Annotated in this window: 52 protein-coding genes, 1 tRNA gene and 1 riboswitch (1 of these 54 only partly in view); of the genes, 25 read left to right on the top strand and 28 right to left on the bottom strand. The window is 69.5% G+C overall.

Annotation, left to right across the window (positions count from 1 at the left end):
* A protein-coding gene (gene serS, locus ABZS97_RS01415) for a serine--tRNA ligase (protein WP_356132143.1) crosses the window boundary here: on the top strand, positions 1–1,042 show its 3' portion. The gene continues 236 nt to the left of window position 1, outside the view; the window shows 1,042 of its 1,278 coding nt (coding positions 237–1,278); its start codon lies beyond the left edge, outside the window; it ends in the stop codon at positions 1,040–1,042.
* Complete coding sequence (locus tag ABZS97_RS01410) at positions 1,039–1,848, top strand: HAD family hydrolase (RefSeq protein WP_356132140.1); 810 nt, start codon at positions 1,039–1,041, stop codon at positions 1,846–1,848. The genes serS and ABZS97_RS01410 overlap by 4 nt, the downstream gene beginning before the upstream one ends.
* A 67-nt stretch (positions 1,849–1,915) precedes the next feature.
* Here the strand turns inward: ABZS97_RS01410 and ABZS97_RS01405 are convergent.
* The 6 genes from ABZS97_RS01405 to ABZS97_RS01380 all read right to left on the bottom strand — a co-directional run bounded on the left by ABZS97_RS01405 (position 1,916) and on the right by ABZS97_RS01380 (position 6,164).
* Positions 1,916–2,000, bottom strand: a tRNA-Ser gene (locus ABZS97_RS01405).
* A gap of 281 nt (positions 2,001–2,281) precedes the next feature.
* Entirely contained in the window at positions 2,282–2,521 is a 240-nt protein-coding gene (locus ABZS97_RS01400; protein ID WP_356132137.1) for a hypothetical protein, read from the bottom strand.
* Between the two features lie 129 nt (positions 2,522–2,650).
* The gene (locus ABZS97_RS01395; RefSeq protein WP_356132134.1) at positions 2,651–3,370 is read right to left on the bottom strand and encodes an ABC transporter permease subunit; all 720 of its coding nucleotides are present in this window, start codon (positions 3,368–3,370) and stop codon (positions 2,651–2,653) included.
* A gap of 10 nt (positions 3,371–3,380) precedes the next feature.
* Positions 3,381–4,292 (bottom strand): ABC transporter ATP-binding protein, encoded by a 912-nt coding sequence (locus ABZS97_RS01390; protein ID WP_356132131.1) that lies wholly within the window; start codon positions 4,290–4,292, stop codon positions 3,381–3,383.
* Complete coding sequence (locus ABZS97_RS01385; RefSeq protein ID WP_356132127.1) at positions 4,289–5,194, bottom strand: ABC transporter permease; 906 nt, start codon at positions 5,192–5,194, stop codon at positions 4,289–4,291. Before ABZS97_RS01385 ends, ABZS97_RS01390 begins: the two co-directional genes overlap by 4 nt.
* Positions 5,184–6,164, bottom strand: coding sequence for an ABC transporter ATP-binding protein (locus ABZS97_RS01380; protein WP_356132455.1), 981 nt, complete (start codon positions 6,162–6,164; stop codon positions 5,184–5,186). The genes ABZS97_RS01385 and ABZS97_RS01380 overlap by 11 nt, the downstream gene beginning before the upstream one ends.
* Positions 6,165–6,434: 270 nt before the next feature.
* Here ABZS97_RS01380 and ABZS97_RS01375 point away from each other — a divergent pair, with 270 nt between their 5' ends.
* The 7 genes from ABZS97_RS01375 to ABZS97_RS01345 all read left to right on the top strand — a co-directional run bounded on the left by ABZS97_RS01375 (position 6,435) and on the right by ABZS97_RS01345 (position 13,644).
* Positions 6,435–7,277 carry a M24 family metallopeptidase gene (locus tag ABZS97_RS01375; protein ID WP_356132124.1) on the top strand — a complete coding sequence of 281 codons (843 nt, stop codon included), beginning with the start codon at positions 6,435–6,437 and terminating at the stop codon, positions 7,275–7,277.
* Positions 7,274–9,028 carry an SDR family oxidoreductase gene (locus tag ABZS97_RS01370; RefSeq protein WP_356132121.1) on the top strand — a complete coding sequence of 585 codons (1,755 nt, stop codon included), beginning with the start codon at positions 7,274–7,276 and terminating at the stop codon, positions 9,026–9,028. The genes ABZS97_RS01375 and ABZS97_RS01370 overlap by 4 nt, the downstream gene beginning before the upstream one ends.
* The gene (locus ABZS97_RS01365) at positions 9,025–9,930 is read left to right on the top strand and encodes a metal-dependent hydrolase (RefSeq protein ID WP_356132118.1); all 906 of its coding nucleotides are present in this window, start codon (positions 9,025–9,027) and stop codon (positions 9,928–9,930) included. The genes ABZS97_RS01370 and ABZS97_RS01365 overlap by 4 nt, the downstream gene beginning before the upstream one ends.
* Before the next feature lie 53 nt (positions 9,931–9,983).
* Positions 9,984–10,928 carry a MerR family transcriptional regulator gene (locus ABZS97_RS01360; protein WP_356132115.1) on the top strand — a complete coding sequence of 315 codons (945 nt, stop codon included), beginning with the start codon at positions 9,984–9,986 and terminating at the stop codon, positions 10,926–10,928.
* A gap of 122 nt (positions 10,929–11,050) precedes the next feature.
* Complete coding sequence (locus ABZS97_RS01355) at positions 11,051–11,599, top strand: RNA 2'-phosphotransferase (protein WP_356132112.1); 549 nt, start codon at positions 11,051–11,053, stop codon at positions 11,597–11,599.
* Between the two features lie 93 nt (positions 11,600–11,692).
* On the top strand, positions 11,693–12,595 hold the full coding sequence (locus tag ABZS97_RS01350; RefSeq protein WP_356132109.1) for an LLM class flavin-dependent oxidoreductase: 903 nt from the start codon (positions 11,693–11,695) through the stop codon (positions 12,593–12,595).
* 161 nt (positions 12,596–12,756) lie between these two features.
* Positions 12,757–13,644 carry a Cof-type HAD-IIB family hydrolase gene (locus ABZS97_RS01345; protein WP_356132106.1) on the top strand — a complete coding sequence of 296 codons (888 nt, stop codon included), beginning with the start codon at positions 12,757–12,759 and terminating at the stop codon, positions 13,642–13,644.
* 30 nt (positions 13,645–13,674) lie between these two features.
* Here ABZS97_RS01345 and ABZS97_RS01340 read toward each other — a convergent pair whose 3' ends face one another.
* The 6 genes from ABZS97_RS01340 to hisC form a co-directional block, all read right to left on the bottom strand.
* Entirely contained in the window at positions 13,675–14,721 is a 1,047-nt protein-coding gene (locus ABZS97_RS01340; protein ID WP_356132103.1) for a M23 family metallopeptidase, read from the bottom strand.
* A 221-nt stretch (positions 14,722–14,942) separates the two neighbouring features.
* A complete protein-coding gene (locus tag ABZS97_RS01335) occupies positions 14,943–16,667 on the bottom strand; it encodes a GAF domain-containing protein (protein ID WP_356132099.1) in 1,725 nt (574 codons plus the stop codon).
* Positions 16,668–16,711: 44 nt separating this feature from the next.
* Positions 16,712–20,218 carry a thiol reductant ABC exporter subunit CydD gene (gene cydD, locus ABZS97_RS01330; RefSeq protein WP_356132096.1) on the bottom strand — a complete coding sequence of 1,169 codons (3,507 nt, stop codon included), beginning with the start codon at positions 20,216–20,218 and terminating at the stop codon, positions 16,712–16,714.
* 100 nt (positions 20,219–20,318) lie between these two features.
* Positions 20,319–21,326, bottom strand: coding sequence for a cytochrome d ubiquinol oxidase subunit II (cydB, locus tag ABZS97_RS01325; RefSeq protein WP_356132093.1), 1,008 nt, complete (start codon positions 21,324–21,326; stop codon positions 20,319–20,321).
* 20 nt (positions 21,327–21,346) lie between these two features.
* Positions 21,347–22,855, bottom strand: coding sequence for a cytochrome ubiquinol oxidase subunit I (locus ABZS97_RS01320; protein ID WP_356132090.1), 1,509 nt, complete (start codon positions 22,853–22,855; stop codon positions 21,347–21,349).
* 306 nt (positions 22,856–23,161) lie between these two features.
* Positions 23,162–24,241, bottom strand: coding sequence for a histidinol-phosphate transaminase (gene hisC, locus ABZS97_RS01315; RefSeq protein WP_356132087.1), 1,080 nt, complete (start codon positions 24,239–24,241; stop codon positions 23,162–23,164).
* A gap of 408 nt (positions 24,242–24,649) precedes the next feature.
* Between hisC and ABZS97_RS01310 the strand changes: the two genes are divergently transcribed.
* The 3 genes from ABZS97_RS01310 (at position 24,650) to ABZS97_RS01300 (ending at position 28,135) form a co-directional block, all read left to right on the top strand.
* Positions 24,650–25,762, top strand: coding sequence for a LacI family DNA-binding transcriptional regulator (locus ABZS97_RS01310; RefSeq protein ID WP_356132084.1), 1,113 nt, complete (start codon positions 24,650–24,652; stop codon positions 25,760–25,762).
* 256 nt (positions 25,763–26,018) lie between these two features.
* Positions 26,019–27,086: a metallophosphoesterase gene (locus ABZS97_RS01305; protein ID WP_356132081.1), complete on the top strand. Its 1,068-nt coding sequence runs from the start codon at positions 26,019–26,021 to the stop codon at positions 27,084–27,086.
* Positions 27,087–27,268: 182 nt separating this feature from the next.
* On the top strand, positions 27,269–28,135 hold the full coding sequence (locus tag ABZS97_RS01300) for a hypothetical protein (protein WP_356132078.1): 867 nt from the start codon (positions 27,269–27,271) through the stop codon (positions 28,133–28,135).
* Between the two features lie 95 nt (positions 28,136–28,230).
* Here the strand turns inward: ABZS97_RS01300 and ABZS97_RS01295 are convergent, their stop codons facing one another.
* Positions 28,231–29,799 (bottom strand): VWA domain-containing protein, encoded by a 1,569-nt coding sequence (locus tag ABZS97_RS01295; protein ID WP_356132076.1) that lies wholly within the window; start codon positions 29,797–29,799, stop codon positions 28,231–28,233.
* Between the two features lie 79 nt (positions 29,800–29,878).
* A complete protein-coding gene (gene thiC, locus ABZS97_RS01290) occupies positions 29,879–31,681 on the bottom strand; it encodes a phosphomethylpyrimidine synthase ThiC (protein WP_356132073.1) in 1,803 nt (600 codons plus the stop codon).
* Positions 31,674–31,830, bottom strand: a riboswitch (TPP riboswitch). Its footprint overlaps the gene before it by 8 nt.
* Before the next feature lie 71 nt (positions 31,831–31,901).
* Here thiC and ABZS97_RS01285 point away from each other — a divergent pair.
* Positions 31,902–33,371 carry a YibE/F family protein gene (locus ABZS97_RS01285; protein ID WP_356132070.1) on the top strand — a complete coding sequence of 490 codons (1,470 nt, stop codon included), beginning with the start codon at positions 31,902–31,904 and terminating at the stop codon, positions 33,369–33,371.
* Positions 33,372–33,447: 76 nt separating this feature from the next.
* Here ABZS97_RS01285 and ABZS97_RS01280 read toward each other — a convergent pair whose 3' ends face one another.
* The 4 genes from ABZS97_RS01280 to ABZS97_RS01265 form a co-directional block, all read right to left on the bottom strand.
* Complete coding sequence (locus tag ABZS97_RS01280; RefSeq protein ID WP_356132067.1) at positions 33,448–33,885, bottom strand: SsgA family sporulation/cell division regulator; 438 nt, start codon at positions 33,883–33,885, stop codon at positions 33,448–33,450.
* Between the two features lie 98 nt (positions 33,886–33,983).
* Entirely contained in the window at positions 33,984–34,718 is a 735-nt protein-coding gene (locus tag ABZS97_RS01275) for an IclR family transcriptional regulator C-terminal domain-containing protein (protein ID WP_356132453.1), read from the bottom strand.
* A gap of 411 nt (positions 34,719–35,129) precedes the next feature.
* Positions 35,130–35,342, bottom strand: coding sequence for a DUF5326 family protein (locus tag ABZS97_RS01270; protein WP_356132064.1), 213 nt, complete (start codon positions 35,340–35,342; stop codon positions 35,130–35,132).
* Between the two features lie 161 nt (positions 35,343–35,503).
* Positions 35,504–35,821: a cupin domain-containing protein gene (locus ABZS97_RS01265; RefSeq protein WP_356132061.1), complete on the bottom strand. Its 318-nt coding sequence runs from the start codon at positions 35,819–35,821 to the stop codon at positions 35,504–35,506.
* Between the two features lie 59 nt (positions 35,822–35,880).
* On the opposite strand from ABZS97_RS01265, the gene ABZS97_RS01260 reads away from it, so the two are divergent.
* From ABZS97_RS01260 to ABZS97_RS01240, 5 genes are all read left to right on the top strand, one after another.
* Positions 35,881–36,261 carry a phage holin family protein gene (locus ABZS97_RS01260; RefSeq protein WP_356132058.1) on the top strand — a complete coding sequence of 127 codons (381 nt, stop codon included), beginning with the start codon at positions 35,881–35,883 and terminating at the stop codon, positions 36,259–36,261.
* 9 nt (positions 36,262–36,270) lie between these two features.
* Entirely contained in the window at positions 36,271–36,762 is a 492-nt protein-coding gene (locus tag ABZS97_RS01255) for a low molecular weight protein-tyrosine-phosphatase (RefSeq protein ID WP_356132055.1), read from the top strand.
* Positions 36,759–37,922, top strand: coding sequence for a cystathionine gamma-lyase (locus tag ABZS97_RS01250; RefSeq protein WP_356132052.1), 1,164 nt, complete (start codon positions 36,759–36,761; stop codon positions 37,920–37,922). The genes ABZS97_RS01255 and ABZS97_RS01250 overlap by 4 nt, the downstream gene beginning before the upstream one ends.
* Before the next feature lie 250 nt (positions 37,923–38,172).
* Positions 38,173–39,078, top strand: coding sequence for a LysR family transcriptional regulator (locus ABZS97_RS01245; RefSeq protein WP_356132050.1), 906 nt, complete (start codon positions 38,173–38,175; stop codon positions 39,076–39,078).
* A gap of 58 nt (positions 39,079–39,136) precedes the next feature.
* Complete coding sequence (locus ABZS97_RS01240; protein ID WP_356132047.1) at positions 39,137–39,619, top strand: NUDIX hydrolase; 483 nt, start codon at positions 39,137–39,139, stop codon at positions 39,617–39,619.
* A 16-nt stretch (positions 39,620–39,635) separates the two neighbouring features.
* Here ABZS97_RS01240 and ABZS97_RS01235 read toward each other — a convergent pair whose 3' ends face one another.
* Complete coding sequence (locus ABZS97_RS01235) at positions 39,636–41,189, bottom strand: globin domain-containing protein (RefSeq protein WP_356132044.1); 1,554 nt, start codon at positions 41,187–41,189, stop codon at positions 39,636–39,638.
* A 414-nt stretch (positions 41,190–41,603) separates the two neighbouring features.
* A complete protein-coding gene (locus ABZS97_RS01230; protein WP_356132041.1) occupies positions 41,604–42,236 on the bottom strand; it encodes a haloacid dehalogenase-like hydrolase in 633 nt (210 codons plus the stop codon).
* A 186-nt stretch (positions 42,237–42,422) separates the two neighbouring features.
* Between ABZS97_RS01230 and ABZS97_RS01225 the strand changes: the two genes are divergently transcribed.
* Positions 42,423–43,289 carry a GNAT family N-acetyltransferase gene (locus ABZS97_RS01225; protein ID WP_356132038.1) on the top strand — a complete coding sequence of 289 codons (867 nt, stop codon included), beginning with the start codon at positions 42,423–42,425 and terminating at the stop codon, positions 43,287–43,289.
* A 10-nt stretch (positions 43,290–43,299) separates the two neighbouring features.
* On the opposite strand, the gene ABZS97_RS01220 is transcribed toward ABZS97_RS01225, so the two are convergent.
* Together ABZS97_RS01220 and ABZS97_RS01215 are read right to left on the bottom strand one after the other, a co-directional pair.
* The gene (locus tag ABZS97_RS01220) at positions 43,300–43,725 is read right to left on the bottom strand and encodes a heme-binding protein (RefSeq protein ID WP_356132035.1); all 426 of its coding nucleotides are present in this window, start codon (positions 43,723–43,725) and stop codon (positions 43,300–43,302) included.
* A gap of 79 nt (positions 43,726–43,804) precedes the next feature.
* Positions 43,805–45,013, bottom strand: coding sequence for an MFS transporter (locus ABZS97_RS01215; protein WP_356132031.1), 1,209 nt, complete (start codon positions 45,011–45,013; stop codon positions 43,805–43,807).
* 141 nt (positions 45,014–45,154) lie between these two features.
* Here ABZS97_RS01215 and ABZS97_RS01210 point away from each other — a divergent pair, with 141 nt between their 5' ends.
* Positions 45,155–45,619 carry a MarR family transcriptional regulator gene (locus ABZS97_RS01210; RefSeq protein ID WP_356132028.1) on the top strand — a complete coding sequence of 155 codons (465 nt, stop codon included), beginning with the start codon at positions 45,155–45,157 and terminating at the stop codon, positions 45,617–45,619.
* Between the two features lie 9 nt (positions 45,620–45,628).
* Positions 45,629–46,081 carry a GNAT family N-acetyltransferase gene (locus ABZS97_RS01205; protein WP_356132025.1) on the top strand — a complete coding sequence of 151 codons (453 nt, stop codon included), beginning with the start codon at positions 45,629–45,631 and terminating at the stop codon, positions 46,079–46,081.
* A 97-nt stretch (positions 46,082–46,178) separates the two neighbouring features.
* Here ABZS97_RS01205 and ABZS97_RS01200 read toward each other — a convergent pair whose 3' ends face one another.
* Positions 46,179–47,564 carry a serine hydrolase domain-containing protein gene (locus ABZS97_RS01200; RefSeq protein WP_356132022.1) on the bottom strand — a complete coding sequence of 462 codons (1,386 nt, stop codon included), beginning with the start codon at positions 47,562–47,564 and terminating at the stop codon, positions 46,179–46,181.
* 94 nt (positions 47,565–47,658) lie between these two features.
* Positions 47,659–49,134 carry a replicative DNA helicase gene (dnaB, locus tag ABZS97_RS01195; RefSeq protein WP_356132019.1) on the bottom strand — a complete coding sequence of 492 codons (1,476 nt, stop codon included), beginning with the start codon at positions 49,132–49,134 and terminating at the stop codon, positions 47,659–47,661.
* A 459-nt stretch (positions 49,135–49,593) separates the two neighbouring features.
* Here dnaB and ABZS97_RS01190 point away from each other — a divergent pair, with 459 nt between their 5' ends.
* Positions 49,594–50,931 carry an MATE family efflux transporter gene (locus ABZS97_RS01190; RefSeq protein ID WP_356132016.1) on the top strand — a complete coding sequence of 446 codons (1,338 nt, stop codon included), beginning with the start codon at positions 49,594–49,596 and terminating at the stop codon, positions 50,929–50,931.
* Positions 50,932–51,114: 183 nt separating this feature from the next.
* Here the strand turns inward: ABZS97_RS01190 and rplI are convergent, their stop codons facing one another.
* The 4 genes from rplI to rpsF all read right to left on the bottom strand — a co-directional run bounded on the left by rplI (position 51,115) and on the right by rpsF (position 52,841).
* The gene (rplI, locus tag ABZS97_RS01185; protein ID WP_190038092.1) at positions 51,115–51,561 is read right to left on the bottom strand and encodes a 50S ribosomal protein L9; all 447 of its coding nucleotides are present in this window, start codon (positions 51,559–51,561) and stop codon (positions 51,115–51,117) included.
* 18 nt (positions 51,562–51,579) lie between these two features.
* Positions 51,580–51,816: a 30S ribosomal protein S18 gene (gene rpsR / locus ABZS97_RS01180; RefSeq protein ID WP_003949403.1), complete on the bottom strand. Its 237-nt coding sequence runs from the start codon at positions 51,814–51,816 to the stop codon at positions 51,580–51,582.
* 45 nt (positions 51,817–51,861) lie between these two features.
* Positions 51,862–52,470, bottom strand: a complete 609-nt coding sequence (locus ABZS97_RS01175) for a single-stranded DNA-binding protein (protein WP_356132012.1) — start codon at positions 52,468–52,470, stop codon at positions 51,862–51,864.
* Between the two features lie 80 nt (positions 52,471–52,550).
* The gene (gene rpsF / locus ABZS97_RS01170) at positions 52,551–52,841 is read right to left on the bottom strand and encodes a 30S ribosomal protein S6 (protein ID WP_005482942.1); all 291 of its coding nucleotides are present in this window, start codon (positions 52,839–52,841) and stop codon (positions 52,551–52,553) included.
* Between the two features lie 321 nt (positions 52,842–53,162).
* Between rpsF and ABZS97_RS01165 the strand changes: the two genes are divergently transcribed.
* The 3 genes from ABZS97_RS01165 to ABZS97_RS01155 all read left to right on the top strand — a co-directional run bounded on the left by ABZS97_RS01165 (position 53,163) and on the right by ABZS97_RS01155 (position 55,940).
* A complete protein-coding gene (locus ABZS97_RS01165; protein ID WP_356132009.1) occupies positions 53,163–53,477 on the top strand; it encodes a hypothetical protein in 315 nt (104 codons plus the stop codon).
* 212 nt (positions 53,478–53,689) lie between these two features.
* Positions 53,690–54,811: a peptidoglycan bridge formation glycyltransferase FemX gene (gene femX / locus ABZS97_RS01160; protein ID WP_356132006.1), complete on the top strand. Its 1,122-nt coding sequence runs from the start codon at positions 53,690–53,692 to the stop codon at positions 54,809–54,811.
* Positions 54,812–54,908: 97 nt separating this feature from the next.
* Complete coding sequence (locus ABZS97_RS01155; protein ID WP_356132003.1) at positions 54,909–55,940, top strand: alanine racemase; 1,032 nt, start codon at positions 54,909–54,911, stop codon at positions 55,938–55,940.
* The last annotated feature ends 124 nt before the right edge of the window (positions 55,941–56,064 follow it).

Here is a 56,064-nt window from a genome sequence, read left to right as displayed (position 1 = left end):
CGACGTCAAGGCGGCCGACGCCGCGCAGGGCGAGGCCGACGAGGAGACCAAGCGCCTCCTGCTCCAGCTCGGCAACCTCATCCACCCCGACGTCCCGGTCGGCGGCGAGGAGGACTTCGTCGTCCTGGAGACGCACGGCACCATCCGCGACTTCGGTGCCGAGGGCTTCGAGCCCAAGGATCACCTGGAGCTCGGCGAGGCGCTCGGCGCCATCGACGTCGAGCGCGGCGCCAAGGTGTCGGGCTCGCGCTTCTACTACCTGACGGGCGTCGGCGCGCTCCTGGAGCTCGCCCTCGTCAACGCGGCGATCGCGCAGGCCACCGAGGCCGGCTTCACGCCGATGCTGACCCCCGCGCTGGTCCGCCCGCGCGCCATGGAGGGCACCGGCTTCCTCGGCCAGGCCGCGGAGAACGTGTACCACCTGGAGAAGGACGACTACTACCTGGTCGGCACCTCCGAGGTCCCCCTCGCCGCGTACCACATGGACGAGATCCTCGACGCCGACAAGCTCCCGATGCGCTACGCCGGCTTCTCGCCGTGCTTCCGCCGCGAGGCCGGCACGTACGGCAAGGACACCCGCGGCATCTTCCGCGTGCACCAGTTCGACAAGGTCGAGATGTTCTCTTACGTCGACCCCGCGGACGCGGAGAACGAGCACAAGCGGCTCCTGGACTGGGAGAAGCAGTGGCTGACCGGCCTGGAGCTGCCCTTCCAGGTCATCGACGTGGCCTCGGGCGACCTCGGCGCGTCGGCCTCCCGCAAGTACGACTGCGAGGCGTGGATCCCGACCCAGGGCAAGTACCGCGAGCTGACCTCCGCCTCGAACTGCGACGGCTTCCAGGCCCGTCGGCTCTCCGTGCGGATGCGCGACGGCAAGAAGGTCCAGCCGCTCGCGACGCTCAACGGCACGCTGTGCGCCGTACCGCGCACGATTGTCGCGATCCTGGAGAACCACCAGCAGGCCGACGGCTCCGTGCGGGTGCCCGAGGTGCTGCGTCCGTATCTCGGGGGACGAGAGATCCTGGAGCCCGTGGCCAAGTGAGCAGCCCCGCTCCCTTCCCTTACAAGCTCGTCGCGACCGACCTCGACGGAACGCTGCTGCGCTCCGACGACAAGGTCTCGCAGCGCACGCGTGAGGCGCTCGCCGCGGCCACCGCGGCGGGCGCCGCGCACATCGTCGTCACCGGGCGCGCGGCCCCCTGGACCCGCCACATCCTCGACGACCTCGGCTACGAGGGCATCGCGGTCTGTGCTCAGGGCGCGCAGGTGTACGACGCCGGGGCGCACCGGCTGCTGACGTCGGTGACCCTGGACCGTCAGCTGGCGGGGGTGGCGCTGGCCAAGATCGAGGCGGAGGTCGGTCCGCTGTATCTGGCGGCGAGCCGTGACGGCCTGGACGGCGAGGTGCTGGTGGGGCCGGGATACGCGGTCACCGGCTCGCTCCCGTCGACGCCGTTCACGGACGCGTCCGACCTGTGGACCGCCCCGCTGAACAAGATCTACATACAGCATCCCGAGCTGTCCGACGACGAACTGGCCGAGGCGGCCCTCAGGGCCGCGGGCGGCTTCGTCGGCGTGGCCATGGCGGGCGCGGGCATCGTGGAGCTGCTCCCCCTCGGCCTCTCCAAGGCGACGGGACTGTCCCTGGCGGCCCGCCGTCTGGGCGTGAAGGGCGCGGACACCATCGCCTTCGGCGACATGCCCAACGACATCCCGATGTTCGCCTGGTCGGCGCACGGAGTGGCGATGGCGGGCGCCCACGACGACCTCAAGGCAGTCGCGCACGAGGTGACGTCCTCGAACGACGAGGACGGCATCGCGGTGGTGCTGGAGCGGTTGCTCGGCTAGGGGGTGGGCCTGTCCGGCCGGACGGGTCCGCTGCTGGTTGCTGTGCCCTTCGGGCGCAGACGTGGTGCGGAGGATGCGCGGATCGAACGCGCGCGGGGAAGTCCCCGATCATGGCTTAGCGGGCCAGTGCCTTACCTCTCGGCCAATCCTCCGGGTGGGCGGTCCGCGCGAAGAACGCGCGCTCGAAGCGACCGCCCCGGGCAACTCTCTGTGCGGAACGGACCCGCCGGAGGCGTAACTACTCCGGGGTCCGTCGCGAGCTGCCCTGTCGGGAGCTCGACGTACTGCTTCTGATGGGCATCGTCGCGCTCCTCTCCCAGCGGGTGGCGCCTGCCGAACCGGCGGCGTGGACAGAACTACTGTGCCCGTACGCCGAGTTGGGCGCCACCGAATAAACCGTGACAAGCCACGATGAACGGCGCCCGGAGGGCGACTAACGCCGGCGCCATCTGCGCCGGCGCCCCTTGCTGAAGAACCAGCCCGCGGGCGGCTCGTCGGAGCGCCACGGCTCGGGGTCGGGTCCCCCGTCGCGCCAGCGGGCGGCGAGCATGCGGGCGCGGGCGGAGGGCTCGGACGTCTCCGCGGACCGTATGAAGTTCTCGTCCAGTACGACGTCGTCCCAGACGTCCCCGGACTCCGCCTGTCCTTCGCTCTTCGGTTCCTCGACCGCCATCCCCGCTGCCTCCTAGCCGCGCATCCCCTCGGCCCAGTGTGACCGGAGCCAGGTGAAGCCGATGTCAAGAAATCCAGCTCCACGCGCGCGTACCGGGTGACAGCGGGCACGCGCGCCTGGAGCCCTGTTTCACTCCTCGCCGGCCAGGGTCAGCGTCCGCAGTTTCTGCCCCGCGTACCAGGTGGCGAGGACGGTGACCACGACGAGCAGTATCGTCGCCGTCGGCAGGCCCACCTCCGAGGTGACGAGGTCTCCGCCGGTGACCTTGTGGGCCACGGCGAGCGCCCACTGCTGGACGCTGAGGGTGCGTGCTCCGGAGACCAGCGACCCGAAGAGGGCTTCCCAGACCAGTGCGTAGACGAGTCCGAAGACCACCGCGTGCCGGGTCACGGTTCCCAGGAGCAGGAACATCGCCGCGTACGCGATCGAGGCGACCAGGGCGGCCACGGTGTAGGCGACGGCGATCTGCTGGCCGTTGCCGTTGAGAATCATGCCGGCGATGAAGGTCGGCACCGCGGAGAACGCCATGGTGACGGCGACCGCGACGATCAGCTTGGTGAAGATGATCGTGGGCCGCTTCAGGGGCTTGGCGAGCAGGTACACCACCGAGCCGTCGTCGATCTCGGGCCCGATCGCGCCGGTGCCCGCGATGACGCCGATGATCGGCACCATCGTGGCGAGCGCGAAGCCGCCGAGGACGTCGGAGGCGACCTGGTCGTCGGCGCCGGTCAGCAGGCGCACCACCGAGGCGATCACGATCAGCAGGACGGGCAGGGCGCCCAGGATGAGGGCCCGGCGGCGGCCGAGCAGGCCTCGGTAGGTGAGTCGGGCGACTGTGGGGTCGTACATGTTCGGCCTCCTACGCCGCGACGAGATACGAGAAGACGGATTCGAGCGACTCGTCGGACGGCGAGACCGTCAGCAGTCGGATGCCGTGGTCCTTGGCGACCCGGGGCAGCAGAACCGTGAACCGGCCGAAGTCGACCGCCTGGATGCGCAGCGCGCCCTCCGCGAGGTCCACCTCGATGCCGGATGTCGAGGGGTCGGCGATCAGCGCGGCGGCCAGGGCACGGTCGTCGCTGGAGCGCACCAGGTAGCGGTGCGGGCGGTCGGTCATCAGGCGGCGGATGCGCCGGAAGTCACCGCTCGCCGCGTGCCGTCCGGCGACGATCACCTCGATGTGCGCGGCGAGTTGCTCGACCTCTTCGAGGATGTGGGACGAGAACAGCACGGTGCGTCCCTCGTCGCCCATGCGCCGCAGCAGGTCCATGAGCTGCATGCGCTGGCGCGGGTCCATGCCGTTGAAGGGCTCGTCGAGCAGCAGCAGCGACGGGTCGTGGACGAGCGCGGAGGCCATTTTCACGCGCTGCCGCATGCCCTTGGAGTACGTGGAGATCTTGCGGTCCTGCGCGTACTCCATCTCGACCGTGGCGAGCGCCTTCTGGGCGGCCTTGTCGCCGAGGCCGTGCAACTCGGCGTTGGCGACGACGAATTCGCGGCCGGTGAGGAAGTCGTACATCGCCTCGCGCTCGGGGACGATGCCGATGTGCCGGTAGATCTCTTCGTTGCGCCAGGTCGGCCGGCCGTCGAGCGTGACGGAACCCGTGGAGGGGGCGAGGAAGCCGCCCATCATGTTGATGAGGGTGGACTTCCCGGCGCCGTTCGGGCCGAGCAGGCCGGTGACGCCCGGGCCGATCGTCATGGTGATGTCGTTGACGGCCACCACGTTGCCGAACCAGCGGGAGACGTGGTCGATGTTCAGCGTGGTCACAGTCCGACCTTTCGGTAGCGGCGCATCAGGAGGCCGTAGCAGGCGGCGATGAGACCCAGGACGACGACGAGGAAGACGACGCCCTGTCCGGAAGAGGGGCCTTCCGCTCCGGGGTAGGCGGAGGTCGCGCCGAGGAAGGCGGACTGCACCCCGTCGATGAGCGTGATGGGTGAGAACAGGCCGATCCAGGGGATGGCCGTGGTGCTGTTCTGCGAGTCCGCGATGGCCTGCAGGGTGGAGACGGCGCCGTAGGAGATGGTCAGGACGGCGATGACGGCCGCGATGCCGAAGCCGCGGCGGGGCGTGATCGCCGAGATGACCAGGCCGATGCCGGCGAAGAGCAGGGAGAGCAGTGCCACGGAGACCAGCCCCTGGGCGAATCCCTTCGTCTGGTCCGAGAAGTCGAGCTTGGCCAGGAGGGCCCCTACGTAGAGCACGAGCAGGGGAGCGGCCGTGAGGGCGAACAGCGCCGAGGCGAGGGCCGCGTACTTGGCGCGTACGTAGTCGGCGGTTTCGATGGGGCGCGAGAAGTACAGCGGCACGGTCTTGAAGCGCAGGTCCCGCGAGACGGACTGGGGTCCCTGCGAGGCGACGTAGAGGCTGATGACGGCCTGCATGACGACCGCGTAGCGCGTGTAGTCGAGGGGCAGGTCGTTGGCCTTGGTGGCGACGGCGACCGCGACCATGATGGCCGCGGGCACGCACATCACGACGAAGAGCAGCATCGGCAGCACCTTGGACTTGACCGAGCGGCCGAGGCCGTAGGCGCCGCGCAGGGACTGCGAGTACAGCGAGCGGCGGGCGTAGGCGCGGCCGAGACGGGGGCCGTCGTAGTTGCGGTAGCCGATGTTGTGGATCCGGGTCTGGTCACCGCGCTGGGTGAGGGGCTGCTCAACCGCCATGGCCGACCGCCTCCTTTCGCTGCTCGTCCTGCGCTCGTTGTGCGTCGCTCTCGGCGAAGACCTCCGCGATGTGGTGCCTGCGCTGTTCCATCCGGACCAGGCCGAGGCCGAGGTCGGCGACGACGTCGCGGACGAGGTCGTACGTCTCCTCGCCCTCCGCGGTCAGCAGCAGGATGTGGCCGGCGCCCGGCAGTCCGCTGCCGTCGTGCGTCTCGATCCCGCGCGCGTGCAGCACCTCACGCACCGCGCGGGTGCCGTCCGGGTGTTCGTCGGTGTCGGTGACCTCTAGGGCGAGGGTCGCCGTGGACTGCGTGAAGTCCGTGGTGGAGCTGGAGCGCAGAAGCTTGCCGCCGTCGATGACGACGACGTGGTCGCAGGTCCGCTCCAGCTCGCCGAGGAGATGGGAGGTGACCAGGACCGAGATGCCGAAGTCGGTGTGCACGCGGCGGATCAGGCCGAGCATCTCGTCGCGGCCGACGGGGTCGAGGCCGTTGGTCGGCTCGTCGAGGAAGACGACCTGGGGGTCGTGGACGAGGGCCTGCGCGAGCTTGACTCGCTGCTTCATGCCCGTCGAGTAGCCGCCGATGGGGCGGTAGCGCTCCTCGTACAGGCCGACGTGGCGCAGGGTGTCCGCGGTGCGCTCGCGGGCGGCGGCCGGGGGCAGCCCGGACATCCGCGCCATGTGCACGACGAACTCGGTCGCCGAGACGTCGGGCGGCAGGCAGTCGTGCTCCGGCATGTACCCGACCCGCTCGCGGATCTCGCCACCCCTGGTGGCGACGTCGAGGCCGAGCACTTCGGCACGGCCCTCGGTGGCGGGGGACAGACCCAGCAGAATCTTGATCAGTGTGGACTTGCCGGCTCCATTGGCTCCGACGAGTCCGGTCACACCGGGCCCGACGTCCACGGAGAGCCGGTCAAGAGCGGTCACCCTCGGGAACCGCTTGCTCAGGCTTTCGGTCGCGATCACAGTCACGTCCACGACGCTAGTGGCGCACGCCACAGCAGTCGTCAACCCGTGGAGCTGTATCGGCATCACTCTCCAGTCGTACGGGCCCGTAGGGGTCCCCCTCAGGTCGAACACGCCCGGGGTTTTCCACAGGCAGCCGCACGCCTATTGACGCAGCCTCTAACAATTGTCACATTCATCAGTGTCAAGTTACGGGCGCGTAGCGCACACGCCGGGTACGGCCGGACAGGCGACGGGCACGGTACGGACGGACATGGGACGGACGGTGGCATGACTACTGCTGTGGCAGGTGAACTCTCCACGGAGCTGCGGGGGTTCCGGGAAGTGCAGCGCCTCGCGTACGAATGTGCGGAGGCCGTCGCGGCGCAGCTGAAGCCCGGCGTGACCGAGCGCGAGGCGGCGCGCATGCAGCGCGTGTGGCTGCGTGAGCGCGGGGTGCGGGACTGGTTCCACCTGCCGTTCGCCTGGTTCGGTGACCGCACGGCGTTCGTGAACTTCCGGATACCGCTGCAGTTCTTTCCCACCGACCGGCGGCTGGAGCCCGGGATGCCGTTCATCCTGGACATGGCGCCGGTCCACAGGGGATACACGGCGGACATCGGCTACTCCGGCTCGCTGGGCATCAACCCCGTGCAGGACAGACTGCTCGCCGACCTGGAGGCGCACCGCGAGCTGCTCCTGCGCGAGGTGCGCGAGCGGCGCCCGCTGCGGGAGATCTACGAGGACGTGGACCGGCTCATGGTCCGCCAGGGCTATGCGAACCGGCATCGCGCCTACCCCTTCGGGGTGATCGCCCACAAGGTCGGCCGGGTCAAGGAGCGTTCCTGGTCGCCGCATCTGTTCGGGTTCGGCACGCAGTCCCTCAAGGGGCTGGCGAGCGACGCGGTCCACGGGCACCGCGACGGCTGGTCGCCGCTGTGGTCGCCGTACAGGTTCTCCGACCATCCGCCCCGGCCGGGGCTGTGGGCGGTCGAGCCGCATCTCGGATTCCGGGGTACGGGCGCGAAGTTCGAGGAGCTCCTGGTCGTCACCGACTCCCGGGACCCGGAGCAGAGCGCTTTCTGGCTGGACGACGATCTGCCGCACGTGCGGCGCTGGGCGGAGGACAAGTGAGTCTCACGGGGGCGCGCGAGCGCTGGGTGCGGACGGGCGGAGTCGAGCTGTCCGTCGCCGAGTTGGGCGACGACACACAGCCCACCGTGGTGCTCGTGCACGGTTATCCGGACAGCAAGGAAGTGTGGTCCGAGGTCGCAGCGCGCCTCGCCGAGCACTTCCATGTCGTGCTGTACGACGTGCGTGGGCACGGCAGGTCCACGGCGCCGCAACCGCTGCGCGGCGGCTTCACGCTGGAGAAGCTGACGGACGACTTCCTGGCGGTCGCGGATGCGGTCAGCCCGGACCGGTCGGTGCATCTGGTGGGCCACGACTGGGGTTCGGTGCAGTCGTGGGAGTTCGTCACTGTCGAGCGCACCGAGGGCCGGATCGCGTCCTTCACCTCGATGTCCGGACCGTCCCTCGACCATTTCGGCCACTGGATCAAGGAGCGCGTGAAGCGGCCCACTCCGCGCAGGATCGGTCAGCTCCTCGGCCAGGGCGCCAAGTCCTGGTACGTGTACCTACTGCACACGCCCGCGCTGCCCGAGCTGGCCTGGCGCGGCCCCCTCGGCAAGCGCTGGCCGAAGATCCTGGAGCGCGTCGAGAAGGTGCCCGCGGGCGACTACCCGACGCGGTCGCTGGCCTCGGACGCCGCGCACGGCGCCTGGCTGTACCGCGACAACGTCAGGGCGCGCCTGAGCCAACCGCGCGCCGACGCGTACGCCCACGCGCCCGTGCAGCTCATCACGCCCCTCGGCGACGCCTTCCTTTCCGAGCGGCTCTACGACGGCCTGGAGGAGTGGGTCCCGCAGCTGGTTCGCCGCACGCTCCCGGCCAAGCACTGGATCCCGCGTACCCGCCCCGACCAACTGGCGGCCTGGATCACGGAGTTCGTGCACGCCAACGAGGGCCGCAGGCCGCTGCCGACGGTGAGCGGCAAGTACGCCGACCGGTTCGGCGGGCAGCTCGTGCTGGTCACCGGCGCGGGCAGCGGCATCGGGCGGGCCACCGCCTTCGCGTTCGCCGAGGCCGGCGCGCGCGTGGTCGCCGTGGACCGCGACGCGGAGGGTGCGGCCCGCACGGCCGAGCTGGCACGGCTGATCGGCTCCCCGGAGGCCTGGGCGGAGACCGTCGACGTCTCCGACGAGCAGGCCATGGAGGAGCTGGCCGAGAAGGTCGCCGCCGAGTACGGCGTGGTGGACGTGCTGGTGAACAACGCCGGGATCGGCCTGTCCGGGTCCTTCTTCGACACCACCGCGCAGGACTGGAAGAAGGTCCTCGACGTCAACCTGTGGGGCGTGATCCACGGTTGCCGTCTCTTCGGCAAGCAGATGGCAGAGCGCGGTCAGGGCGGCCACATCGTCAACACGGCATCGGCGGCGGCGTACCAGCCCTCCAAGGCGCTTCCCGCGTACAGCACCTCCAAGGCGGCGGTGCTGATGCTCAGCGAGTGCCTGCGCGCGGAGCTGGCCGGCCAGGGCATCGGTGTCTCGGCGATCTGCCCCGGCTTCGTGAACACCAACATCACCTCGACCGCGCACTTCGCAGGGGTCGACGCCGACGAGGAGAAGCGGCGCCAGAAGAAGTCCGCCAAGCTGTACGGGCTGCGCAACTACCCGCCGGAGAAGGTCGCCGACGCGATCCTGCGCGCCGTCGTCCGCAACCAGGCGGTCGTGCCGGTCACCCCGGAGGCGCGCGGCGCCCGTCTCATGTCCCGCTTCGCGCCCGGGACGCTGCGCGCGATCGCCCGGATGGAGCCGCCGCTGTGAGCGACGACCACCACACGATCGCCCCGCGCCGGGTCTCCTTCGACTGGGAGCGGACCCCGCTGCACTGGATCCCGGGCGAGCCCACCGCCACCCATGTCATCAACGTGCTGCATCTGCTGCTGCCGGCGGGCGAGCGGTGGTTCGTGAAGGTCTTCAAGGAGGGGCTGCCGCTGGTCACGGACCCCGAACTCCTCGCGGACGTCAAGGGTTTCATGGGGCAGGAGGCCACGCACAGCGTGCAGCACTCCTACGTCCTCGACCACCTGGCGGCGCAGCACCTGGACACCACGGACTTCACGAAGTACGTCGACTTCCTCTTCGAGAAGCTGCTCGGCGAGAAGCCTCCTGCGGGGTTTCCGATACCGGCTCCGGAGTGGCTGCGCTTCCGGCTCGCGGTGGTCGCCGCTATCGAGCAGTTCACGGCGGTCCTCGGCGACTGGGTGCTGGCCGCCGAGGCGCTCGACCGCGCCGGCTGCGACGAGGTCATGCTCGATCTGCTGCGCTGGCACGGCGCCGAGGAGGTCGAACACCGCGCGGTCGCCTTCGACATGTACCAGCACTGCGGCGGCGAAGGCCTGCCCCGGTACGCGCGCCGGGTGGCGGGCATGGCGGTCACCGCGCCGGTGCTGTTCTACCTGTGGGCGTGGGGCGCCGCCCATCTCATACGGCACGATCCGAAGCTCGCCGGGCGCCTGCGCTACTCACTGGCCGCCCACAACAGAGCCGTACGAAAAGGGTTGTTGCCCACCTGGAGGGAGCTCGGCGCGGCCATGCCCCGGTATCTGCGGCGGTCGTACCATCCCTCGCAGGAGGGCTCGCTGCGCAGGGCCGTCGCGTATCTGGCGCAGTCTCCGGCGGCGCGGACCGCGGCGGGGGCGATCGGACGCACGGCCATCGCGTGACACCTTCGGGCGCCTCGAAACGGCACGGCAGGGCGGGGAAGGGCGGGCAGCGGATGAACGACGAGTCGGCCGGCGGCGCGTACCGGATCGAGGATCTGGCGCACCGCAGCGGCGCCACGGTCCGCACGATCCGCGCCTACCAGGACCGCGGGTTGCTCCCCCGCCCCGAGCGGCGCGGCCGCGCCAACGTGTACGCGGACGCGCATCTGGCCCGGCTGCGACAGATCGCCGACCTCCTCGACCGCGGCTACACGCTGGCCTCCATCAAGGAACTCCTGGAAGCCTGGGACGCGGGCCGGGGCCTCGGCGGGATCCTCGGCCTGGTCGCGGAGATCCACGGGCCGTGGACCGACGAGAAGGCCGTCCGCATCTCGCGCGCCGAGCTGGACGAGTTGTTCGGCGGCAACCCGGACGACGCGGCCGTGGCCGACGCCGTGGAGCTCGGCGTGCTGGAGCGCGTCGCGGACCGGACCGACGCGTACGTGGTGCCCAGTCCCCAAGAGCTGTCCGTGGCCGTCGAGTTGCACGAGGCCGGGGTCCCGCTGTCCGCGATCGCGGGCCATCTGCGGGAGTTGAGGGGGCAGGTCGAGCACATCGCCTCGCGTTTCCTGGAGTTCACGACCGAGCACGTGTTCGCGCGCTATCTGGGCGAGCACTCGCCGACCGACGCGGAAGCGGCCGAGGCGGCCTCCCTCGTACGACGTCTGCGCCCGCTGGCGCAGCAGACGGTGGACGCCGAACTCGCCCGGGCCATGCAGTTGTTCGCCACCCGGCACCTGCGCCGCCACCTCGGTGCGGAGTCGGCCCAGCCGGATGGAGAGGACACGCGAACACTGGAGATCCCCGCCACCACAATGCGGGCTGTGCAGAGCCTGGTTGGCGCGGAGGGTGTCGCCGCGTTCGTCGCCGCGGCCGCCGAACGGGAGGTGCAGGCCAGGACCTTGGACCAGCTCGCTTCAAATCACTCTAAAACGAACAAACTTGACGAACCGCCCTAATCTGCAGATCAGTTGTCCACAGAATCGCCAATTCCCCTGTGGATAACCACACTTGGCTGTGGATCAAACCTTCGCTCCAAAATCAAATGCGTGAGCAGCGTCTCTCCAGGCACTCTGAGGAGATGGATGAAAGACGCACCGTAAAGGTGTCGAAGTACCTCTCGAAGCATCTGCGACATCAGCCCGAGCGCATCGGGCTCGCGCTCGACGAGGGCGGCTGGGTCGAGATCGACACACTGATCGCCGCGGCCGCCGCGCACGGGTTCCGCTTCACGCGCGCCGAGCTCGACCACGTGGTCACCGCGAACGACAAGCAGCGTTTCGCCGTCGAAGGCGCCCGGATCCGCGCCAGCCAGGGCCACTCCGTCGACATCGACCTCGGCCTGCCCCCGGCCACCCCGCCCGCGTACCTCTACCACGGCACGGTGCCCCGCAGCCTCGACGCGATCCGCGCCGAGGGCCTGCTCCCCATGAACCGGCATGCCGTGCACCTCTCCCCGGACCGCGAGACCGCCACCCGCGTCGGCGCCCGCCGCGGCCGCCCCGTCGTCCTGTCCGTCGACACCGGCGCCATGCACCGTGACGGCCACGTCTTCCACGTCAGCGCGAACGGCGTCTGGCTCACCGAGGCCGTACCCCCGCGCTACCTGCGCTTTCCCGATCCGCGCTGACCGGCCGCCGCGACACCGCTGCGCGGCGCGGGCGTGGCCCCGCACCGGGGCACGGCGCGGCAGCACCCCCCGCCGCCGCTTAGGCTCAGTGGCATGAGTCTGCGTCTGAGCACCGTGATCCTGCCGTACGTCCGCTGGCACGAGGGCGGTCGTTCCACCTGGCAGCGTGCCGAGCAGCTCGGCTTCCACACCGCGTTCACCTACGACCACCTGTCGTGGCGGACCTTCCGGGACGGGCCGTGGTTCGGCGCCGTGCCGACCCTGACCGCCGCGGCCGCCGTCACCGACCACCTGCGCCTCGGCACCCTCGTGACCTCGCCGAACTTCCGGCATCCCGTGACCCTCGCCAAGGACCTGATCTCCCTCGACGACATCTCCGGCGGCCGGATCACCCTGGGCGTCGGCGCGGGCGGCACCGGCTTCGACGCCACCGCGCTCGGCCAGGAGCCCTGGACGCCGCGCGAGCGCGCCGACCGCCTCGGCGAGTTCGTCCCGCTGCTCGACCGCCTGCTCACCGAGGACTCCGTCTCCTACGGCGGTGACTTCTACTCGGCGCACGAGGCCCGCAACATCCCCGGCTGCGTCCAGCGCCCCCGGCTGCCCTTCGCGGTGGCCGCCACCGGACCGCGCGGACTGAAACTCGCCGCGCAGTACGGACAGGCGTGGGTGACCACCGGCGACCCCCGGCTGTACGAAACGGGGACTCCTGAACAGTCGATTCAAGCCATTCGTGGACAGGCCGAGAAGCTGGCCGACGCATGCGCCGCGATCGGCCGCGACACGAAGGAACTCGACAAGATCCTCCTCACCGGCTTTACCCCGGACCGTGGCCGTCCGCTGGAGTCCCTCGATGCGTTTGTCGACTTCGCGGGCCGCCACGCGGAGCTCGGCTTCACCGACATCGTGATCCACTGGCCCATCCCCGACTCGGACTTCGCCGCGGACGAGAAGGTCTTCGAGCACATCGCCATGGAAGCCACCGCCCAACTCGGCTGAGCGCGCCGCCGACTCGGCGCAGGGCCCCGCGGGCTGAGCCGAGAGCACGGTCGGCCGGGCGGAGAAACCCGGTCGACCGACCGGGAAACGCGGTGTGCGACCGCGCAGGTGAGGACGGTAACCACTCACCTGTGCGGACCGCCGCACGCCCGTGCGCGCATATGCGGGAGAATGGCGGGGTGACCTCAGCGACTCGACGGCCCGAGATCCCGGCCTCCACCGTTCCTCCCCGGCTGATCGCCACGGACCTCGACGGCACCTTGCTGCGCGACGACAAGTCCGTCTCCCCGCGCACGGTCGCCGCACTCGCGGCCGCCGAGCAGGCCGGCATCGAGGTCTTCTTCGTCACCGGCCGCCCGGCCCGCTGGATGGACGTGGTCGCCGACCATGTCCACGGCCACGGCCTGGCGATCTGCGGCAACGGCGCCGCCGTGGTGGACCTGCACGGCGGCCCCGGCGGCCACCGCTTCGTGAAGGTCCGGGAACTGGCACCCGCCATCGCGCTCGACGTGGCCCAGACGCTGCGTGCCGCCGCGCCCGGCACCGCCTTCGCCGTCGAGCGCACCTACGGCCTCCACCTGGAGCCGACGTACCCGTCGCTGCACATGGAGCCCCCGGAGCAGTTCGCACCCGCCGAGAAGCTCCTCGCCGAGGACTCCCTCGACGCCGACCAGCCGGTGCTCAAGCTGCTCGCCTACCACGCGGAGCTCGCCCCGGACGACTTCCTCGCGCTCGCCCGCGACGCCGTCGGCGACCTCGCCTCCATCACCCGGTCGAGCCCCAGCGCCCTCCTGGAGATCAGCGGCCCCGGTGTCTCCAAGGCCAGCACGCTCGCGCTGTGCTGCGCCGAGCGCGGCATCGCCCCCGAGGAGGTCGTGGCCTTCGGGGACATGCCGAACGACGTCGAGATGCTCACCTGGGCGGGCGCGTCGTACGCGATGGGCAACGCGCACCCCGCCGTGATCGCGGCGGCCTCCGGACGCACCGTCGCCAACAACGACGACGGAGTGGCGGTCGTGATCGAGCGGCTCATCGCCGAGCGGCTGTAGCCGCCCGGACCGCGGCCGGACCGCGGTCGCCTACAGCGGGACCCCGTGCTCGGCCAGCCACGGCACGGGGTCGACGCCCGAGCCCAGTTCCGGCGTGACCCGTACCTCGAAGTGCAGGTGCGGCCCGGTCGAGTTGCCGGTCGTTCCCGACTGCCCGATCCACTGCCCGGGCCCCACCCGCTCCCCCTGGTCGACGGTGACGGCGGCGAGATGCGCGTACTGCGTGTAGTAGCCGCCCTCATGCCGGATCACGATCTCGATGCCGAAGGCACCGCCGCAGGAAACCTTCACCACACGGCCCGCACCGACCGCCCGCACCGGCGTGCCGATGGGTACCGCGAAGTCCTGCCCGGTGTGCCGGTGCGCCCAGCGCTCGCCCCCGCTGCCGAAGCCCGCGGAGAGTTCGTACGTCTCCACCGGCGCGACCCACGCGCGCGTGGAGCCCGCATCGGGCTGGTCCAGACGTACGGAGCCACGGCACGAGCCCGCCGCCACGGAGGCGTCCGCCCGGCCCTGGAGCGCCGAACGCGCCTCGTCGAGCTTTGCTGCGACGGTCCGCTTGATCTCGGCCAGTTCGCCGCTGCGCTTCTCCAGTGCCTGCCACTGCGACGCGGCCTTCGCCTCGTCGGTGGCGAGTCTGGCCTCGGCCCGGCGGCTCTTGGCGACCGCGTTGTTCACCGCCAGATCCGCCTGCCACACGGCGCGCTGACCGCGCATCAGCTCCTCGGGGCTGTCCGCGAGCAGCAGCTGCGCCGTGTACGGGAGGTCGCCGCCCTGCCGGTACTGGGTGCGCGCGATCCGGCCGAGGTCCTCGTGCAGCACCGCGATGTCCTGCCGTTCGCGCGCCAGAAGCTGTTCGAGGCGTTGCGCCCTGGTCCGCTGTGCGTCGGCTTCCTTCCGGCCCGCCTCGTACTGCTGCGCCGCGAGGGAGGCGTCCTCGTACAGCCGCGCCACCTGGGCACTGAGGCCGGAGTCGTCGCCCGACTCGCCCTCGGCGTCCGCGGGCCGGGTCACGGCCACCACGAGCGCGCACAGCAGCGCCGGCACGAGCAGGGGATGGCGGCGAAGTGAGCGCATGTCAGCGATCGTGTCCTGCGTCCGGGGCCACGGTCCTGTTCAAGTCGTACGCCTGGGGGACACGACGCCCCTGTTCGGCCCAGCGGACTCGGCCGAACAGGGGTGTGGTCCGGGCGTGTTGAGCGGGGGAGCGAAGGCGGCCTGCCATGGGGCGTACCAGGCGTCAGTACGGCGGGCGGCACGGTGACGTGGTCAGTGGGGCGGTCGGCACGGTGACGTGGTCAGTGCGGCGCCTGCCACACCACCACCGCGCCGCTCCGGCCCTCGTCCTCACCGGCACCCGGTCCGAACCAGCTGTCGCCGCCCAGGGACTCGGCGCGCCGCTTGAGGTTGCGCAGGCCGCTGCGCCTGCCGCCGTCGGGGATGCCGACGCCGTCGTCCGTGACGGTGAGCCTTACGCCCGGCCGTCCGTCCGGCAGGAGCGCACTCGCGTCGACGACGACGTCGATGCGGGAGGCGCCGGCGTGCCGGAAGGCGTTGGAGAGGGTCTCGCGCAGAGCCGCGATGAGGTTCTTGCCGGTCAGCTCGCCGACCGCGGTGTCGACGGGGCCGACGAAGCGGTGCGAAGGCCTGAAGCCGAGGGGTACTGCGGCCGTCTTGATCTCGCGCAGGACGCGGGTGCTCAGGCCCGACGGCACCTCGGCGGGCCCCTCCTGCAACGCGAAGACGGCGGTGCGGATCTCCTGGATCGTCACGTCGAGTTCGTCGACGGCCTTGCCCACGCCCTTCTGCACGTCGGGCACCACCGACCGCCGCTGGGCGCTCTCCAGCATCATCCCGGTGGCGAACAACCGCTGGATGACGAGGTCGTGCAGGTCACGGGCGATTCGGTCACGGTCCTCGTACACCGCGAGCCGCTCCCGGTCGCGCTGCGCCTCGGCCATCATCAGCGCGAGCGCGGCCTGCGCGGCAAACCGCGCCGCGAGCGTGCGCTCGGTCTCGGTGAACGGGCAGCCGCCGCGGGCCCGCGGGGTGACGAGGCTCCCGAGCACCCGGCCGCCGCTCTGCAGCGGCAGCATCATGGTGGGCCCGAAGGCGCGGGCGAGATCGGTGGGCATGCGTGGGTCGGTGGCCGCGTCCTCGACGAACACGGCCTCACCGTCGAGGAGTTCGGCCACCAGCTCGCTCTCGGGCGGAATGACCACGCCGAGCACCTTGGAGGGGTGCTCCGCGGCGACGGCGACGATCTCCAGGCCGCCCTCCGCGGCGGGCAGCAGCACGATCCCGGCCGCCGAGCCGGAGAGCCTTCGGGCCTGTTCGGCGACGACCTGGAGGGCGTCGTCCGCGTCGCCGCCCGAGAGCAGTGCCGTGGTGACGGCCACCGAGCCGTCGATCCAGCGTTCGCGCTGCTGAGCGGCCTCGTACAGCCGGGCGTTGCCGATGGCGATGCCGGCCTCCGTGGCGAGCACCCGGACCATGTCGAGGTCGTAGTCGTCGAACGGTGCGCCGCCGTGCTTCTCGGTGACGTAGAGATTGCCGAAGATCTCGCCCTGGACCCGGATGGGCACTCCCAGGAAGCGGCGCATCGTCGGGTGGTGCTCAGGGAATCCGCACGAGCGCGGATCCTCGGTCAGATCCGTGAGCTTCACCGGTTCCGGGTCGTGGATCAGTGCCCCGAGGAGACCCGTCCGTCCGTCGGGCAGCCGTCCGATCAGCCGGGCGGTCTCCTCGTCGGCCCCGTGGAAGACGAAGTCCGTGAGTCCTTCCCCGTCCTCGCCGGCGACCCCGATGGCCGCGTACCGCGCGCCCGCCAGCTCGGCCGCCGTCTCGCAGATCCTGTCCAGCGTGGAGTGCAGCTCCAGCCCGGTGCCGACCGACCGCATCGCCTCCAGCAGCTGCGGCACGCGCGCGCTCAGCCCTCCGGACAGGCCGTGACCGTTGCGGGTTGCCGGGGCCGCCGCGTCCGGGCTGCCTTCGGGGGCGGGCGAGGCGGAGGCTGCTGACATGCCTTGAGAGTAGTTAGTCCTTTATATAAGGGAAAGTCGGAATTCTATGGTCGAGCTGCTCCCACCAGCAGCTCTCCCGCCGCCTCCTGCTCGACCATCGCGCGCAACGGCCCGTCCACGACGGCCAGTTCCGCGAACGGACCCCGCTGCACCACGCGCCCCTCCGCCAGCACGACGACCTCGTCGACCGCGTCCAGCCCGGCCAGCCGGTGCGTGATCAGCAGTGTCGTACGGCCTTCGGTCGCGGCCAGCAGATCCGCCGTGAGTGCGTCCGCCGTCGGCAGGTCGAGGTGTTCCGCGGGCTCGTCCAGGACGAGGACGGGGAAGTCGGCGAGCAGGGCGCGGGCGAGCGCCAGCCGCTGCCGCTGCCCGCCGGACAGCCGGGCCCCGTGCTCGCCGATCATCGTGTCCAGCCCGTCGGGCAGTCCGTCCGCCCAGTCGAGGAGCCGGGCTCGCGCGAGCGCGGTGCGCAGCTCGGCCTCGGTCGCGTCCCTGCGGGCCAGCAGCAGGTTCTCGCGCACCGAGCTGTCGAAGAGGTGCGCGTCCTGGGCACAGAGCCCGACCATGCGGCGTACGGCGTCGGTGTCCATCTCGCGGGCGTCCGTGCCCCCAAGCGTGTAGGTCCCGGCGTTCTCGTCCAGGAACCGCAGCAGCACCTGCGCGAGCGTCGTCTTACCGGACCCGGAGGGGCCAACGACGGCGATCCTGCGGCCCTGTCCGAGCGTGAGGTCGACTCCGGCGAGCGCGTCCCGGTCCTGTCCTCCGTAGCGGGCGTCGATGCCCTTGAGGACAAGCGGGAAGGGGGACGCGGGCGTCGGCCGGGGCCGCTCCGGTTCGCGTACGGGGTCGGGCGCGTCCAGCACCTCGTACACGCGCTCCGCGCTCTTGTGCACCCGCTGCCGGTACTGGACGGCGAGCGGCATCCCCAGGACGGCCTCGAACGCGGCCAGCGGGGTGAGGACGACCACGGCCATCGCCACACCGCTCAGCCGCCCGGCGGCGACCGCCTGGGCGCCCACGAGGGCCGTGGCCGTCACGGTCAGCCCCGACACGAGCGCGGTGAGCCCGTCGCCGAGGGCAGTGGCGGTGGCGGCTCGGGAGGCGATGCGGGTGAGGACGGTGTCGGCCTGCCGTGCCTGTGCGGTACGGGCGGGCAGCGCGCCCGCGACCGTCAACTCGGCCGTTCCCGTGAGGAGGTCGGCCACCCGGGTCGCCAGGACGCCTCGCGCGGGAGCCAGCCGGCGTTCCGCGCGGCGCGCTACGGCGCCGGTCACGAGCGGGACGCCGACCCCGGCGGCCAGCAGCCCGGCGGCGAGGACGGCCCCGGCCGCGGGCAGCAGCCAGACGGTGAAGGCGACGGACGCCGCGGACACGACCGCCGCGGCCCCGGCGGGCAGCAGCCACCGCAGCCAGTAGTCCTGCAGCGTGTCCACGTCGGCGACGAGCCGCGACAGGAGATCGCCGCGCCGGGTCGTGCGCAGCCCGGCGGGCGCGAGCCGTTCGAGGCGCCGATAGACCGCGACCCTGGTGTCGGCCAGCATCCGCAGCACCGCGTCGTGCGACACGAGCCGCTCGGTGTAGCGGAAGACGGCCCGCCCGATGCCGAACGTCCGCGTCGCTGTCACGGCCACCATCAGATACAGCACCGGGGGCTGCTGGGAGGCCCGTGAGATGAGCCACCCGGAGGTGGCCATCAGCCCGACGGCGCTGCCCAGCGCGAGAGCGCCGAGCAGGAGGGCCAACGCGAGCCGGCCGCGCCGGGCTCCGGCCATGGCACGGACCCGTCCGAGCACGCCATGCCGTAGGGCACTGTCCGCGTCGGCAGCGCCCTCGGTCTCCTCCGGGTTCGCGGCCTCAAAGGCGCCGAAGTCGTCCTGGTGAAGCGGCGACCGGACGGCCGCGGAGGCGCCGTGGCCCTCCTCCGTGGCCTCCAGTCGCACCACCCGGTCCGCAACCGCCAGTAGCGCGGGCCGGTGCACGACGAGCAGGACCGTCCGCCCCACGGCGAGCCTGCGCACCGCGTCGACGACCTCCGCCTCCGTCGCACCGTCGAGCGCGGCCGTCGGTTCGTCGAGCAGCAGGACCGGCCGGTCCGCGAGGAACGCCCGAGCGAGCGCGAGCCGTTGCCGCTGGCCTGCGGAGAGTCCCGCACCGTCCTCGCCGAGGACCGTTTCGGTCCCGTCGGGCAGCGCGTCCACGAATGTCAGGGCTCCGGCGTCGGAGAGGGCACTGCGCACCGCGGCGTCGTCGGCGTCGGGCCGTGCGAGCCGGACGTTCTCGGCAATGGATCCGGCGTACAGATGGGGCCGCTGCGGAACCCACGCGACGCGTGAGCGCCACTGCTCCGGATCGGCCGCGGCGAGATCGACTCCCCCGACGCGCACGTGTCCGGCGGTCGGCTCCACAAAGCCCAGCAGGACGTTCAGCAGCGTGGTCTTGCCGGCGCCGCTCGGGCCGACGAGGGCGACCGTCTCCCCGGGCTCGACCGAGAAGGAGGCTTGCGAGACGGCGTCCGTCGCTCGCCCCGGGTAGCGGACCGAGACCCCGGCGAAAGAGATCTCCCCGTCCCCCACGACCGCGGTGCCGGGCTCCGGGAGTGACGTCTCCAGGACGGCGAAGATCTCCTCCGCCGCCGCGAGTCCCTCCGCGGCAGCGTGATACTGCGCTCCCACCTGCCGCAGCGGCAGATACGCCTCGGGCGCCAGGACGAGGATGACGAGGCCCACATAGAGGTCCATCTCGCCGTGGACGAGCCGCATTCCAATGGTCACCGCGACCAGGGCGACCGAGATCGTGGCGAGCAGTTCCAGTGCGAAGGACGACAGGAAGGCGATCCGCAGCGTCCGCATGGTCGCCTGGCGGTACTCGCCGGTGATCCGCTTGATCGACTCGGCCTGCGCCTTGGCCCGGCCGAACACCTTGAGCGTGGGCAGTCCCGCCACCACGTCCAGGAAGTGTCCCGACAGCCGTGACAGCAGCCGCCACTGACGGTCCATCTGCGAGCGCGTGGCCCAGCCGATCAGGATCATGAAGAGGGGGATCAGCGGCAGGGTGCCGACGATGATCGCCGCGGACACCCAGTCCTCGGTGACGATCCGCGCGAGCACGGCCACCGGGACCACGATCGCGAGCCCCAACTGCGGGAGATAGCGCGAGAAGTAGTCGTCGAGTGCGTCGACTCCCCGTGTGGCGAGGGCGACCAGCGAGCCCGTGCGCTGTCCGCTCAGCCACCCCGGGCCGAGCCGCGTGGCGCGCTCCAGGAGCCGCCCGCGCAGCTCCGACTTCACCGCCGCGCTCGCCCGGTGCGCGGCGAGTTCGGTGAGCCACGCGACGGCCGCACGGCCCATGGCGACCGCTGCCAGCAGGGCCAGCGGTGTACGCAGTTCGGTGACCGACATCCCGTGCTGGAAGGCGCCCACCACCACCTCGGCGATGAGCATCGCCTGGGCAATGACCAGCGCCGCTCCGGCGACCCCCAGTGCCACGACCGCCGCGAGGAAGAAGCGTGTGGCGCGGGCGTACCGGAGCAGACGCGGATCAATTGGTTTCACGTGAAACACACCCTTGGCTCGTCAGGCATGTTTCACGTGAAACATGCCGTGCGTCGGACTCTGTGCGCGAGACCAGCGCGTAGGACTCGATACACCGGCCTCAGTGCGCGACATCCGCGGCGATGTGCTGCGTACCGATCCGCTTGCGGAACACCCAGTAGGTCCAGCTCTGGTAGAGCAGGACGAGCGGCGTCGCGATCCCCGCGCACCAGGTCATGATCTTCAGGGTGTACGGACTCGACGAGGCGTTGGTGACGGTCAGGCTCCACTCGTCGTTGAGCGACGAGGGCATGACGTTCGGGAAGAGCGTCAGGAAGAGCATCGCGACGGCCGCCACGATGGTGAGTCCCGACAGCGCGAACGCCCAGCCCTCCCGCCCCGCATTGACCATGATCAGCGCCACGACCAGGGCGACGACCGCCACCACCAGGGCGACCAGCGACTTTCCGTCTCCGTTGTCGGCCTGCGTCCAGAACAGGAAGACCAGCGCCAGGACGGCAGTCACGAGCCCGAGTCGCAGCGCCAGCTTCCGCGCCCGCACCCGGATGTCCCCGACGGTCTTGAGACCGACGAACACCGTCCCGTGGAAGGTGAACAGCGTCAGCGTGACCAGACCGCCCAGCAGCGCGTACGGGTTGAGCAGGTCCCAGAGGTTGCCCACGTACTCGAAGCTGGCGTCGATCTTCACTCCGCGCACGATGTTGCCGAAGGCCACGCCCCACAGGAACGCCGGGATCAGCGAGGTCCAGAAGATCGCCGTCTCCCAGTTGCGCTGCCAGTTCTCCTCGGGCCGCTTGGCGCGGTACTCGAAGGCGACACCGCGCACGATCAGGCAGACCAGGATGACCAGCAGCGGCAGATAGAAGCCGGAGAAGAGCGTGGCGTACCACTCCGGGAAGGCGGCGAAGGTCGCACCGCCCGCCGTGAGCAGCCACACCTCGTTGCCGTCCCAGACGGGCCCGATCGTGTTGATCAGCACCCGCTTCTCGGCACGGTCACGGGCCAGCAGCTTGGTGAGGATGCCAACCCCGAAGTCGAAGCCCTCCAGGAAGAAGTATCCGATCCAGAGGACCGCGATGAGGACGAACCAGACGTCGTGAAGTTCCATGACTCAGCAGCTCCCTGGGCCTAGTACGAGAAGGCCATCGGCTTGTCGGCGTCACGGGTGTCGCCGCCGATCTTCGTGGGCGGGTTGAGGTCGGCCTCGGTGAGCTCGGGCGGGCCGGCCTTGACGTACTTCACGAGCAGCTTGACCTCGACGACGGCGAGGATCGCGTAGAGCGCCGTGAAGACCAGCATCGAGGTGAGCACCTCGCCCTGCGAGACACCGGGGGAGACCGCGTCCCGGGTCTGCAGCACGCCGTAGACGACCCACGGCTGACGGCCCATCTCGGTGAAGATCCAGCCCCAGGAGTTGGCGATCAGCGGGAAGCCCAGCGTCAGGATCGCGAGGCGCCAGTACCACTTGGTGAGCGTCGGACCGAGCGCCTTCTTCCGGAAGAGGACCAGATGCGGCACCTCGTCGTCACCGACCCTCAGATGCTGCGGCAGCATGAACTTCTTCCTGGTCAGCCAGAGTCCGGCCAGGCCGATGGCGAAGGACGTCATGCCGAAGCCGATCATCCAGCGGAAGCCCCAGTACGCGACCGGGATGTTCGGCCGGTAGTCACCGGGCCCGAACTTCTGCTGCTCGGACTTGTTGACGTCGTTGATGCCGGGGACGTACGAGCTGAAGTCGTCGTTGGCGAGGAAGGACAGCAGCCCCGGGATGTCTATGGCAACCTTGTTGTGTCCGGCGGCGACGTCGCCGTAGGCGAAGACCGAGAAGGGTGCGGGTCCCTCTCCGTCCCACAGTGCCTCGGCCGCGGCCATCTTCATCGGCTGCTGCTTGAACATGACCTTGCCGAGGGTGTCACCGCTGATCGCGGTGAGCATTCCGGCGATGACGACGGTGACCAGGCCGAGTCGCAGCGAGGTCTTCATCACGGGGATGTGCTTCTTGCGGGTCAGATGGAAGGCGGCGATGCCGACCATGAAGGCCCCGCCCGTGAGGAAGGCCGCCGAGAGCGTGTGGAAGGCCTGGGCGAGAGCGGTGTTCTGGGTCAGGACGTGCCAGAAGTCGGTGAGTTCGGCGCGGCCCCTCGCCTTGTTGATCCGGTAGCCGACGGGGTGCTGCATCCACGAGTTGGCAGCGAGGATGAAGTACGCCGACAGGATCGTGCCGATCGAGACCATCCAGATGCAGGCGAGGTGGATCCTCTTCGGCAGCTTGTCCCAGCCGAAGATCCACAGCCCGATGAAGGTGGACTCGAAGAAGAAGGCGATGAGGGCCTCGAAGGCGAGCGGTGCGCCGAAGATGTCACCGACGAAGCGCGAGTAGTCGGACCAGTTCATGCCGAACTGGAACTCCTGCACGATGCCGGTGACGACGCCCATCGCGATGTTGATCAGGAAGAGCTTGCCCCAGAACTTGGTGGCCCTGAGGTACTTCTCGTTCTCCGTGCGCACCCAGGCGGTCTGCAGGCCGGCGGTGAGCGCGGCGAGAGAGATCGTCAGGGGGACGAAGAGGAAGTGGTAGACGGTGGTGATGCCGAACTGCCATCGCGCCAGCGTCTCCGGCGCCAAAGCCAATTCCACGTCGTCAGTCTCCTTACGTCGCCGCGGCCACACGCAGTTTGCCCCGTTGATCACACACATCACAGGAGCAACCGGGACACGCTTGTGAACGCGTTCACATTCACAAGCAAGTATGCCGCATACCCGTTCGACAATGGAGAGGCGGGGGGTACCTCGCTGTGGACCGGTCGGCCCTGGCGCCGCGAACAGCTGGTCCCGGGCACCGCGAACAGCCGGCCCGGGCACCCGCCCGGGCACAGCCGCTCGCCTCCACAGCCCACCCTTGCGACGCGAGGAGTCTCCTGGGGGACTGGGCATGAGCCCGGCTCAGAGCTCCTTGCGGAACCCCTCCGTCACCTTCAGGAAGATGTCGTTCGCCTCGGTCTCGCCGATGGTCACCCGCACTCCCTCCCCGGCGAAGGGCCGCACCACGACCCCGGCCTGCTCGCAGGCGGCCGCGAAGTCGAGCGTGCGCTCCCCCAGCCGCAGCCACACGAAGTTGGCCTGCGTCTCCGGCACCGTCCACCCCTGGCCGCGCAGCGCCTCGACCACGCGCGTGCGCTCGCACACGAGCGAGCCGACCCGGCCGAGCAGCTCGTCCTCGGCGCGCAGCGAGGCGACCGCCGCGTCCTGCGCCAGCTGGCTCACGCCGAAAGGCACCGCTGTCTTGCGCAGCGCCGCCGCCACCGGCTCGTGGGCGATCGCGAAGCCGACGCGCAGACCCGCGAGGCCGTACGCCTTGGAGAACGTGCGCAGCACACAGACGTTCGGGCGCTCGCGGTAGAGCTCGACACCGTCCGGCACGTCGTTGTCGCGGATGAACTCGCGGTAGGCCTCGTCGAGCACGACCAGCACGTCACCGGGCACCCGGTCGAGGAACCGCTCCAGCTCGGCCCGGCGCACCACGGTGCCGGTCGGGTTGTTCGGGTTGCAGACGAAGATCAGCCGGGTCCGGTCGGTGATCGCGTCCGCCATCGCGTCGAGGTCGTGCACATCGCCCGGCGTCAGCGGCACCTTCACCGAGGTCGCGCCGCTGACCTGCGTGATGATCGGGTACGCCTCGAAGGACCGCCAGGCGTAGATGACCTCGTCGCCGGGGCCGCTGGTGGCCTGCAGCAGCTGCTGTGCGACCCCGACCGAGCCGGTGCCGGTGGCCAGGTCGGAGAGCGGGACTCCGAAGCGCTCCGACAGCTCGTTCATCAGTCCGGTGCACGCCATGTCCGGGTACCGGTTGAAGCTGCCGGCCGCGGCGGTCACGCTCTCCATCACGCCGGGCAGCGGCGGATAGGGGTTCTCGTTGGAGGACAGCTTGTACGCCACCGGACCCCCGGCCGCGGCGGGCTTGCCGGGCTTGTAGGTGGGGATTCCCGCCAACTCGGCACGCAGCTTGGGGCTCGTCTCGCTCACCGCAGTCCTCCTCGTGACCCTCACCGGCTCATCATCGCCACCGGCTTCCAATACTTCTCACCTTATGAGGATTCAGCGCCGGTGCGAATGCCCTGTGGACAACCACATGCGCCCCACGGGCATCAGCGCACGAAGGCGTACGAAAGGGGGGCGCGCCGTTCGTTTCGGCACGCGCCGGTAGCTCACTCCGTGGCGCGCATCGCTCGTGAAGGTGAGTTGAGACCTCTTCGAAACATCGCCAACTTGGCAGGCCCATGCGTGCCGACAAGTCACGTCCTGCCATTGGATCGTTCAACTCCCTTTGTTTCCAAGGCAGTTGTAGTGGAATGACCATGCAGAAACGTGCCTGTCAACGAGTGCATATGCGTCCGCACTACCCCACCGCATGAGCCCTACTATCGGCTCGCCATGACAGCAGCAGGGAAGCACCAGGTGAGCCGGGCGGAGACCACCCGCCGAGGCGGTCGGCCGGGCCGGGCAGGCATCAGAGACGTGGCCGCGGCCGCCGGAGTCTCGATCACGACTGTCTCCGACGCCCTCAACGGCAAGGGCCGGCTCCCGGACGCCACCCGACGCCATGTCCGCGAGGTCGCCGACCGGCTGGGCTATCGCCCGTCGGCCGCGGCCCGAACCCTCCGTACCGGCAAGTCGGGCCTCATCGGCCTGACCGTGACGACGTACGGGGATGAACCTTTCACCTTCACCGAGTTCGCGTACTTCGCGGAGATGGCGAGAGCCGCCACCTCGGCCGCGCTCGCCCGGGGCTACGCCCTGGTCATCCTCCCCGCGACCTCGCGCCACGACGTGTGGTCGAACGTAGCCCTGGACGGCACGGTCGTCATCGACCCGTCCGACCAGGACCCGGTGGTCAGCGAGCTGGTCCGGCAGGGCTTACCGGTCGTCTCCGACGGCCGCCCCGCCGGCGCGCTCCCCGTCACCGCCTGGGTCGACAACGACCACGAGGCCGCCGTCCTCGGCATCCTCGACCATCTGGCCGACGCCGGCGCCCGCCGCATCGGCCTCCTGACCGGCACCACCACCGACACCTACACCCACCTCTCCACGACCGCATACCTGCGCTGGTGCGAGCGGGTGGGCCAGGATCCGGTGTACGAGGCCTATCCGGCGCACGATCCGTGCGCGGGCGCCGTAGCCGCCGACCGGCTGCTCGCCCGGCCCGACCGCCCCGACGCCGTCTACGGGCTCTTCGACCCCAACGGCACCGACCTGCTCGCCGCGGCCCGACGCTACGGTCTGCGCGTACCGGACGACCTGCTCATCGTCTGCTGCAGCGAGTCCACCGTCTACGCCGGCACCGAGCCGCCCATCACGACCCTGTCCCTCAAACCGCGCCGGATCGGCACCGCGGTGGTGCAGCTCCTCATCGACGCCATCGAGGGACTCGAATCGGACCAACCGGTCGAACAGGTGATACCGACCGAGCTGATCGTGCGGACGTCCTCCGAGCGCCGCTCGCCGCGAACGACGGTCAGTCCGCCCCGATCTCCCGAGGAGGAGTAAGCGGTTGCGGGCGTCGGCGACCGATGGCCGACGCCCCGCGGACTTCCGACGGGGCGTCCACTCGACGCCTCCTGTGGATAGCCCCGCCCAATTCGGGCGAAAACCCCGGTGAACTGGGGTCCTTCTCCGATTCACCACCCCTGGGTCATCACATGGCGCGATCCGCATTCCTATGATGGGCCCACGACACCGCGGGCCGCTGCGACCAGGCAGTCCGATCCGGTGCAGATGCGGCGCGATGGTGGTGGAGGGGTCGATGACTCAGGGGGCCGGTCAGGGACCCGAGGTGGTGCGGACGGACACATTGCGCGACTTCCGGGTGCCCGCATACGTCCACGAGACCGGTCCGTACGCGCAGAGCACACCCCCCGGCGAGGCCGTCACCCCGGCCGCCGCCGAGGGGTACACGCCCACGCGGCGCGATCTGCCCGTCATCAACCGGGGTGACACGGTTCAGGTGGCCGTCGACCCCGAGGCCGTACCGGCTCCGCCGCCGGGCGACGGGCCCGGCCCGCTGTACGTCGTGGGTGACGTGCACGGCTACCTCGACGAGCTGGTCCTCGCGCTCCACGAGCAGGGCCTGATCGACTCCTCGGGCCACTGGTCCGCCGGCACCGCCCGGCTGTGGTTCCTCGGCGACTTCACCGATCGCGGCCCGGACGGCATCGGCGTCATCGACCTCGTGATGCGGCTGTCCGCCGAGGCAGCCGCGGCCGGCGGCTACTGCAAGGCGCTCATGGGCAACCACGAGCTGCTGCTGCTCGGCGCCAAGCGGTTCGGCGACACCCCCGTCAACTCCGGCGCGGGCACCGCCACCTTCCAGGCCGCCTGGCTGCTCAACGGCGGCCAGAAGACCGACATGGACCGCCTCCAGGACCACCACTTGCAGTGGATGGCCCGCCTCGACGCCATGGAGCAGGTAGACGGGCACCTCCTGGTGCACTCCGACACCACCGCCTACCTCGACTACGGCGACTCCATCGAAGCCGTCAACGACACCGTCCGCGAAACCCTCACCCGCAACGACGCGGACGAGTGCTGGGACCTCTTCCGCAAGTTCACCAAGCGCTTCGCCTTCCGCGACGACGGCGGCGCCGAGGCCGTCCGTGAACTGCTCGGCGCGTACGGCGGCACCCGTATCGTGCATGGTCACAGCCCCATTCCCTACCTTCTGGGCGAAGTCGGCTCCGAGGACGGCGAGGACGACGCGGGCCCCGTGGTCGAAGGACCCCACGTCTACGCCGACGGTCTGGCCATCGCCATGGACGGCGGAGTGACCATGGCCGGAAAACTGCTGGTCCAGCACCTTCCGCTGGATAGCTGAGCTCTCAACGGGCAGGCGTCCCGCCACGAAGGACTTCGCTGGCCAGAGGGCAATTTCCGGAAACCCCCTGTCACCGCGTGCCGTCACCGCTCTACCATCGGCTTATCCGTAGCAGGCTCCCCTCCGTTTCTGCCCGACGGCTCGTCAGCGTGCGAGCCCCAAGCCCTACGGAGCATCGGGGGATGCAGATGAACAGCGTTCCGCAGCACCTGCTGAGCGAGGACCGCCAGGAATACGAGCGGATCCTCGATGAGGCGCTGCGCTCCGCCCCACACCGCCCGGAACTGGCCGCTGTGGGACAGCGGCTCAACCCCGAACAACTGCGCACCATGGCGCTCAACGCCACCGTGCTGATCACGGCGGCCGCGACGACGGAGTACCAGCACTACGTGAAGGTCCGTGAGGAACTGCGCCAGCCGGCGCAGTCCCCCTCCACCGTGAGCGAGGAGACCGGTTCCGCGGAGCCGGGCACGGCCGCGGTGGGGCTCGCCACCACCATGGGAGAAGTCGGCGAAACCGCCGGGGCCGGCGCCATCGCCGTCGTCGCGGTGCTCGCTCCCCTGCTCGCCGGCACCGCCGCGGTGATCTTCCTGCTCGTGGGCTACATCCTGAAGATGCTCGACCCCGAGCCGACCATCGCCAAGACCCTCCTCACCACGGGATGGGTCTTCGGCGCCATCACCGCGGCCGCCATCCTGGTCGCCGCGGTCGGACTGCTGCTGACGGCGCTGCGCAACAGCTCCTCCTCGCTCCAGGCCGGAGCGCGCGGCGAGTTGTACGAGGAGGTGGCCCGGGCCAGGGAAGCCTGGCACGACGCCCTGCTGGAGCGCGGCATCCTGCCGTTCCTCCGGGAGGCACTCGCCGATCCGGGCTCGGCAGCACTGGGACGCCGTCCTTCACCGGCGCCCAGCCGGATACCGCAACTCGGCTACGACCGGCCGGGGTTCAGCAGCCCCGACGGCGGGCCCGCGGCAGGTCCGCGCCCGAGCTTCTCCAGCCCGGACTTCACCAGCCCGGACTTCGGGGGGCCCGAGCACCAGCCGGAGTAACGCCCGGAGGCCGGGCCCGCATCCCATGAACGCGGGCCCGACTTCCGGCATGCGCGGCTACGGGGACAGGAGATACGCGCTACCGAGCGGCGGGTTCACACGATGCCCAGGTGCCGCGCCGCGGTGATCCAGGACGGGAACTCGGACAGAAGCCGGTCGTACAGCTCCGGGTCCGGGACGGTGCTGATGTCGTCCACCGCGAAGAAGCCGACGTTGTCGACGCGGCGGCCGGGCAGAGTGTCGAACCGTTCGAGTACGCCGTAGTTGGACCGCCCCAGTCCCACGAACTGCCAGAAGATCGGCTCCTCGACCGCTTCGCGCAGTTCCTTCTCGATCTCCTTGTTGCGGTAGACCCCTCCGTCGGAGAAGAACAGCACCAGCGTGGGATCGACAGCCGGATTCTCCCGTACATACGTGCGAACTTCGGCGATCACCTTCTGTTCCTCGTTCTGGATGCCCACCGCCCGCATGTCCACCTGACCGGGCAACAGCCCCTTCTTCGGCTTCTTGCGGCGGAAGAGGCTCAGCTCGCCGACCCGTACGTGGAGCTCCAGCCACTCCGGGAGTTCACCGAGGGTCAGGTCCGGCAGGCGCGCCGGGCTGGAGGCGAACGTCCACGCCTGCATCACCCCGTCGTCGTCCAACTGGGCGGAGACCGCCGCCATCCGCTCCACCACGTCCACGACGACACCCTTCGAGTACAGGAACGACATGGAGCCCGAGGCATCGAGAACCAGGAGGACCCGCGCCGTCACCCCTGCCGCACCGTGCTTCCTCAGACTGACCGCCACGTGCTCCTTGCGCAGGGAGAGCCGCTTGCGCATGTCGACGGGCAGCCGCTCCTCACCCTTGCTGAGGCGCCGGGCGGAGGCAGAGACGGGGACGGGGGGTGCCGGTTGCGATACGGGACTGGAAGGCGCCGGAGGTGTGGGAGGCATGGGCGGGGCTGTTGGTGGGGCTGCAGCCGGAGCTGACGGCGCGGCGCCGGGCGGAGACGCCGGGACGACCGTCTGCGCAGCCCCCGCGGCCCCAGTGACGCCGACGGCACCCTGCGCCGTCCCAGTCCCAGTCCCAGTCCCAGTCGCAGCCCCAGTCGCAGCCCCAGTCGCAGCCCCAGTCCCCGTGTCCGTCTCCTCGTCGACGCTGATGCCGAAGTCGGTGGCGAGGCCCGCGAGTCCGGACGCGTACCCCTGCCCGACCGCACGGAACTTCCACCGGCCCGCACGCAGATACAGCTCGCCTCCGATGAACGCCGTCTCCGTCGTGGCCTCCATCTCGAAGCGCGCGATCTCCTCCTGCGTCCCGGCGTCGAGCAGCCTCAGCGTCAGCCCGGCGAGGTCGCCGAAAGTCCCGCCGTCGGCCGAGGCGCCCAGGACGACCCGCTCGATCCCCGGCTCCAGGTCCGACAGGTCCACCTCGACCGTGTCCGTCGTCGCCCCGGCGGCCCACTGCTTACCGAGATGCCGTACGGCGCCGGAGGCGTGCTGCGGCTGGTTGTAGAAGACGAAGTCGCCGTCGTCCCGCACCCGTCCGTCGGCGCCGAGCAGCAGCGCCGAGGCATCGGCGTCCGGCGCACCGGCTCCCCCGGACCAGCCGAGCACGGCCTGCACTGCGGCGGCGTCAACCGGCAGGTTGCCGCCCTTGCTCATCAAGGTCGGTGTCATGCGCCCAGTCTGCCCACAGAACCCGGCCCCGGCTCCGTCCGCTGCACATTGCGGCGCAGCGGACGGCTCCGGCCGGGCCTCAGTCCGCCAGCGGCAGATAGACCCGGTTGCCCGCGGCCGCGAACTCCTTCGACTTCTGGGCCATGCCCTCCTCGATCTCCGTCTTCGTGCCTCCGTGCTCACGGCGGATGTCCTGCGAGATCTTCATGGAGCAGAACTTCGGGCCGCACATGGAGCAGAAGTGGGCCGTCTTGGCGGGTTCGGCCGGGAGGGTCTCGTCGTGGAACTCCCGTGCCGTGTCCGGGTCGAGAGCCAGGTTGAACTGGTCGTCCCAGCGGAACTCGAAGCGTGCGTCGGACAGCGCGTCGTCCCACTCCTGCGCACCTGGGTGCCCCTTGGCGAGGTCGGCTGCGTGGGCGGCGATCTTGTAGGTGATGACGCCGGTCTTGACGTCGTCACGGTTGGGCAGGCCCAAGTGCTCCTTGGGCGTGACGTAGCAGAGCATGGCCGTGCCCCACCAGGCGATCATCGCGGCACCGATGCCGGAGGTGATGTGGTCGTACGCCGGCGCGACGTCCGTCGTCAGCGGGCCGAGCGTATAGAACGGAGCTTCATCACAGATCTCCTGCTGAAGGTCGATGTTCTCCTTGATCTTGTGCATCGGGACATGTCCCGGGCCTTCGATCATGGTCTGAACATTGAAACGCTTCGCGATCGTGTTGAGTTCCCCGAGCGTCCGCAGCTCCGCGAACTGCGCCTCGTCGTTGGCGTCCGCGATCGATCCCGGCCGCAGACCGTCGCCGAGCGAGTACGTGACGTCGTAGGCGGCGAGGATCTCGCAGAGTTCCTCGAAGTTCTCGTAGAGGAACGACTCCTTGTGGTGCGCGAGGCACCAGGCCGCCATGATCGAGCCGCCGCGCGAGACGATTCCGGTCTTGCGGTTGGCGGTGAGCGGCACGTACGCGAGGCGCACTCCGGCGTGGACCGTCATGTAGTCCACGCCCTGCTCGGCCTGTTCGATGACCGTGTCCTTGTAGATCTCCCAGGTCAGCTCCTCGGCGCGGCCGTCGACCTTCTCCAGTGCCTGGTAGAGCGGCACGGTGCCGATGGGGACGGGGGAGTTGCGCAGGACCCACTCGCGCGTGGTGTGGATGTTGCGGCCGGTGGACAGGTCCATGACCGTGTCGGCGCCCCACTTGGTCGCCCAGGTCATTTTGTCCACCTCCTCCTCGATGGAGGAAGTGACCGCCGAATTGCCGATGTTGGCGTTGACCTTCACCAGGAACCGCTTGCCGATGATCATCGGCTCGATCTCCGGGTGGTTGACGTTCGCCGGCAGGACCGCGCGACCCGCCGCGATCTCCTCGCGGACGACCTCCGGATCGACGTTCTCGCGGACCGCCACGAACTCCATCTCGGGTGTGATCTCCCCGCGCCGGGCGTACGCGAGTTGCGTCACCGCCTGTCCGTCCCGGCCCCGGCGCGGCTGGCGCGGCCTCCCCGGGAAGACCGCGTCGAGGTTCCTGAGTCCCCCGCGCGGCGAGGTGTGCTTGATCCCGTCGTCCTCGGGACGGACGGGGCGGCCCGCGTACTCCTCGGTGTCGCCGCGGGCGATGATCCAGTTCTCGCGCACGGGTGCCAGGCCCCGGCGTACGTCGGTCTCGACGGTCGGATCGGTGTACGGGCCGGAGGTGTCGTACAGCGTGACCGACTGCCCGTTGGTGAGGTGCACCTGACGAACCGGCACCCGCAGGTCGGGGCGCGAACCCTCGACGTACCCCTTGTGCCAGCCGATGGACTTCCCGACCTCGCCGCTTTCGGCAGGGGCGAGCGCCCCGTCCGTCTGGCTGGAGGCAGGCGTGCGTACGTCCTTGTTGGTCATGAGACCTACTCCCTACGCCGGCATTACCCGGTAACAGGTTCGGCGGTCGACGCAGCGGCTTCCGTCCGCCGATGTTTCATGTGAAACATCGCTGGGACGAAGGTCAGCGCCCTCTCAGCCCGGTGCTCCGAGCTCCCGCGTGTGCAAAGGTGCCTCCACGCTAGCGTCATATCTGGCGCGCTGAACAGAGGGCCCCTCCCGTTCTTGCGATGATCGGCCCGTGACCACGATGCAGCAGCCCCCGTTTTCGCCGCCCGATCCGCCCCCCGGCCATGGTCCCGGCGACGCGCACGGCCATGGTCAGGGCGGAGGCCCCGGCCCAGGCGGAGGCCACGGTGACGGGCACGGTCAGGGACCTGGTGGCGGGCACGGCTCCGGCCACTCGCACAGTCACAGCCATGGACCGGCCGCCCCCGTCTCCCGGCACCTGCGCAAGGTCATCGCCGCGATCCTGATCCCGTTCGGCGTCGCGGTCGTGGTCGGTTTGGCGGTGCTCTGGCCGGGCGGCGCTCCCTCCCACGAGCGCACCGGCGTCGGATTCGACCGGCAGACCCAGCAGGCCACGGTCACCGTGGTCGACAAGGTGGACTGCAAGTCCGTGAACGCCTCCGGGGAAACCCCGACCGGCGACACCTCCACCGCCGAGGGCTCGTCGGCGCGGCAGCAGGCTACCGGTGACTGCAAGAAGGCGACGATCCGGATCGACACCGGCAAGGACAAGGGCCGTACGTTCACGGAGATCGTCCAGCCGGACCAGTCGCGGCAGTTGCACGAGGGCGAGAAGGTCATGGTCGCCTACGAGCCCTCCGCTCCCAAGAACCTGCAGTACTCGGTCACCGACGTGAACCGGAAGTTCCCCATGGCGCTGCTCGCCGGGATCTTCGCGCTGGCCGTCGTGGTGGTGGGCCGTCTGCGCGGTGTCATGGCGCTCGTCGCACTGGCCGTCAGCTTCATGATCCTGACGTTCTTCATCCTCCCCGCGATTCTGCAGGGCTCGAATCCGCTGGTCGTGGCGGTGGTCGGGGCCAGTGCCATCATGCTGATCGCGCTCTACGTGTGCCATGGCCTGTCAGCCCGTACGTCGGTCGCCGTACTCGGCACGCTGCTCTCGCTGCTGCTGATCGGCATCCTCGGCTCGGGGTTCATCGACTGGGCCGCGCTGACCGGCAACACGGACGACAACACCGGACTGATCCATGGTCTGTACCCGTCCATCGACATGAGCGGTCTGCTGCTCGCCGGCGTCATCATCGGCTCGCTCGGTGTGCTCGACGATGTGACGGTGACCCAGACGTCGGCGGTCTGGGAACTGCACGAGGCCAATCCGACATTGGGCTGGCGCGGTCTGTACCGCGCGGGCATCCGGATCGGCCGCGACCACATCGCCTCGGTCGTCAACACACTCGTCCTGGCCTACGCGGGCGCCGCCCTGCCGTTGCTGCTGCTCTTCTCGATCGCTCAGAGCAGTGTGGGTACGGTCGCCAACAGCGAACTGGTCGCCGAGGAGATCGTGCGCACGCTGGTGGGCTCGATCGGGCTGGTCGCCTCGGTGCCGGTGACCACCGCGCTGGCCGCCCTGGTGGTCTCGGCGGACCGCCCGGGAGGGACGGACACACCGGCCCCCGCGTCGGCGCCGACGAGTGCCCGGCCGGCGGTGCGGGGCGGCAAGGGCCGCCGCCGCAAGCACTGAAGCCGGAGGGCACCGCCCGGAAGCCTTGCACCCCGCGGGTGGCGAAGCGTTACTCCACCGTCCGCGAGGCGGGCCGTCAGCCTGCGCTCTGCTCCTCCGCCAGGATGCGGTGCAGGGCCTGGTCGAGGTGGGTGTCGAAGTCGGCGAGGGAACGCTCCTGCCCCAGCGGGACCAACTTGTCCGTGCGGTCGAGGAACGCCACGAGCGGTGCCGCACCCGACCGGAACAGCGCCTGGTCGCGGCCCACCTGAAGCCGGATCAGCACCTCGCCGAACGCCTCCGGGTCGGCAGGTTCGATGTGCACATCGCCGTCGCCGCACGGCCGGCCGACTCCGTCGATCAGCAGCTCACGCCCGAACGCCCAGGTCACCGGCGCGTCACCGGGCAAATGGAAGGTCATTCGCACGGCGTAGGGATCACAGGCCTCGTATCGCAGCTCCACCGGAATGCGGAAGGAGAGCTCCTCCGACACGAGGAAGCTCATCATGACCTCTGCCTGTACCGACTCGTGCATCGCCTACCCCGTCGTTTTCGGTCGACTGGCCAGGAATCATCCCCCTGACACAGTGAATTATTGCTCAACGTGCACGACAGATCACAAGGAGTGAGTTTTCAGATGCTGATAGAGATGGCGAGTGTCCCTAGTAGCCTTCCGATCTCGTTCTGCAGCTGACGTGCCGCGGGCAGTAGTCGGTGGGCCTGGTGCGAGGGCACCGAAATGGCCATCGCCGCGGCAGTTGAGCCTGCGGTGAGGGGGATCGCGGCGCAGAGCGCGCCCAGCGCGTACTCCTGCCGCTCGACGACCGGTTCCATTCGTCCCACGCGATCCAGGCGCCGCAGCAAGGTGCGATCGTCACGCACCGTGTACGGGGTGATGGACTGCACCGGATAGCGGTCGAGGTGGTCGCGCCGAGCCTTCTCGTCCAGCTGGGAGAGCAGACACTGGCCGATCGCATGGGCGTGTGCGGTCTCCCGGAAGTCGGCCCACTCCTCCACCGCGGGATTACCCGGGCTGTCGGCGATGTCCATGACCTCGATCTCGCCGTCGCGGTAGATCGCGTAGTACACGGGTACGCCGATCGCGTCGCGCCAGTGCGCAAGCGCGTCGCTCATCGTGCTGCGACGTTTCTGCTGCGCTCCGCTGCTGCTCAGCCGCTCGGCCGCCTCGCCCAGGAAGAACAGGCCCTTCTCGCGGCGCAGATAGCCCTCATGGGTCAGCGTGCGCAGCAGGTGGTACGCCGTCGGGAGCGCGAGCCCCAGCTCGCGCGCGAGCTGTTTGGCCGGTGCCCCGTGCTCGCGGGCGGCGACGGCCTCCAGGAGGTGCATCGCTCGCTGGACCGAGCCGATGAGGGTTGTGGGGTGCGGCTCCGAGGGCGGCTCGGGCGTCTCCGAGGGCGACGTCTGCGGTTGGACGGGCAGAACGTGCGCCCCTTCTCGTGGGCGGAGGGGTGCCGGTGGAACCGTCGGGGCGTGTGCCGTCGGCGGTGTACCTCGTTGGACGGGTGGAGCGTGCGGTTCTGCGGGTGTGGTGTCAACCGTGGCCAAGGGTCGCTCCCGAAGCGCGAGGGGGGCCGCCCGTGTGGGGAACACGGGAGGGGGCGGTGCGCTGCCCGCGGGGATGGGCCCCGCGTCGAATTCCGGACTTTAACCGTCCGTCGGCACTGACAGACGGCCCAGCCGGGAAACTTCCCTCGCCAGGGGGAACCTTCGCTTCGTGATACCGGTTTCCCCGTTACCGGTCGCTCACCCGGTTCGGTGTCACCAGTCGCTGCGCGACGACGAACTCGACATGAACTTCCGTACGACGTAGATGAGTCCGCCGACCAGCGCGACGAAGATCAGCGCCTTGAAGAGCAGCCAGACCACGAAGCCGACCACGCTCGCTATGAAGCTGCCGAACACGACCAGGGCGATGACCGGCACCGCGATCCACTTCACCCACCACGGCATACCCGTGAAGATCTCTCGCATCGCTCTCGTCCTTCTCTCTGCCCGTTGACGAGCCCGTTTCCGGTCTCGTGTCGAGTCTCCGATGTCCTGCACCCGATGCTAGGGGCGGGAAGAGCGCAATGGGGGCCTCGCATCCCTTGTCCTCCCCTGACCCTTCCCCTAGGGAACCCTGAGACGGGATGTCAGCTCTCGGGCGGAGAGAACACCACCAGAACCCGCAGGTCCTCGGTGATGTGGTGGAACTTGTGAGCGACCCCTGCGGGCACGTAGACGACGCTTCCGCGGGCCACCTGGGTGGTCTCCAGGCCGACCGTGATCGAGGCTCGGCCGCTCACGATGAAGTACACCTCGTCCTGCTGGTGCGGCTTCTGCGGGTCGGGTTCGCCGGCGTCGAGCGCGTACAGGCCGACCGACATGTTCCGCTCGCGCAGAAACTGCAGGTAAGCACCGTCATTGGCGGCGCGCTCCGCCTCCAGTTCGTCCAGCCGGAATGCCTTCATCGATCTCGTCCGCCCTTGCCCAGTGCTCGTAACCGATCTCTTCTGCCACGATCAGACACATGAAGAATTTCGTAGTCAAGACGATCGCCAACGCGGGGGCCCTGGCCGTCGCCGTGTGGCTGCTCGACAAGATCACCCTGACCGGCGACAGCACCGGCAAGAAGACCGTCACGCTGATCCTGGTCGCACTGGTCTTCGGTCTGGTGAACTTCCTGGTCAAGCCCGTCGTGAAGGTGCTGACGTTCCCGCTCTTCATCCTCACGTTGGGCCTCATCACCCTCGTGGTGAACGCCCTGATGCTGCTGCTCACCTCCTGGCTGGCCGACAAGTTCGACCTCAGTTTCCACGTCGAGGGCTTCTGGACCGCCGTCGTGGGCGGCCTGATCATCTCGATCGTGTCCTGGGCGCTCAACGTCGTCCTTCCCGACGGCAAGGACTGAGAGCATCCGATGCCCTACCGCGTCTGTTTCGTCTGCACCGGCAACATCTGCCGCTCGCCGATGGCCGAGTCCGTCTTCCGCGCCCGTGTGGCGGAGGCCGGGCTCGACGGCCTGGTGGAGGTCGACAGCGCGGGCACGGGCGGCTGGCACGAAGGCGACGGCGCCGACCCGCGGACCGTCGCCGTGCTGGAGCAGAACGGCTACGACAGCGCCCACGCCGCCCGGCAGTTCCTGGTGGCGTGGTTCTCCCGCCTCGACCTCGTCATCGCCCTCGACTCCGGCCATCTGAAGGCTTTGCGCCGCCTCGCGCCCACCACGCAGGACGCGGAGAAGGTGCGTCTGCTGCGCTCCTACGACCCCGCGGCCGGCGACGACCTCGATGTCCCCGATCCGTACTACGGACGAATGGACGGCTTCGAGGAGTGTCTTGAAATGGTGGAGGCGGCGAGCCCGGGACTGCTCGCCGCGATACAGGAGCAACTGGAGGGACGAGCGGCATGACGTCAGAATCAGAGCCGAGGTCGGCACATTCCGTCGGGGGCAGCGGTGAGGGCACGCGCGCGGTGCGGGCCGGGCTGCCCGAACCCGTCAAGAACGAGCCGACTCTCCCGGGCCCCGTCTTCGCCGCGCACTTCCATCTGCCCGGCGATCCGACCGGCCCGTACACCTACGGCCGTGACGAGAACCCCACCTGGACGCTCCTGGAACGCGCCATCGGCGAGCTGGAGGCACCCGGACAGGACGGCGTCGAGACGCTGGCCTTCCCCTCCGGCATGGCCGCCGTCTCGGCGGTGCTCTTCTCCCAGCTGCGCGCCGGCGACGTCGTGGTCCTGCCGGACGACGGCTACCAGGTGCTGCCGCTGGTCCGCGAGCAACTGACCGCCTACGGCATCGAGGTGCGCACCGCCCCGACCCGAGGCGACGCCCAGCTGGACGTGCTCGACGGCGCGAAGCTGCTGTGGATCGAGACCCCGTCGAACCCTGGGCTCGACGTGTGCGACATACGGCGGCTCGCCGAGGCGGCACGCGCGCGTGGCACCCTCGTAGCCGTCGACAACACCCTCGCGACGCCGCTCGGCCAGCGCCCGCTGGAGCTCGGCGCCGACTTCTCCGTGGCCAGCGGCACCAAGATGCTCACCGGGCACGGCGACATCCTCCTGGGCTACGTCAGCGCGCGCGACGCCGCTCTGATGGCCACCGTGCGGCGCTGGCGGAAGATCGTGGGCGCGATTCCCGGGCCCATGGAGGCCTGGCTGGCGCACCGCTCGCTCGCCACGCTCCATCTGCGCGCGGACCGGCAGAACGCCAACGCCCTGGCGATCGCCGAGGCCCTGCGCACTCGGCCCGAGGTGACCGGGCTGCGCTATCCGGGACTGCCCGACGATCCCTCGCACAAGGTCGCCGCTCAGCAGATGCGGCGCTTCGGGTGCGTGGTGTCCTTCACGCTGCCCACGCGCGCGCGTGCCGACCTTTTCCTCGACGCGCTGCGCCTGGTGGACGACGCGACGAGCTTCGGCGGGGTGAGGTCCACGGCCGAGCGGCGCGGCCGCTGGGGCGGGGACGCCGTCGCGGAAGGGTTCATCCGTTTCTCGGCCGGCGCCGAGGACGCCGAGGACCTGGTGGCGGATGTGCTGCGAGCGCTCGACGAGTCGGCGAACTGACCGCTTCCTGAACGACCGGTCGGTACGTCGGATGCGCGTGTGCCCGTCGACACATGAGTACGACGGGCCGTACAACGGGCGGTCCGAGCCTCCCCCCTCGTGGCTCGGACCGCCCCGGTTCTGCGCGCGAAGAACCGCGCAGACAAGGCTAGTTGACTCTGTGTCAGTGTCCAATCACGGTAGCGACAGAGACCTATCGACTTATTTATAGTTAGGGCTCGGTCGGGGGTGCTGGGAGAGGAGGGGCACCATGGATTTGGCCCTGCTGCGCACGTTCGTGACCGTGCACCGGGCCGGTTCCTTCACCCGCGCCGCCGCGCTGCTGGGCCTCTCGCAGCCGGCCGTCACCTCGCAGATCCGCACCCTGGAACGGCAGCTGGGGCGACCGCTCTTCCTGCGACAGGCCCGTGGAGTGACTCCCACGACCATCGGCGACGAGCTCGCCCACAAGGCCGCCCCGCATCTCGATGCCCTGGTCGAGATCGCCGAGGCGGGCCTGGACGCGGACTCCTCCTTACGCACCCTGCATCTCGCCGGCCCACCGGAGTTCACCGCCGAACGGGCCCTGCCCGCGCTCACCGAGCTGACGGGCGAGGACGGCCAGGGCTTCACCCTTCGCGCCTCCTTCGGGAATGCCGAGGAAACGCTGGAGGGGCTGGCCGCCGGACATCATGATCTGGCCATCAGTACGGCCCGTCCGAGGGGCGCGCTGCTCACCGCGACTCCTCTCTGCGACGAGGAGCACGTCCTGGTCTCCGCCCCCCGCTGGGCCGCTCATGTCGGCCCCGGCAAACTGCGCCGCAAGGGCGCCTACGCGCTGGAGGACCTCCCCGTCGTGGAGGTGCACGAGTCGCTGCCGCTCGTCGCCCGTTACTGGGCCTCCGTCTTCGACTCCCGCCCGGCCGCCTCGGGCACCGTCGTCGTCCCCGATCTGCGCGCGGTGCTCGCCTGCGCCGTCGCGGGCGCGGGCCTCGCGGTGCTGCCGCGCTATCTGTGCGCCGACGCCCTGAAACGCGGAGACGTCGTGGCGCTCCTCGATCCCGCGGTGCCCCCACTGCGCACGTATTTCCTGGTGGTGCGCACCGGGACGCTGGCCATGCCGCACATCGCGCGAGCGCACGAATGGCTGCTGCGTGCCGCTGCCGACTGGTCCTGAGGAAAGCTGTGCCGTTTCGCGATGTTTCACGTGGAACCAGCCGGGCCACATTTCTCCCATGACCGTTCGACCCGTGGTCAAGCGCACCGCCCGTGCCATCCTGCTCGACGGCGACGACCTGATCCTCATCAAGCGCACCAAGCCCGGCGTCGACCCCTACTGGCTCACACCGGGTGGCGGCGTCGAGCCGGAGGACTCGACCGTCGTCGACGCGCTCCACCGCGAAGTGCACGAGGAACTCGGCGCCAAGATCATCGATGTGGTGCCCTGCTTCGTCGACACCGTGGAGCACATCGGTGACGACGGCGGCGCGACCGGCGTGAAGGTGCAGCACTTCTTCGTCTGCCGGCTGGAGTCCATGGACCCGGCCCAGCGGCACGGCCCCGAGATGGACGAGCCGTGCGGCGAGTACGAGATCGTGCGGGTGCCCTTCACGCGTGTCGGCATCGCCTCCGTCCATCTCGTACCGCTGTCCCTGCGGCACTACCTCGACGGGAACATCGAGGGCGTACGGGCGATGCACGCACCCGACCTGGGCTGACCTCACCGCTGCCGGATCAGTCCCCGGCTGCGACGAGCTCCTCCACCGAGTCGTGGCGGATACGGTCCGACGGAATACCGATGTCCCTCAACGCGTCCACACCGCTGCGGATCATGCCGGGCGGTCCGGACAGGTAGGCGTCGTACTCGTTCCACGGCCCGTACTCGCGTACGGCGTCGGGGAGCTGGAGCCGCGCCTGCTGGTCGACGATCGGGCGCACCGAGAGCCAGGGATGGCTCTGCTGCAACCGCAGCATCGTGTCGATGTCGTACAGGTCGTGGTCGGTGCGGGCGCCGTAGAAGACATGCACCGGGCGCCGCTCCCCGTGCTCGGCGACGTCCTCGACCAGCGCCTTGATGGGTGCGATTCCCGTGCCGCCGCCGAGACAGAGCAGCCCGTTGTCGGTGGTGTGGTCGACCGTCATCGAACCGGACGGCGGGCCCAGCCGGACGACGTCGCCGGGCCGCGCGCGGTGCACCAGCGCGTTGGAGACCCAGCCCGCCGGGACGGCCTTCACGTGGAACGACAGCAGCCCGTCGGAACGCGGCGAGGACGCGAACGAGTAGTGCCGCCATATACGCGGCCACCAGGGCGTCTCCAGGCTGGTGTACTGCCCGGCGAGGAAGGGGTACGGCTGGTCGGGACGGACGGTGACGACCGCGATGTCCGCGGTCCTGAGGTCGTGCGAGACCACTTCGCCGTACCACCAGGCCGGGGCCCGCAGCTCGTCCGCGGCCGCCGCGTCGATCATGACCTGGGAGATCGTCGTGTACGCCCGGACCCACGCCCCCTCGGTCTCCTCGTTCCAGATCCCCGAGGAGTACCGGCTGAGCGAGCCGATGAGGCACTCCCCGACGGCGGGGTAGTGCTCGGGCCGGGTGCCGTACTTGCGATGGCCGCGGCCGAGGTTCTGCAGGTACGCGACGAGGACATCGGTGTTGTCGATGTGCTCGGCCGCCGTCAGCAGTGCCTTCAGCAGCCGGTCCCGCTGGGTGTCCATCGCGGCAGGGAAGAGCGGCCGCAGCTCCGGGTGGCGCACGAAGAGCAGTGCGTAGAAGTACGAGGTGACCTTGTCGGCGACGGGACCGACCTCGGCCATGGTCCGCCGGATGAGCACGGCGTCGGGCGACGCCTTCGGGCCGGGCGCGGGCCGCTGTGCGGGCACCCGCGGCCGAGGAGCGGGATCGGGCGGCGACGGTCCGGGTTCGGGCTGCGGAGAGCCTGACAGGGCTCCTACGGCGTCGTGAGTGTGCCCTGGCTTCCGGTGCACCGCTTCGACGGGCGCGGCCTCGGGGGCCTTGGCATGGGAGGGCTGCGCCCTCGGAGGTGTCACGGCGGGCGGCTGGGGCGCGGGGGCCGCGTCCGGGGCGGGGGATATTCGTTCCTGCACCGGCGAGTCGTCGCCCGGAGTGGGGCGGCCGACCGGGCGCAGCCCGGCCAGACGGCGGCCGTCGCCCGCCGCCTGCTCTGCGTCGGCAGGTTCCGGTTCCCTGTGCGGCGTGAACCAACCGCTCCCGCCGTTGCCGCCAGAAGTGCCGTTGTCGGCGGGCGTGGTGGTCGGAGCGTCCATGGTCTGCCTCGCCTCGAACATCTTTCGGTCGGTCTGCGCACTTCCGCGATCGGAAGGTGGCTACTTTCCCTCGCAGACGGCTTGCTTTCGTTCCCCGTTCCATCCCCGTCGGCCAATGCGGCCACATTCAACCCGGATTCCCACTCCGTACGGACAAGTAAGGCAAGAGTGTGACATTGGCCGCAGTGTCCGTACCGCAGCATCCCACTCCGCCTCAGCACCGGGCCGCATAACGGAAAATGCGGTATTCGATCTCTCCGTCCCATTACGCTGCATGGGCCTGCATGCGCGCCCGACGGAACATGCGCACATCAGTCGGACGTGAACCGGACTCGACCATACCGGCAGGCGTCCAGGGGACAAGTCCCCCTTGCGCGACCACGAATTGGCGCGGTGAACCGTCAATTGCCTCGATTACCCGGCACGACGGACCAACTCATAGGCATCCCACAGATCCAGCCCCGCGTAGGAGTGAGTGGCGAGGCCCGCCAGATGCTGATCCGCGTTGACCGCGACCGATACGGGTACCGCTTCGAACAGGTCCTTGTCCGACAGCGAGTCGCCATAGGCAATGCAGTCGGCCCGTACGACCCCGAACTCTTCACAGAGCCGGTCCGCTATCTGCACCTTGGCCGCGGCGCTGAGAATGCCCGCCGGATCCACGGGCTCGGTGAACGGCAACGCGGGGAAGAGCGAGCCGTGCGCTGCGTGCGCGCCCCACGCCGTCAGCCGTTCGACGAAGAAGGAGGGCGAGAGGGAGACGACCGCGATGTAGTCGCCCTGTCCCCTGATCTCCGCCCAGACGTCCTCGATCCCGGACAGCCACGGAGCCCCTGCGAAGGCCGCCGCCACATGCACCTCGGTCAGATCCGTCCACAGGGCGTACACCTGCGCCGCATACTCCGGCGGGCCTATCGTCCCCGCGGAAACGGCCCGGTCGAGCGCCACGGTCTCGGCTTCCAGCCCGATCTGCCGTGAGATCTCCACGGGCGCGGAGGTCCCGTGGAGCAGCGTTCCGTCGAGGTCGAAAAGGTGAAGTCTCGCCATGGGCGTCGAGGCTAGCGGGAGGTACGGCCGCCCCATCCCGGGCCCTGACCCTCGATCGCGCTTCGCGGTTTCACGTGAAACATCTGTTGACGGCCTGTGCAACGGAAGAACGACGTGGCCAAAAGCTCCTCCCTCTCCCGGCAAACAAGTGGACGTCGAGGGCGGCTGTCGGACAGCCTGACCTGCGTGCCGACACCTTTCCTCGCTGATCTGCCCATCCGCCGTCTGACGCTTCGGGATCTCAACGCCTGTGCCGACCTGTCCGAGGACCGGGGCTGGCCCCGCGAGGAACACAAGTGGGGCCTGCTCCTCGCCGCGGGGAAGGGCTACGGCATCGACGCCCCCGACGGTGGTCTGGTGACCGTGTGCGTCGTCACGGAGTACGGACCACAGGAACGCCCCGATCTGGGGGCCATCGGCATGGTCCTGGTCGCCGAGCGGTATGCCCGCCAGGGTGTCGGCCGACGGCTGATGCGGCAGATCGTCGCCGAGATGGGGACCACCCCGCTGACATTGCACGCGACACCGTACGGCCGCCCGCTCTACGAAGAGCTGGGCTTCAAGGTCACCGGCCGTGTCGAGATGGTCCGCGGACGCTTCACGCCGGGCGGCCCCGCCCCTGAGGTCGCCACGCGCCCGGCCACAGCCGAGGATCTCCCGGCGATCCTCCGGCTCGACGAATACGTCTTCGGTTGCGACCGCACCCACATGATCACTCGGTTGCCCGCCTTCGCGGACCAGCTGCGCATCGCCGAGGAGAACGGCCGGATCACCGGGTATGTGGCGGCCTGGCCCAACATGGACACCCAGGTGGTGGGCCCGCTGATCGCCCGTGACACGGAGACGGCGAAGGCGCTCATCGCCTCGCTGGCCGCCCGCACCGACCGCCCTCTGCGCACCGACGTCGACGTACGGCACGAAGAGCTGCTGACCTGGGTGAAGGAGCACGGCCTCGCGCCCATCGCCTTCAACGCGGTGATGACGTACGGCATCTCGGAACTGCCCGGCGACTGGACCAGGCGGTTCGCTCCGCTCACGGTGGCGGCCGGCTGAGTTCCCCTCGCTACTGGACGAGAGCCTCCACAGCCGCGACGGCGAACCCGTGGTCCTGCTCCGGCGCCCCGCCGCCGACGCCGACAGCGCCGATCAGACGGCCGTTCCGGTGGACCGGGACGCCGCCGGCGATGAACAGCAGCGGTCGGTCGAGCGCCGTCGGCAGGGTGTGGAAGAGACCGCCCGGCTGCACCGCGTCGACGAGGTCCGCGGTGGCGGAGTTCATCTGGAGAGCCGTGTAGGCCTTGCGGGTGCTGGTCTCCCCGGAGATCAGCACGGCCCGGTCGTCGCGCCGGAAGGCGAGCAGGTGGCCGCCCGCGTCGAGGACGGTGACGCTGACCATGACCCCGGCGGCCTCGGCGGCGCGGCGGGCCGAGGTGACGAGGACCTCGGCGTCCTGGGTGGTCAGCGGGGTGACGGCGATGGTGGTGCTCATGAGGGGGTTCTCCTGGTGGGGACTGCTCGTTGCCGGCATCACGGGGTGATGCTCGACGGTGGGTGCCGTGGGGCGGTGCTCAGTGGTGGACGGCGGTTCGCCGGTCCGCAGGTGCTCCGGCGGCGACGACGGTGCTGGGGGCCTTGTCCCGGCGCTCCAGGGCGGCCGAGAGGACGGCGAGGACCAGGGCCCCGGCGGCAAGGACGGCGCCGACCCAGTTGGGGGCGGTGTAGCCGTAGCCGGCCGCGATGACGAGGCCGCCGAGCCAGGCCGAGAGGGCGTTGCCGAGGTTGAAGGCGCCGATGTTCACGGCCGAGGCCAGTGTGGGGGCGCCGTGCGCCTGGTCGAGGACGCGCTTCTGGAGCGGCGGTACGGTCGCAAAGCCGAGGGCGCCGATCAGGACGAGGGTGACGGCCGCGAGGATCTTGTGGTGGGCGGTGACGGTGAACAGGGCGAGCACGACGGCCAGGCCGCCCAGGGAGACGTACAGCATCGGCATCAGCGCGCGGTCGGCGAACTTTCCGCCGACCAGGTTTCCGCCGACCATGCCGAGGCCGAGAAGGACCAGCAGCCAGGTGACGGAGCCGTCGGCGAATCCGGTCACGTGCGTCATCATCGGCGCGATGTAGGTGACGGCCGCGAACACACCGCCGAAGCCGAGCACGGTCATCGCCATGGCCAACAGCACCTGGACGTTCTTCAGAGCGGCGAGTTCATGGCGCAGGTGCACGCCTTCGGGCTTGGGCATGTCGGGGACCAGCTTGGCGATGCCGAGCAGGCCGATCACGCCGAGCGCTGCGACCCCGGCGAAGGTGACACGCCATCCCGCGGACTGTCCGACGAGTGTCCCCAGGGGGACACCTACGACATTGGCGATGGTGAGGCCGCTGAACATCATGGCGATGGCACCGGCCTTCTTCTCGGGCGCGACCAGCTCGGCGGCGACCACCGAGCCGATGCCGAAGAAGGCGCCGTGGGCGAGGGAGGCGACCACTCGGCCCACCAGCATCAGGCCGAAGGACGGGGCGACGGCGGAGAGCAGATTGCCGAGGACGAACAGCCCCATCAGCAGCATCAGCATCCGTTTGCGGGACACCTTCGTGCCGAGCGCGGTCATGATCGGAGCACCGAGCATCACGCCCAGGGCGTAGCCGGTCACCAGCAGTCCGGCGGTGGGGATGGAGACACCGAAGTCGCCGGCCACCTCCGGCAGTACGCCCATGATGACGAACTCGGTGGTTCCGATTCCGAAGGCCCCGATCGCGAGGGCCAGAAGCGCGAGAGGCATGGGTGGGTACACCTTCCAGACGATTGCATGAGCGCTTTACCTGCGTTCACAATAGTTGCAGACGCGGGCTATATGCAAGCGCTGGATATTGCAGACGTGTTCTATCCTGGGTTGCAGCCGCTCCGGGACGGAGGAACCGCCATGACAGCCACGGACCCCGCACTGACCGCCCTCGCCCAGGGGTGGTGCGCCCTCTCCTTGCTGCACGGGAGGATCGAGGCCCATATCGAGCGCGCCCTGCAGGCCAAGCACGGCCTGAGCGTGCGCGAGTACTCCCTGCTCGACGTACTCAGCCGGCAGCACGACGGCGAGGGTGGCCATCTGCAGATGAAGCAGGTCGCGGACGCGGTCGTGCTCAGCCAGAGCGCAACCACCCGACTCGTCACCCGGCTTGAGGACCGCGGACTGCTCGCCCGCTACCTGTGCCCGACCGACCGCCGGGGCATCTACACCAACGTCAGCGAGGCGGGCCTCAAGCTCCTCGAACAGGCGCGCCCCACCAACGACGCCGCCCTGCGCGAAGCACTCGACGAGGCGGCGAGGAATCCCGAACTCGCCCCGCTGGTCCGGGTCGTGGAATCGGCGAGCGTACCCGCCCCCGCATAGGCTGCGGCCATGGGAGATCTTGAGATACGAAGGGCCGTCCCGGAGGACGTCCCGGCCATCGTCGCCATGCTCGCCGACGATCCGCTGGGTGCCCAGCGGGAGTCACCGGACGACCTGGCGCCGTATCTGACGGCTCTGGAGCGCCTGAGTGGCGACCCGAACCAGCATGTGATGGTCGCCGTGCGCGAGGGCCGCGTCGTCGGCACCCTCCAGCTCACGGTCATCCCCGGGCTGTCCCGCAAGGGCGCGACGCGGTCCCTCATCGAGGGCGTACGCGTCCACGGCGACGAGCGTGGCAGCGGCCTCGGCACCCGGCTCATCGAGTGGGCCATCGCCGAATCCCGGCGCCAGGAGTGCCAGTTGGTCCAGCTGACCTCCGACGTCACACGGACCGACGCCCATCGCTTCTACGAGCGGCTCGGTTTCACGGCCTCCCACGTGGGCTTCAAGCTGGCGCTCTGAGAGACGGCTGCGAGGAGCGGCTTCGAGAGACCTTCCACTGTGTGCGCCGAAGCGTCCTGTTTCACGTGAAACAGGACGCTTCTCGCTGCCGCGACGCCTACTTGATCCCTCGCCAACCCTCGGGGTCCACTCCGCCCGGCACAGACGACCCCTCCTCGTACGGCTGTCGCGTGAACACGAACGATCCGAGGTCCAGGTGGCTCACGGATCCGTCAGCCCGGCGTACAGCCTTCAGCGGCTCCCCCGCGTAATAGCCGTCCAGCCCCGTCCAGGTGCCGTCACCGTTGGCCCGGAAGCGCGAGCGTCGGCCGTTGTCGGAGATCGGCCCCAGCGAGACACCTCCGTCGAGCGTCAGGCGCAACGCGTGGACCTGAGTCCCCCAGTACCACTGGCCCGCCAGCTCCAGCACAGCCTGGTCGACCTCGGGCAGGGGCCTCCATGGCTCGGGCATCCTCGGCTCGGCCTCGGCCACGATACGAACGAGGTCGGCGGAGACCGTAGCCACCGGCGGACCGGAGGTGCAGTTGGACAGCACGACAGCCGCGAGGTCGTCCTCCACGCTGATGGCGAGACTTGCCAGGAACCCCGGCAGCGACCCACCGTGCCCCACAAGGATCCGGCCGTCCCGGGCCTGAACCTGCATACCGAGGCCGTAGGCCGAACCGGCCGCCACGTCTTCGAGTTCAGCCGGCGCGGCGGGCGTGCGCATCTCCCGAACGGACTCTGCGCTCAGCACCCGGTCGTCACCCCGGGTGAGGAAGACCGCGAAGCGCGCCAAGTCACCCGTGGTGGACCAGAGTTGACCGGCCGGGGCCATCCGCCCGAGATCCTCGGACGGTTCCGGGAGCAGCACATCGGCCCAGGGATGCACGGCCCAGCCACCCGCGTGCGGTGCCTGCGGCTGCCCGCTCGTCCGGTCCAGCCCCAGCGGTTCGAGCACTTCGCGCCGCAGAACCTCTTCCCAGGGAGCACCCCGCAGCTCCTCGACCAGGGCACCGAGCAGCGTGAAGCCGGGGTTCGAGTAGTGGAACCGGCGACCGGCCGGGTGCAGGAAAGGCCGCTCACCCAGCACGTCCGCGAGATCGGGGCGCAGGGAACCGGGCGTCCGCTCCCACCAGGGCGCGGGGGACTCGGCCGCCACCCCGCTCGTGTGCGCGAGCAGTTGGGCGATCGTGGCGTCACCCGCACCGGTGCCCGGCAGGTGCTTCTCCAGCGGATCGTCGAGGTCGAGCATGCCTTCGTCGCGCAACCGCAGCACCAGGACGGCGGTGAAGGTCTTGGTGATCGAGCCGATCCGGTACTGCACGTTCTCGTCCGGCCCGTGCCCGTCCACCGAGGTCCGCGACCCGTGCCACACCGCCTCACCCCCGCGGACGACCACCGCGACCAGCGACGGCGCACGCCCTTCGGCCTGCGCGGCGGCGATACGGTGCAGCAGAGCCCGGCGAGTGGCGGGGAGCAGCTCTTCCTGAGATGTGGTCATGGCCCCAGTCCACCCGGCCCGTCACCTCACGTCGAGTGCATTTCTCCCGGGTCGGCCCGCCAGGACCGGTCGGAGCAGGCACGCGGGGGACGGTTCAGGTCTGCGCCATGTCCACGAAGCGCGAGTAGTGGCCCTGGAAGGCGACCGTGATCGTCGCTGTCGGACCGTTACGGTGCTTGCCGACGATGATGTCCGCCTCGCCCGCGCGCGGCGACTCCTTCTCGTAGGCGTCCTCGCGGTGCAGCAGGATCACCATGTCCGCGTCCTGCTCGATCGAGCCGGACTCACGCAGGTCGGAGACCATGGGCTTCTTGTCGGTGCGCTGCTCGGGGCCACGGTTGAGCTGCGACAGTGCGATCACCGGCAGCTCCAGCTCCTTGGCCAGGAGCTTCAGGTTTCGCGACATGTCGGAGACCTCCTGCTGCCGGCTCTCGGACCGCTTGCTGCCCGACTGCATCAGCTGGAGGTAGTCGATGACGACGAGCTTCAGGTCGCTGCGCTGCTTGAGACGGCGGCACTTGGCACGGATCTCCATCATCGACAGGTTCGGGGAGTCGTCGATGTAGAGCGGCGCGGCCGAGACATCGGGCATACGGCGCGCGAGACGCGTCCAGTCCTCGTCGGTCATCGTGCCGGAGCGCATGTGGTGCAGCGCCACCCGCGCCTCCGCCGAGAGCAGACGCATAGCGATCTCGTTGCGGCCCATTTCGAGCGAGAAGATCACGCTCGGCATGTTGTGCTTGATCGAACAGGCCCGCGCGAAGTCCAGGGCCAGCGTCGACTTACCCATGGCGGGACGGGCGGCGATGATGATCATCTGGCCGGGGTGCAGACCGTTGGTGAGCTGGTCGAGGTCCGTGAAGCCGGTCGGCACGCCGGTCATCTCCCCCGACCGCGAACCGATCGCCTCGATCTCGTCGAGCGCGCCCTCCATGATGTCGCCGAGCGGCAGATAGTCCTCGCTGGTGCGCTGTTCGGTGACCGCGTAGATCTCCGCCTGGGCGCTGTTGACGATTTCATCGACGTCACCGTCGGCCGCGTATCCCATCTGGGTAATGCGCGTACCCGCCTCGACCAGGCGTCGCAACACCGCGCGCTCATGCACGATCTCCGCGTAGTACTCGGCGTTCGCCGCCGTCGGGACCGTCTGGACGAGGGTGTGCAGATACGATGCGCCGCCGACCTTGGTGATCTCGCCCCGTTTGGTGAGCTCGGCCGCGACCGTGATCGGGTCGGCCGGCTCCCCCTTGGCGTACAGGTCGAGGATCGCCGTGTAGATGGTCTCGTGTGCGGGCCGGTAGAAGTCGTGGCCCTTGATGACCTCGACCACATCGGCGATGGCGTCCTTGGACAGGAGCATGCCGCCGAGGACGGACTGCTCCGCGTCCAGATCCTGTGGGGGTACACGCTCGAAGGAGGCGCCCCCGCCGTCCCACGGGCCGTTGTCCCGATCACGGTCGTGCTGCTCGTCGCGGCCGCGACCTCCGTCGTGGCGCTGACGGGAGGCGGGCAGACGATCACTGGGACCGCTGTCGGCCCACGGGTCGTCCAAGGGCTCGGAGATACTCACCGGGCCACCTCCTCCCGTCCGCCGAGCGGACCTCGCCGTGCCCTTCATTCCTACGGCACGACACTGACAAATAAGAGGCCCGACTCCGGTTCCGACGCGTCGGTTTTGCGAGCTTTCCGCGGACGGAAGAGAGAGCGGGCGCCGCACTACGGTAGGCCCGCGGGCACCGTCAGCCAATCTGGTTATCCACAGGCCATGTGGACGACGGCCCGGATGCTGTGGAGAACTCCGCAAAACCTGTGCACGACCCGGTGGACAGCCCTGTGAACAAGCCCTCAGCCTTTCCACCGCACCCACTCTGAGCTGCGACTTTCCCGTCCACCGGCTGTGCAGAAGAAAAACTTTCCCGGTCGGGCCAAGATCGCCGCAAGCAGTACACAGCGGCGCACCTCACGGAAAGTGAGGTAAGGGTCTCAATGCCATTGCATCTCTTACCTGTGGAAGATTAGATTGGTGCTCATGACACAGGCCCCCGCGGCGTCCAGGGACGCCCGCCGCCGGCACGACAGAGAGATCGTCGCACTGGCCGTTCCGGCCTTCGGCGCACTCGTCGCCGAACCCCTCTTCGTCATGGCCGACAGCGCGATCGTCGGCCATCTCGGCACCGCGCAACTGGCCGGTCTCGGCGTCGCCTCCGCCCTTCTCGTGACCGCCGTCAGCGTCTTCGTCTTCCTCGCCTACGCCACGACGGCCTCCGTCGCCCGACGGGTCGGAGCGGGCGACCTGCGGGCCGCCATCCGTCAGGGCATGGACGGCATCTGGCTCGCCCTGCTGCTCGGCGCGGCCGTCATCGTCACCGTCCTGCCGACGGCACCTGCCCTCGTGACACTCTTCGGCGCTTCGGACACCGCCGCCCCTTACGCGACCACATATCTGCGTATCTCGGCGCTCGGTATCCCGGCGATGCTCATCGTGCTCGCCTCCACCGGCGTACTCCGAGGCCTCCAGGACACCAAGACCCCGCTGTACGTCGCCGTCGGTGGCTTCGTCGCCAACGCGGGCCTCAACGCGGGCCTCGTCTACGGCGCCGGCCTGGGCATCGCAGGTTCGGCGTGGGGCACCGTCCTCGCCCAGTTCGGCATGGCCGCGGTGTATCTGTTCGTCGTCGTCCGCGGTGCTCGCAGGCACGGCGCCTCGCTGCGACCGGATGCGGCAGGAATCCGGGCCTGCGCCCAGGCCGGCACCCCGCTCCTGGTGCGCACCCTGTCGCTGCGGGCGATCCTCATGATCGCCACCGCCGTCGCCGCCCGGCTCGGGGACGCGGACATCGCCGCCCACCAGATCATCATGAGTCTGTGGAGCCTGCTCGCTTTCGCGCTCGATGCGATCGCCATCGCCGGGCAAGCCATCATCGGCCGTTATCTCGGCGCGGGCGACGCCCAAGGGGCACGCGAAGCATGTCGCCGCATGGTCCAGTGGGGCATCGCAGCAGGGCTCGTCCTCGGCCTGCTGGTGATCGCCGCACGCCCCTTGTTCCTCCCCCTGTTCACCAACGATTCGGTCGTCCAGGACGCAGCACTTCCCGCGCTGCTCCTCGTGGGCTTTTCCCAGCCGATCAGCGGCATCGTCTTCGTTCTGGACGGCGTTCTGATGGGCGCGGGGGACGGGACCTATCTGGCGTGGGCAATGCTGGTCACCCTCGCGGTCTTCGCTCCGCTGGCACTGCTTGTCCCTGCGCTCGGCGGGGGACTCACCACCCTTTGGGCAGCCATGACGCTGATGATGACGGTACGGATGCTGACGCTGTGGCTGCGCTCCCGTTCGGGCCGCTGGATCGTCACGGGTGCGACGCGGTGACCCTTTCACGTGAAACGGCCGGCGACTCGTGCTGTTTCACGTGAAACCCCCATCCCTACGTTGCTGCTCCTGCTGCTCGGTTTCACGTGAAACGCCGTCGCTGCCGATACCTGCATCCAGGCATGCAGAAGGGCCGCACCTCAACAGGTGCGGCCCTTCTCACAGTTCTACCGAGCGCAGCGGTCAGGCCGCGACGACCTCGATGTTGACCTTGGCGGCAACCTCGGGGTGCAGACGCACGGACGTCTCGTGGGCGCCCAGCGTCTTGATCGGCGCGCCCAGCTCGATGCGGCGCTTGTCGACCTCGGGGCCACCGGAAGCCTTGATCGCCGAAGCGACGTCGGCCGGGGTGACGGAACCGAAGAGACGACCGGCGTCGCCGGAGCGAACGGCCAGACGGACCTTCACGCCTTCGAGGCGGGCCTTGATCTCGTTGGCCTGCTCGATGGTGGCGATCTCGTGGATCTTGCGAGCACGACGAATCTGCTCGACGTCCTTCTCGCCGCCCTTGGTCCAGCGGATCGCAAAGTTCCGCGGGATCAGGTAGTTGCGAGCGTAGCCGTCCTTGACATCGACGACGTCGCCCGCGGCACCGAGGCCAGAGACCTCGTGGGTGAGGATGATCTTCATGTTTCGGTCACCCTTCCCTTATCGCGCGGTGGAGGTGTAGGGCAGCAGCGCCATCTCACGGCTGTTCTTCACAGCCGTGGCGACGTCACGCTGGTGCTGCGTGCAGTTGCCGGTCACGCGGCGGGCACGGATCTTGCCGCGGTCGGAAATGAACTTCCGCAGCATGTTCGTGTCCTTGTAGTCCACGTACGTGACCTTGTCCTTGCAGAAAGCGCAGACCTTCTTCTTAGGCTTGCGCACAGGCGGCTTCGCCATGGTGTTTCTCCTGTGTGATCAAGAAGTGTGGGATCGAGCCCGTCCCTAGAAGGGGGGCTCGTCCGAGTAGCCGCCACCGGAGCCACCGGAGCCGCCGGAGCTGCCGGAGTTTCCACCCCAGCCGCCACCGCCGCCACCCTGCTGACCGCCGCCTGCAGGCGCACTGGTCGCCCAGGGGTCTTCGGCGGGAGCGCCGCCACCCTGCTGCTGACCGCCGCCGGAGCCTCCGCCCCAGCTGCCGCCCTGCTGGCCGCCGCCACCGCCGCCGTAACCGCCCTGTCCGCCTCGACCGGTGGTCTTGGTGACCTTGGCCGTGGCGTTCTTCAGGCTGGCGCCGACTTCCTCGACGTCCAGTTCGTAGACCGTGCGCTTGACGCCCTCACGGTCCTCGTAGGACCGCTGCTTCAGCCGGCCCTGCACGATGACGCGCATGCCTCGCTGGAGCGACTCGGCGACGTTCTCCGCCGCCTGACGCCAGACCGAGCAGGTCAGGAACAGGCTCTCGCCGTCCTTCCACTCATTGGTCTGACGGTCGAAGGTGCGGGGAGTGGACGCGACACGGAACTTCGCGACCGCCGCACCGGAAGGGGTGAAGCGCAGCTCGGGGTCGTCGACAAGATTGCCGACGACCGTGATGACGGTCTCGCCTGCCATGGGGGAACCTCTCGGCGGGTTTGCTGCTGGCTGCTTTTGGTGCTGCTACTCGAATCCCGAGATCAGCTGAGCGGGAGAGCTCAGTGGGTCTCGGGGCGGAGGACCTTGGTCCGGAGGACCGACTCGTTCAGGTTCATCTGGCGGTCGAGCTCCTTGACGACCGCAGGCTCGGCCTGCAGGTCGATGACCGAGTAGATGCCCTCGGGCTTCTTCTTGATCTCGTACGAGAGACGACGACGGCCCCAGGTGTCGACCTTCTCGACCTTTCCGTTGCCCTCACGGACGACGGAAAGGAAGTTCTCGATCAGGGGGGCGACAGCGCGCTCCTCCAGATCGGGGTCGAGGATGACCATCACTTCGTAGTGACGCATGTGGAACCCACCTCCTTCGGACTCAGCGGCCACGGTCGTTCCGTGGCAGGAGGGTTGTGATGCGTACGCAACGGTATCGGCCACCACTGACAATCGGACCCGTCGATCGAAGGACCGAGCGGAATCCGTGTCGTGATCAGTGCCGTGACCTGGGTCTCGGCCTGTCATGACGAAATCTGTGGCCTGGGCAGACACCGGTGCAGAGGGTACAGACTACCTGCACACACGCTTCCGGTTGAAATCCGACCGGGGTGACCGTCAATCTGTACCCATCGGGTGTGTATGGCGCTACGATGCGCCGCCTTCCGCAGGAGGTGCCACATGGCACAGTCAATGCGACCCACCATCGCCGGCTCGCTGCTCGCGACGGACCACAAACCCCATCCGCTCCAGGACACCCTGCTCGCGGTGACCCTGGTGCTCGGAGCGACGGCCTTCATCACGGCGCAGTTCCACAGCCTGCATCTGATCAGCTCCTGGACCGGACTGATCGGCATCTTCACCGGCGCCGGCGGACAGTTCGTCTCGGTGACGACCCGAGAGCGCTTCGGACTGATCCTGGGTCTCGGTGCCGCAGCCGTCGGATTCTTCCTCGGCATGGCACATGGCGGCCTCTTCGGCGGTGTCGTCGGCTGACCAGCCGCCGACCGCTCTCCTTGCCGGTCGGCCCTCATCACCCCGGCCGGCGGGACCGGCCGGACAACACCTCTCGGCGTCCCGATCGCGCAGCGGGTCGGGGCTCAGGTTCCATACGGCCAGACGAGGCGCTCGCAGGGCGCAGTAGGCTTCGGCGCGAGAGCCGGAGCCCCTGTACCCATGGGGACACACCAGCCCGAGGAGCGCCCCGAATGAGCCTGACCCTGAGGACCATCAGCCGAGAGCAGCATCTGGCATACATCCAGAGCCTGCCCTCGGCGAGCCACATGCAGGTCCCGGCCTGGGCAGACGTCAAGGCGGAGTGGCGCTCCGAGAGCCTTGGCTGGTTCGACGACAGGACCGGCGAGATGGTCGGTGCGGGCCTGGTGCTGTACCGCCAGCTGCCCAAGATCAAGCGCTATCTCGCGTATCTGCCCGAGGGGCCGGTGATCAACTGGTTCGCGCCGAACCTCGGTGACTGGCTGCAGCCGATGCTCGCGCACCTCAAGCAGCAAGGCGCCTTCTCCGTGAAGATGGGCCCGCCGGTCATCATCCGGCGCTGGGAAGCGCCTTCCATCAAGGCCGGCATCCAGGACCCGGACGTGAAGCGCCTGCGTGACATCGAGGCCGACTTCATCGAGCCGCGCGCCTTCGAGGTGGCCGACAAGCTGCGCCGGATGGGCTGGCAGCAGGGCGAGGACGGCGGCGCCGGCTTCGGCGACGTACAGCCCCGCTACGTCTACCAGGTGCCGCTGGCCAACCGCTCCCTGGAAGAGGTCCACAAGAACTTCAACCAGCTGTGGCGCCGCAACATCAAGAAGGCCGAGAAGGCCGGCGTCGAGGTCGTCCAGGGCGGTTACCAGGACCTTGAGGAGTGGCAGCGGCTGTATGAGATCACCGCGACCCGTGACCACTTCCGGCCCCGCCCGCTCTCGTACTTCCAGCGCATGTGGACGGCCCTCAACACCGAGGACCCCAACCGCATGCGGCTCTACTTCGCCCGGCACAACGGCGTGAATCTGTCCGCCGCGACGATGCTGGTCGTCGGCGGGCACGTCTGGTACTCCTACGGAGCCTCGGACAACATCGGCCGTGAGGTCCGCCCCTCGAACGCGATGCAGTGGCGGATGCTGCGCGACGCGTACGCCCTCGGTGCGACCGTCTACGACCTGCGCGGCATCTCCGACTCGCTGGACGAGAGCGACCACCTCTTCGGCCTGATCCAGTTCAAGGTGGGCACGGGCGGCCAGGCCGCCGAGTACCTCGGCGAGTGGGACTTCCCGCTCAACAAGCTGCTCCACAAGGCGCTCGACATCTACATGTCGCGGCGCTGAGCTGTCCCGGTACGGCCCGCCGGTCCGGCGGGTCCGCCACAATTCCTTTTCAGACCTCTGACATACGGCAGCCACGAGAAAGGTTCCGGGACCGGCCATGGCGCTCACGCTCTACGTCGACACCGCGCGCTGGCGGGCACACCACAAGCACGTGCAGGAGCAGTTTCCGGGGCTCGTCCCCGTCTGCAAGGGCAACGGCTATGGCTTCGGGCACGAGCGGCTGGCGGACGAGGCCACGCGCCTCGGCGCGGACGTCCTCGCCGTCGGCACCACATACGAAGCCGCCCGCATCAAGGACTGGTTCGGCGGCGACCTGCTGGTCCTGACGCCCTTCCGCCGGGGCGAGGAGCCCGTGCCGTTGCCCGACCGCGTCATCCGCTCCGTCTCGTCGATCGACGGCGTGTACGGCCTCGTGGGCGCCCGCGTCGTCATCGAGGTCATGTCCTCGATGAAGCGGCACGGCGTCAGCGAGCAGGACCTGCCCCAACTGCACTCCGCCATAGAGAACGTGCGGCTGGAAGGCTTCGCGATCCACCTCCCGCTGGACCGCACCGACGGCTCGGACGCCGTCGAGGAGGTCATCGGCTGGATGGACCGGCTGCGTGCGGCCCGCCTGCCGCTGCACACCATGTTCGTCAGCCACCTCAAGGCCGAGGAACTCGCCCGCCTCCAGCAGCAGTTCCCGCAGACCCACTTCCGCGCGCGTATCGGCACGCGGCTGTGGCTGGGGGACCATGAGGCCACCGAGTACCGCGGAGCCGTCCTGGACGTCACGCGCGTCTCCAAGGGCGACCGCTTCGGCTACCGGCAGCAGAAGGCGGCCTCCGACGGCTGGCTTGTCGTCGTCGCGGGCGGTACGTCGCACGGGGTGGGCCTGGAGGCCCCCAAGGCACTGCACGGCGTCATGCCGCGTGCCAAGGGCGTCGCCCGCGCCGGTCTCGCCACGGTCAACCGCAACCTCTCCCCGTTCGTCTGGGGGGGCAAGCAGCGCTGGTTCGCCGAGCCCCCGCACATGCAGGTCTCGATCCTCTTCGTACCCTCGGACGCCCCCGAGCCCAAGGTGGGCGAGGAGCTGGTGGCCCATCTGCGGCACACCACCACGCAGTTCGACCGCATCGTCGAGCGCTGATCCCGGCCGGCCTCGGCCCAGCTCCAACGATCGGCAAGAAGACAGGCGATGCATTCGATACGGGCTGGCTAGAGTGTGGTAGGGGAGATCGGAATTCCTGGTGTAGCGGTGAAATGCGCAGATA

Source organism: Streptomyces sp. NPDC005485 (assembly GCF_040606085.1).
In the GTDB taxonomy this organism is placed as follows: Bacteria; Actinomycetota; Actinomycetes; order Streptomycetales; family Streptomycetaceae; genus Streptomyces.
Note: the sequence above shows the minus strand (reverse complement) of the source record. Positions and strands in the feature narration are given on the sequence as shown.

What these genes read in the sequence shown, in the direction of transcription:
- thiC (WP_356132073.1), bottom strand. Translation starts at nt 31,681, where the DNA reads ATGACCAACAAGGACGTACGCACGCCTGCCTCCAGCCAGACGGACGGG.
- ABZS97_RS01175 (WP_356132012.1), bottom strand. Translation starts at nt 52,470, where the DNA reads ATGGCAGGCGAGACCGTCATCACGGTCGTCGGCAATCTTGTCGACGAC.
- ABZS97_RS01395 (WP_356132134.1), bottom strand. Translation starts at nt 3,370, where the DNA reads ATGTACGACCCCACAGTCGCCCGACTCACCTACCGAGGCCTGCTCGGC.
- cydB (WP_356132093.1), bottom strand. Translation starts at nt 21,326, where the DNA reads ATGGAACTTCACGACGTCTGGTTCGTCCTCATCGCGGTCCTCTGGATC.
- rpsR (WP_003949403.1), bottom strand. Translation starts at nt 51,816, where the DNA reads ATGGCGAAGCCGCCTGTGCGCAAGCCTAAGAAGAAGGTCTGCGCTTTC.
- ABZS97_RS01155 (WP_356132003.1), top strand. Translation starts at nt 54,909, where the DNA reads ATGGCGCTCACGCTCTACGTCGACACCGCGCGCTGGCGGGCACACCAC.
- ABZS97_RS01305 (WP_356132081.1), top strand. Translation starts at nt 26,019, where the DNA reads ATGACTCAGGGGGCCGGTCAGGGACCCGAGGTGGTGCGGACGGACACA.
- ABZS97_RS01205 (WP_356132025.1), top strand. Translation starts at nt 45,629, where the DNA reads ATGGGAGATCTTGAGATACGAAGGGCCGTCCCGGAGGACGTCCCGGCC.
- ABZS97_RS01310 (WP_356132084.1), top strand. Translation starts at nt 24,650, where the DNA reads ATGACAGCAGCAGGGAAGCACCAGGTGAGCCGGGCGGAGACCACCCGC.
- ABZS97_RS01250 (WP_356132052.1), top strand. Translation starts at nt 36,759, where the DNA reads ATGACGTCAGAATCAGAGCCGAGGTCGGCACATTCCGTCGGGGGCAGC.
- ABZS97_RS01230 (WP_356132041.1), bottom strand. Translation starts at nt 42,236, where the DNA reads ATGGCGAGACTTCACCTTTTCGACCTCGACGGAACGCTGCTCCACGGG.
- ABZS97_RS01240 (WP_356132047.1), top strand. Translation starts at nt 39,137, where the DNA reads ATGACCGTTCGACCCGTGGTCAAGCGCACCGCCCGTGCCATCCTGCTC.
- rplI (WP_190038092.1), bottom strand. Translation starts at nt 51,561, where the DNA reads ATGAAGATCATCCTCACCCACGAGGTCTCTGGCCTCGGTGCCGCGGGC.
- ABZS97_RS01235 (WP_356132044.1), bottom strand. Translation starts at nt 41,189, where the DNA reads ATGGACGCTCCGACCACCACGCCCGCCGACAACGGCACTTCTGGCGGC.
- ABZS97_RS01220 (WP_356132035.1), bottom strand. Translation starts at nt 43,725, where the DNA reads ATGAGCACCACCATCGCCGTCACCCCGCTGACCACCCAGGACGCCGAG.
- ABZS97_RS01200 (WP_356132022.1), bottom strand. Translation starts at nt 47,564, where the DNA reads ATGACCACATCTCAGGAAGAGCTGCTCCCCGCCACTCGCCGGGCTCTG.
- ABZS97_RS01385 (WP_356132127.1), bottom strand. Translation starts at nt 5,194, where the DNA reads ATGGCGGTTGAGCAGCCCCTCACCCAGCGCGGTGACCAGACCCGGATC.
- ABZS97_RS01190 (WP_356132016.1), top strand. Translation starts at nt 49,594, where the DNA reads ATGACACAGGCCCCCGCGGCGTCCAGGGACGCCCGCCGCCGGCACGAC.
- femX (WP_356132006.1), top strand. Translation starts at nt 53,690, where the DNA reads ATGAGCCTGACCCTGAGGACCATCAGCCGAGAGCAGCATCTGGCATAC.
- ABZS97_RS01295 (WP_356132076.1), bottom strand. Translation starts at nt 29,799, where the DNA reads ATGACACCGACCTTGATGAGCAAGGGCGGCAACCTGCCGGTTGACGCC.
- ABZS97_RS01165 (WP_356132009.1), top strand. Translation starts at nt 53,163, where the DNA reads ATGGCACAGTCAATGCGACCCACCATCGCCGGCTCGCTGCTCGCGACG.
- ABZS97_RS01360 (WP_356132115.1), top strand. Translation starts at nt 9,984, where the DNA reads ATGAACGACGAGTCGGCCGGCGGCGCGTACCGGATCGAGGATCTGGCG.
- ABZS97_RS01265 (WP_356132061.1), bottom strand. Translation starts at nt 35,821, where the DNA reads ATGAAGGCATTCCGGCTGGACGAACTGGAGGCGGAGCGCGCCGCCAAT.
- ABZS97_RS01350 (WP_356132109.1), top strand. Translation starts at nt 11,693, where the DNA reads ATGAGTCTGCGTCTGAGCACCGTGATCCTGCCGTACGTCCGCTGGCAC.
- ABZS97_RS01400 (WP_356132137.1), bottom strand. Translation starts at nt 2,521, where the DNA reads ATGGCGGTCGAGGAACCGAAGAGCGAAGGACAGGCGGAGTCCGGGGAC.
- ABZS97_RS01270 (WP_356132064.1), bottom strand. Translation starts at nt 35,342, where the DNA reads ATGCGAGAGATCTTCACGGGTATGCCGTGGTGGGTGAAGTGGATCGCG.
- ABZS97_RS01260 (WP_356132058.1), top strand. Translation starts at nt 35,881, where the DNA reads ATGAAGAATTTCGTAGTCAAGACGATCGCCAACGCGGGGGCCCTGGCC.
- ABZS97_RS01345 (WP_356132106.1), top strand. Translation starts at nt 12,757, where the DNA reads ATGCGGGAGAATGGCGGGGTGACCTCAGCGACTCGACGGCCCGAGATC.
- rpsF (WP_005482942.1), bottom strand. Translation starts at nt 52,841, where the DNA reads ATGCGTCACTACGAAGTGATGGTCATCCTCGACCCCGATCTGGAGGAG.
- ABZS97_RS01300 (WP_356132078.1), top strand. Translation starts at nt 27,269, where the DNA reads ATGCAGATGAACAGCGTTCCGCAGCACCTGCTGAGCGAGGACCGCCAG.
- ABZS97_RS01210 (WP_356132028.1), top strand. Translation starts at nt 45,155, where the DNA reads ATGACAGCCACGGACCCCGCACTGACCGCCCTCGCCCAGGGGTGGTGC.
- ABZS97_RS01340 (WP_356132103.1), bottom strand. Translation starts at nt 14,721, where the DNA reads ATGCGCTCACTTCGCCGCCATCCCCTGCTCGTGCCGGCGCTGCTGTGC.
- ABZS97_RS01245 (WP_356132050.1), top strand. Translation starts at nt 38,173, where the DNA reads ATGGATTTGGCCCTGCTGCGCACGTTCGTGACCGTGCACCGGGCCGGT.
- ABZS97_RS01375 (WP_356132124.1), top strand. Translation starts at nt 6,435, where the DNA reads ATGACTACTGCTGTGGCAGGTGAACTCTCCACGGAGCTGCGGGGGTTC.
- ABZS97_RS01335 (WP_356132099.1), bottom strand. Translation starts at nt 16,667, where the DNA reads ATGTCAGCAGCCTCCGCCTCGCCCGCCCCCGAAGGCAGCCCGGACGCG.
- ABZS97_RS01215 (WP_356132031.1), bottom strand. Translation starts at nt 45,013, where the DNA reads ATGCCTCTCGCGCTTCTGGCCCTCGCGATCGGGGCCTTCGGAATCGGA.
- ABZS97_RS01355 (WP_356132112.1), top strand. Translation starts at nt 11,051, where the DNA reads ATGGATGAAAGACGCACCGTAAAGGTGTCGAAGTACCTCTCGAAGCAT.
- ABZS97_RS01280 (WP_356132067.1), bottom strand. Translation starts at nt 33,885, where the DNA reads ATGCACGAGTCGGTACAGGCAGAGGTCATGATGAGCTTCCTCGTGTCG.
- ABZS97_RS01255 (WP_356132055.1), top strand. Translation starts at nt 36,271, where the DNA reads ATGCCCTACCGCGTCTGTTTCGTCTGCACCGGCAACATCTGCCGCTCG.